55 protein-coding genes and 1 tRNA gene (1 of these 56 running past the window's edge) are annotated in these 57,671 nt (G+C 74.2%); 23 read left to right on the plus strand and 33 right to left on the minus strand.

Features of this window, described 5'->3' with window-relative positions; all coding sequences use genetic code 11:
• Both R2737_17140 and R2737_17145 read left to right on the plus strand, forming a co-directional pair.
• Nucleotides 1–191: hypothetical protein (locus R2737_17140; protein ID MEZ5117991.1), on the plus strand; the 191-nt coding region annotated here is incomplete at its 5' end.
• Nucleotides 192–355: 164 nt separating this feature from the next.
• A complete protein-coding gene (locus R2737_17145; GenBank protein MEZ5117992.1) occupies nt 356–823 on the plus strand; it encodes a DUF2510 domain-containing protein in 468 nt (155 codons plus the stop codon).
• Between the two features lie 986 nt (nt 824–1,809).
• Here the strand turns inward: R2737_17145 and R2737_17150 are convergent.
• The 6 genes from R2737_17150 to R2737_17175 all read right to left on the minus strand — a co-directional run bounded on the left by R2737_17150 (nt 1,810) and on the right by R2737_17175 (nt 8,521).
• Nucleotides 1,810–3,231, minus strand: coding sequence for a hypothetical protein (locus R2737_17150; protein MEZ5117993.1), 1,422 nt, complete (start codon nt 3,229–3,231; stop codon nt 1,810–1,812).
• A gap of 327 nt (nt 3,232–3,558) precedes the next feature.
• Nucleotides 3,559–4,968, minus strand: coding sequence for a hypothetical protein (locus tag R2737_17155; protein MEZ5117994.1), 1,410 nt, complete (start codon nt 4,966–4,968; stop codon nt 3,559–3,561).
• Nucleotides 4,965–5,366 carry a hypothetical protein gene (locus R2737_17160; protein MEZ5117995.1) on the minus strand — a complete coding sequence of 134 codons (402 nt, stop codon included), beginning with the start codon at nt 5,364–5,366 and terminating at the stop codon, nt 4,965–4,967. The genes R2737_17155 and R2737_17160 overlap by 4 nt, the downstream gene beginning before the upstream one ends.
• 105 nt (nt 5,367–5,471) lie before the next feature.
• Nucleotides 5,472–5,545 (minus strand) — tRNA-Thr (locus R2737_17165).
• Nucleotides 5,546–6,291: 746 nt separating this feature from the next.
• On the minus strand, nt 6,292–6,798 hold the full coding sequence (locus tag R2737_17170) for an Hsp20/alpha crystallin family protein (GenBank protein ID MEZ5117996.1): 507 nt from the start codon (nt 6,796–6,798) through the stop codon (nt 6,292–6,294).
• Nucleotides 6,799–6,916: 118 nt separating this feature from the next.
• Complete coding sequence (locus tag R2737_17175; protein MEZ5117997.1) at nt 6,917–8,521, minus strand: alpha/beta hydrolase; 1,605 nt, start codon at nt 8,519–8,521, stop codon at nt 6,917–6,919.
• A gap of 285 nt (nt 8,522–8,806) precedes the next feature.
• Between R2737_17175 and R2737_17180 the strand changes: the two genes are divergently transcribed.
• Nucleotides 8,807–9,574, plus strand: a complete 768-nt coding sequence (locus R2737_17180) for a YwiC-like family protein (protein ID MEZ5117998.1) — start codon at nt 8,807–8,809, stop codon at nt 9,572–9,574.
• Between the two features lie 4 nt (nt 9,575–9,578).
• On the opposite strand, the gene R2737_17185 is transcribed toward R2737_17180, so the two are convergent.
• Nucleotides 9,579–10,466, minus strand: a complete 888-nt coding sequence (locus R2737_17185) for an alpha/beta hydrolase (GenBank protein MEZ5117999.1) — start codon at nt 10,464–10,466, stop codon at nt 9,579–9,581.
• Between the two features lie 54 nt (nt 10,467–10,520).
• On the opposite strand from R2737_17185, the gene R2737_17190 reads away from it, so the two are divergent.
• A complete protein-coding gene (locus R2737_17190; GenBank protein ID MEZ5118000.1) occupies nt 10,521–11,396 on the plus strand; it encodes a hypothetical protein in 876 nt (291 codons plus the stop codon).
• Nucleotides 11,397–11,525: 129 nt separating this feature from the next.
• Here the strand turns inward: R2737_17190 and R2737_17195 are convergent, their stop codons facing one another.
• The 7 genes from R2737_17195 to R2737_17225 form a co-directional block, all read right to left on the minus strand.
• A complete protein-coding gene (locus tag R2737_17195) occupies nt 11,526–12,737 on the minus strand; it encodes a DNA polymerase III subunit delta' (GenBank protein MEZ5118001.1) in 1,212 nt (403 codons plus the stop codon).
• Nucleotides 12,734–13,474, minus strand: coding sequence for a dTMP kinase (gene tmk, locus R2737_17200; GenBank protein MEZ5118002.1), 741 nt, complete (start codon nt 13,472–13,474; stop codon nt 12,734–12,736). The genes R2737_17195 and tmk overlap by 4 nt, the downstream gene beginning before the upstream one ends.
• Before the next feature lie 121 nt (nt 13,475–13,595).
• On the minus strand, nt 13,596–16,268 hold the full coding sequence (gene topA / locus R2737_17205; protein ID MEZ5118003.1) for a type I DNA topoisomerase: 2,673 nt from the start codon (nt 16,266–16,268) through the stop codon (nt 13,596–13,598).
• A gap of 242 nt (nt 16,269–16,510) precedes the next feature.
• The gene (locus tag R2737_17210) at nt 16,511–18,088 is read right to left on the minus strand and encodes a class I SAM-dependent methyltransferase (protein ID MEZ5118004.1); all 1,578 of its coding nucleotides are present in this window, start codon (nt 18,086–18,088) and stop codon (nt 16,511–16,513) included.
• Nucleotides 18,089–18,182: 94 nt separating this feature from the next.
• Complete coding sequence (locus tag R2737_17215) at nt 18,183–20,501, minus strand: sodium-translocating pyrophosphatase (GenBank protein ID MEZ5118005.1); 2,319 nt, start codon at nt 20,499–20,501, stop codon at nt 18,183–18,185.
• 214 nt (nt 20,502–20,715) lie between these two features.
• Complete coding sequence (locus R2737_17220; GenBank protein ID MEZ5118006.1) at nt 20,716–21,093, minus strand: ATP-binding protein; 378 nt, start codon at nt 21,091–21,093, stop codon at nt 20,716–20,718.
• A 12-nt stretch (nt 21,094–21,105) separates the two neighbouring features.
• On the minus strand, nt 21,106–21,453 hold the full coding sequence (locus tag R2737_17225) for an STAS domain-containing protein (GenBank protein ID MEZ5118007.1): 348 nt from the start codon (nt 21,451–21,453) through the stop codon (nt 21,106–21,108).
• A gap of 254 nt (nt 21,454–21,707) precedes the next feature.
• On the opposite strand from R2737_17225, the gene R2737_17230 reads away from it, so the two are divergent.
• Nucleotides 21,708–24,056: a DEAD/DEAH box helicase gene (locus R2737_17230; protein ID MEZ5118008.1), complete on the plus strand. Its 2,349-nt coding sequence runs from the start codon at nt 21,708–21,710 to the stop codon at nt 24,054–24,056.
• 710 nt (nt 24,057–24,766) lie between these two features.
• Here the strand turns inward: R2737_17230 and R2737_17235 are convergent.
• From R2737_17235 to R2737_17260, 6 genes are all read right to left on the minus strand, one after another.
• Nucleotides 24,767–25,228 (minus strand): TadE family type IV pilus minor pilin, encoded by a 462-nt coding sequence (locus R2737_17235; GenBank protein MEZ5118009.1) that lies wholly within the window; start codon nt 25,226–25,228, stop codon nt 24,767–24,769.
• Between the two features lies 1 nt (nt 25,229).
• Nucleotides 25,230–25,421, minus strand: a complete 192-nt coding sequence (locus tag R2737_17240; GenBank protein MEZ5118010.1) for a DUF4244 domain-containing protein — start codon at nt 25,419–25,421, stop codon at nt 25,230–25,232.
• Between the two features lie 807 nt (nt 25,422–26,228).
• Nucleotides 26,229–27,032, minus strand: coding sequence for a type II secretion system F family protein (locus tag R2737_17245; GenBank protein MEZ5118011.1), 804 nt, complete (start codon nt 27,030–27,032; stop codon nt 26,229–26,231).
• Nucleotides 27,033–27,117: 85 nt separating this feature from the next.
• The gene (locus tag R2737_17250) at nt 27,118–28,008 is read right to left on the minus strand and encodes a type II secretion system F family protein (GenBank protein ID MEZ5118012.1); all 891 of its coding nucleotides are present in this window, start codon (nt 28,006–28,008) and stop codon (nt 27,118–27,120) included.
• A complete protein-coding gene (locus R2737_17255; GenBank protein MEZ5118013.1) occupies nt 28,005–29,240 on the minus strand; it encodes a TadA family conjugal transfer-associated ATPase in 1,236 nt (411 codons plus the stop codon). The genes R2737_17250 and R2737_17255 overlap by 4 nt, the downstream gene beginning before the upstream one ends.
• Nucleotides 29,237–30,283 (minus strand): hypothetical protein, encoded by a 1,047-nt coding sequence (locus R2737_17260; protein MEZ5118014.1) that lies wholly within the window; start codon nt 30,281–30,283, stop codon nt 29,237–29,239. Before R2737_17260 ends, R2737_17255 begins: the two co-directional genes overlap by 4 nt.
• 272 nt (nt 30,284–30,555) lie before the next feature.
• Here R2737_17260 and R2737_17265 point away from each other — a divergent pair, with 272 nt between their 5' ends.
• Nucleotides 30,556–31,371, plus strand: coding sequence for an HAD-IB family hydrolase (locus R2737_17265; protein ID MEZ5118015.1), 816 nt, complete (start codon nt 30,556–30,558; stop codon nt 31,369–31,371).
• A 281-nt stretch (nt 31,372–31,652) separates the two neighbouring features.
• On the opposite strand, the gene R2737_17270 is transcribed toward R2737_17265, so the two are convergent.
• Complete coding sequence (locus tag R2737_17270) at nt 31,653–32,456, minus strand: hypothetical protein (GenBank protein MEZ5118016.1); 804 nt, start codon at nt 32,454–32,456, stop codon at nt 31,653–31,655.
• A gap of 203 nt (nt 32,457–32,659) precedes the next feature.
• On the opposite strand from R2737_17270, the gene R2737_17275 reads away from it, so the two are divergent.
• Complete coding sequence (locus R2737_17275; GenBank protein MEZ5118017.1) at nt 32,660–33,985, plus strand: hypothetical protein; 1,326 nt, start codon at nt 32,660–32,662, stop codon at nt 33,983–33,985.
• An 83-nt stretch (nt 33,986–34,068) separates the two neighbouring features.
• Here R2737_17275 and R2737_17280 read toward each other — a convergent pair whose 3' ends face one another.
• On the minus strand, nt 34,069–35,280 hold the full coding sequence (locus R2737_17280; protein MEZ5118018.1) for a hypothetical protein: 1,212 nt from the start codon (nt 35,278–35,280) through the stop codon (nt 34,069–34,071).
• Between the two features lie 68 nt (nt 35,281–35,348).
• On the opposite strand from R2737_17280, the gene R2737_17285 reads away from it, so the two are divergent.
• From R2737_17285 to R2737_17305, 5 genes are read left to right on the plus strand one after another with little or no spacing between them, the layout of a single operon-like run.
• Nucleotides 35,349–36,530 (plus strand): histidine kinase, encoded by a 1,182-nt coding sequence (locus R2737_17285; protein MEZ5118019.1) that lies wholly within the window; start codon nt 35,349–35,351, stop codon nt 36,528–36,530.
• The gene (locus tag R2737_17290; protein ID MEZ5118020.1) at nt 36,527–37,378 is read left to right on the plus strand and encodes a LytTR family DNA-binding domain-containing protein; all 852 of its coding nucleotides are present in this window, start codon (nt 36,527–36,529) and stop codon (nt 37,376–37,378) included. The genes R2737_17285 and R2737_17290 overlap by 4 nt, the downstream gene beginning before the upstream one ends.
• 2 nt (nt 37,379–37,380) lie before the next feature.
• Nucleotides 37,381–37,764 (plus strand): hypothetical protein, encoded by a 384-nt coding sequence (locus R2737_17295; protein MEZ5118021.1) that lies wholly within the window; start codon nt 37,381–37,383, stop codon nt 37,762–37,764.
• A gap of 8 nt (nt 37,765–37,772) precedes the next feature.
• Nucleotides 37,773–39,284, plus strand: coding sequence for a cation acetate symporter (locus tag R2737_17300; protein ID MEZ5118022.1), 1,512 nt, complete (start codon nt 37,773–37,775; stop codon nt 39,282–39,284).
• Between the two features lie 55 nt (nt 39,285–39,339).
• Nucleotides 39,340–40,722, plus strand: coding sequence for an aminotransferase class V-fold PLP-dependent enzyme (locus tag R2737_17305; GenBank protein MEZ5118023.1), 1,383 nt, complete (start codon nt 39,340–39,342; stop codon nt 40,720–40,722).
• A 36-nt stretch (nt 40,723–40,758) separates the two neighbouring features.
• Here R2737_17305 and R2737_17310 read toward each other — a convergent pair whose 3' ends face one another.
• Nucleotides 40,759–40,947: a hypothetical protein gene (locus R2737_17310; GenBank protein MEZ5118024.1), complete on the minus strand. Its 189-nt coding sequence runs from the start codon at nt 40,945–40,947 to the stop codon at nt 40,759–40,761.
• Nucleotides 40,948–41,230: 283 nt separating this feature from the next.
• Between R2737_17310 and R2737_17315 the strand changes: the two genes are divergently transcribed.
• The 7 genes from R2737_17315 (at nt 41,231) to R2737_17345 (ending at nt 48,689) form a co-directional block, all read left to right on the plus strand.
• Nucleotides 41,231–41,617, plus strand: a complete 387-nt coding sequence (locus R2737_17315; protein MEZ5118025.1) for a DUF485 domain-containing protein — start codon at nt 41,231–41,233, stop codon at nt 41,615–41,617.
• 3 nt (nt 41,618–41,620) lie between these two features.
• The gene (locus R2737_17320) at nt 41,621–43,225 is read left to right on the plus strand and encodes a cation acetate symporter (protein MEZ5118026.1); all 1,605 of its coding nucleotides are present in this window, start codon (nt 41,621–41,623) and stop codon (nt 43,223–43,225) included.
• Between the two features lie 145 nt (nt 43,226–43,370).
• A complete protein-coding gene (acs, locus tag R2737_17325) occupies nt 43,371–45,335 on the plus strand; it encodes an acetate--CoA ligase (GenBank protein MEZ5118027.1) in 1,965 nt (654 codons plus the stop codon).
• A gap of 257 nt (nt 45,336–45,592) precedes the next feature.
• Entirely contained in the window at nt 45,593–46,852 is a 1,260-nt protein-coding gene (gene nhaA / locus R2737_17330) for a Na+/H+ antiporter NhaA (protein MEZ5118028.1), read from the plus strand.
• Nucleotides 46,853–46,895: 43 nt separating this feature from the next.
• Complete coding sequence (locus R2737_17335) at nt 46,896–47,303, plus strand: phage holin family protein (protein ID MEZ5118029.1); 408 nt, start codon at nt 46,896–46,898, stop codon at nt 47,301–47,303.
• The gene (locus R2737_17340; GenBank protein MEZ5118030.1) at nt 47,296–48,228 is read left to right on the plus strand and encodes an alpha/beta hydrolase; all 933 of its coding nucleotides are present in this window, start codon (nt 47,296–47,298) and stop codon (nt 48,226–48,228) included. The genes R2737_17335 and R2737_17340 overlap by 8 nt, the downstream gene beginning before the upstream one ends.
• Before the next feature lie 8 nt (nt 48,229–48,236).
• The gene (locus R2737_17345) at nt 48,237–48,689 is read left to right on the plus strand and encodes a DUF309 domain-containing protein (GenBank protein MEZ5118031.1); all 453 of its coding nucleotides are present in this window, start codon (nt 48,237–48,239) and stop codon (nt 48,687–48,689) included.
• On the opposite strand, the gene R2737_17350 is transcribed toward R2737_17345, so the two are convergent.
• The 6 genes from R2737_17350 to nth are packed head-to-tail and all read right to left on the minus strand — an operon-like array spanning nt 48,652 to nt 52,591.
• Nucleotides 48,652–48,921, minus strand: coding sequence for a type II toxin-antitoxin system RelE/ParE family toxin (locus tag R2737_17350; protein MEZ5118032.1), 270 nt, complete (start codon nt 48,919–48,921; stop codon nt 48,652–48,654). The genes R2737_17345 and R2737_17350 overlap by 38 nt on opposite strands.
• The gene (locus tag R2737_17355; GenBank protein MEZ5118033.1) at nt 48,918–49,199 is read right to left on the minus strand and encodes a type II toxin-antitoxin system Phd/YefM family antitoxin; all 282 of its coding nucleotides are present in this window, start codon (nt 49,197–49,199) and stop codon (nt 48,918–48,920) included. The genes R2737_17350 and R2737_17355 overlap by 4 nt, the downstream gene beginning before the upstream one ends.
• A 56-nt stretch (nt 49,200–49,255) precedes the next feature.
• Nucleotides 49,256–50,449, minus strand: coding sequence for a MarP family serine protease (locus R2737_17360; protein MEZ5118034.1), 1,194 nt, complete (start codon nt 50,447–50,449; stop codon nt 49,256–49,258).
• Nucleotides 50,446–51,132, minus strand: coding sequence for a CoA pyrophosphatase (locus R2737_17365; protein ID MEZ5118035.1), 687 nt, complete (start codon nt 51,130–51,132; stop codon nt 50,446–50,448). The genes R2737_17360 and R2737_17365 overlap by 4 nt, the downstream gene beginning before the upstream one ends.
• Nucleotides 51,129–51,875 carry a TlpA disulfide reductase family protein gene (locus tag R2737_17370; protein ID MEZ5118036.1) on the minus strand — a complete coding sequence of 249 codons (747 nt, stop codon included), beginning with the start codon at nt 51,873–51,875 and terminating at the stop codon, nt 51,129–51,131. Before R2737_17370 ends, R2737_17365 begins: the two co-directional genes overlap by 4 nt.
• Nucleotides 51,872–52,591: an endonuclease III gene (nth, locus tag R2737_17375; protein ID MEZ5118037.1), complete on the minus strand. Its 720-nt coding sequence runs from the start codon at nt 52,589–52,591 to the stop codon at nt 51,872–51,874. The genes R2737_17370 and nth overlap by 4 nt, the downstream gene beginning before the upstream one ends.
• A gap of 115 nt (nt 52,592–52,706) precedes the next feature.
• Here nth and R2737_17380 point away from each other — a divergent pair, with 115 nt between their 5' ends.
• On the plus strand, nt 52,707–53,258 hold the full coding sequence (locus tag R2737_17380) for a hypothetical protein (GenBank protein ID MEZ5118038.1): 552 nt from the start codon (nt 52,707–52,709) through the stop codon (nt 53,256–53,258).
• A gap of 37 nt (nt 53,259–53,295) precedes the next feature.
• Complete coding sequence (locus tag R2737_17385; GenBank protein ID MEZ5118039.1) at nt 53,296–53,970, plus strand: Crp/Fnr family transcriptional regulator; 675 nt, start codon at nt 53,296–53,298, stop codon at nt 53,968–53,970.
• Nucleotides 53,971–53,995: 25 nt separating this feature from the next.
• On the opposite strand, the gene R2737_17390 is transcribed toward R2737_17385, so the two are convergent.
• The 4 genes from R2737_17390 to R2737_17405 are packed head-to-tail and all read right to left on the minus strand — an operon-like array spanning nt 53,996 to nt 56,410.
• The gene (locus tag R2737_17390; GenBank protein ID MEZ5118040.1) at nt 53,996–54,763 is read right to left on the minus strand and encodes an MBL fold metallo-hydrolase; all 768 of its coding nucleotides are present in this window, start codon (nt 54,761–54,763) and stop codon (nt 53,996–53,998) included.
• Nucleotides 54,764–54,813: 50 nt separating this feature from the next.
• On the minus strand, nt 54,814–55,725 hold the full coding sequence (locus R2737_17395; GenBank protein ID MEZ5118041.1) for an NUDIX domain-containing protein: 912 nt from the start codon (nt 55,723–55,725) through the stop codon (nt 54,814–54,816).
• Between the two features lie 50 nt (nt 55,726–55,775).
• Nucleotides 55,776–56,240, minus strand: coding sequence for a RidA family protein (locus R2737_17400; GenBank protein ID MEZ5118042.1), 465 nt, complete (start codon nt 56,238–56,240; stop codon nt 55,776–55,778).
• Nucleotides 56,241–56,251: 11 nt separating this feature from the next.
• The gene (locus R2737_17405; protein ID MEZ5118043.1) at nt 56,252–56,410 is read right to left on the minus strand and encodes a DUF4177 domain-containing protein; all 159 of its coding nucleotides are present in this window, start codon (nt 56,408–56,410) and stop codon (nt 56,252–56,254) included.
• 76 nt (nt 56,411–56,486) lie between these two features.
• On the opposite strand from R2737_17405, the gene R2737_17410 reads away from it, so the two are divergent.
• On the plus strand, nt 56,487–57,488 hold the full coding sequence (locus R2737_17410) for an ArsA-related P-loop ATPase (GenBank protein MEZ5118044.1): 1,002 nt from the start codon (nt 56,487–56,489) through the stop codon (nt 57,486–57,488).
• Nucleotides 57,485–57,671, plus strand: the 5' portion of a protein-coding gene (locus R2737_17415; GenBank protein MEZ5118045.1) for an ArsA family ATPase. The gene runs 971 nt beyond the window's last position; 187 of the gene's 1,158 nt are visible here — the first part of the coding sequence; it begins with the start codon at nt 57,485–57,487; the stop codon falls past the right edge of the window. The genes R2737_17410 and R2737_17415 overlap by 4 nt, the downstream gene beginning before the upstream one ends.

Consider the following 57,671-nt stretch of genomic DNA (forward strand, 5'->3'; position numbering starts at 1 on the left):
AGGACGCCGACCACCTCGTCGGCGTCCTCACGAGCCTGACCGGCAAGAAGCTCACCCGCGCCTACCCACTGATACCCGCCGTCCCACTTGTCACCCACTGGGCTGAGGCCCGCGACCTGCTCACGTCCTACCTGGAGGCGCGTCGAAGCAGCGACGTGGACGGCGGAGCCGTCGCCACTGAATCCGTGTAAGCCGCTGCGCAGGCACGGCGCGAGCACCTCGCGTCAGGCATCGGCCGTGGGCACACCGACGGGACGCCTGAGCAGGAGTCAGCCGCGAGGTTCTGTCGGACCCGGGGCGCACGGTGTGACGTGCCCCCGATGCGGGGGGCCATGGGTCCAAGGGGGATGCTGCGGTGGCGACGCCGATTCGGATGCGCCGGGTGGACGTGCCGGTGGAGAAGGTGGCCTACAAGGGCTTTTCGTGGACGACGTTCTTCTGGGGACCGTTCCCGCCGATGTTCCGCGGCGACGGGATCGGTGTGCTGATCGGGATGGGACTGGTGGTGGTGTCGCTGTTCATCCCGCTGCTGCCGTTCCTGGTGTGGGCGTTCTTCTACAACGACAACCACTTCAACCGACTGCTGGAGACCGGCTGGGTGCCGGTCGACCAGGCCGCGTTGGGCGTCGCAGCTGGGGTGGTGCTACCGGGTCCGGGGACGTACCCCTCGCCGTATTCGCAGTCCGCGGGTCTGTGGCCGCTGCCCGCGGGGTCGCAGCTGTCGGCCCCGGCGGCTCCCGCCGGCTGGTACCCCGACCCCGACAGAGGGCCGGGCTCGACCCGTTACTGGGACGGCACGGCCTGGACGCAGTACCGAAGCTGACGCCGGGATCGGTCCTTGGTCCTGGTGCGAGACCGACGGTCTCGGACCCTCGAAAAGGGTACTGGCGGGGGCTCCCGCAGCCACTGGGCTCCTGACGGTGCCGGACAGAAGTGCGCTGCCATGTGCCTGGCGGAAGATGGTCAGTCGCACGAGGGGTCCTCGTCCAGGGGCTCGAGCAGCTCGAGGGTGAAGATGGCTCCGCCGCACCGGGGGTGCGGCGGCCTCGACGGCGATCTCCGCCGCGATCCCCCTGCGCTGGTTGCGGGGCAAGCAGTCGAACGCGGCGTCCAGCTCGTGGACTGCCTGAAGCAGGTCTTCGACCTGCAGCCTGCGGGTCCTAGAGCGAAACTGGCCGGCATCCAGTCGGCGCTGCAGCGCTTCCGCGCGGTCGCGGCGGATGGGGATCGGGCGGGGACCGGGCATGGTGTCTCCTGGCGACGTAGGCCGACTTCGTGGTTGCGGAGCCATGGCCGAATGTCCTAGGGGCGTCAGGACGCGCAGTACCCGCCACGAGCACCGGGCCGCTGGGGTCGCACGCCACGGGTGTCAGGACGACGCAGGGCCTTGCGTGCGCTGCGAACATCCACGCCGCCCAGTGGCCACCACTGACCCTGGCGGCCGGGCGGGTGCCGCCGCGCCGCTGCCGAGCGGTGGTGAGCCCGCCGGCCTTCATCACTCCTCTGTGGCCCCACCGGCCCGGGATGGTCCGACCGCTTGGGCTCCGGGGCTGGAGGCCGGACCGAGGGACTCCACGCCCGTGTCTCGGCCTAGTGCGGCATCCCTCAAGCCGCAGCCGCAGGTAGCTCGTGGCTGTCGGCGCGGTGCCCCACGCTGCAGCACATCACCTTCCACGCCTCGGGCACCTGCGCGCCCGGTGGGGACGGTCCCACGTTCGGTCTGCCGAGCCCCCCCCTCGCACACCACCACGTGGGACCCGTCGGGATGGCAACACCCTTCGCCGACTCGGCCCTGCCTGCGTGGGCAGCTCACATGTAGTCGAGGTCGCGCTCGGGGTCGAGGCGTGCGAGCCGAGCCAGCTCGTGCTTCTGCTCCTTATCGTCCTTCTTGCGGTGGACGAACACCCAGCGTCGACGTTCGCCGTCGAGCTCGACCTCCCGGTAGTAGATGCGCCCCATGTCGGCGGCGTCCTTGTCACCTGTGGCGATGTGATCCACCACCTCGCGCAGATGCTTGTGGCCTTCGACGTTCTTGATCTTCAAGACGCCGGTGTCGAGTCGGCTGAGCGCCAGCAGGAGCGGGCGCGGGTCCGGGAAGCAGCGAAGGATGATGTCTTCGGTGTCAGAGTGGAGTACGAGCGACGGCCACATCAGCGACATGACCTTGCGCGCGGTCAGGCTCTTGCCTCGCGCAGCGCTGCCGCGGGCGGCGCTCGCCTGGGCGGCCTCACGTGCTTCGTTGGCGTTTTCGAGCTGCGCGAGGGCGTTCGCCAGATCGACCTCGAGTCGCATCGCGCGCTCGTTAGCCTCCGCCGCAGCCGCGGCCCGCTCGTCTGCGTCCTCGCGTGCCTGATCCCGCTCCTTGCTGTAGAGGTCGACGAGCTGGCTGTACTCGTCGAGGTCGATCTGCGTGGCGGGGGCATCCGCCAGTGCTCGCGCGGTGTCGAGCTCCTGCGTGAGGCGGGCGTTCTCGGTAACCACCCTGCGTTCAGAGGCGGTGAGCTTGCGGGCTCGTGCCTCCGCGGATTTCGCGCGAAGCTCCACCGCTTGCAGCTGGGCCTTCAGCTCCTCGACGTACCCAGCAGTGGTGGCGAGCTGCAGGGCGACGGCCTTGCGTGCGAGTTCGGCGACCTGAGCCTCGAGACGGGCGAGCCGCAGTTCCTCGGCATCCGCGGCCTGCTCCGCCGGGGCCGAAGCCTTGACCGGCGTGAGTGCCGCCCGCACGCGACGCACCGCCTCCTCGCGAGGGGCGTCGAGTTTGAGGCGGATGAACCAGTCGTAGTGGCGCCCGTTGAACGCCGCGCGCACGCTCTCGTCCCAGCGCACGACGTCGAGGCCAGACTGCTGCACTGCCGCCACGACGGCGGTGGCTGTGGCGCGATCGGCGTCGAAGACGACGTAGTTCCCGAACTTGTTGTGCTCGATGGTCCAGGCGTCGTCTGCCAGGATCGGCGTGGAGACTCGGCGCCTTGCCGAGGAGCTCGTCGGCGTCTTACTGGCGGCGTAGGGGATCTTGGTGCCGGGGGAAACGAAGCCGGGGCATCGCCCCTTGGGGATCGAGGTGTCGTCGAGGTCGATGGTGTCGCCGGCGTGAAGGGGGTACACGTCGCCGCCATAGACGATGCCGGCAACACCGCCGGGCATCATACGGACGGGGCGGTTGGGCAGCGGTCCATCCACCGTCCGACCGCGTCGTTTGACGGTGACGGTGACCTTGGCGGAACCCGACATGTGACCCCCGAGCGCGTTCTGGGGCCATCATGCCGAGGTCGAGACTCGGGGCGCTTCAGCTTCGCCCGGAGATCGATCAAGATCACACGCCGAAGATGCGGCAGGTGACCGCCACCACACCACTGGCGGCCGCGGTGACGAACTCCCCCCCCTGCGCGCAAGACCAACGCCCGCGGTGCAGTGGTGGGGACGTTCGGCGGTCTGCCGTCGGCACGACCGATTCCGGGCATGGAAGCAGAACCTCGCAGACCGGACGGCCCCCGCGTCCTTCTTGCCAGGTGCACGGGATGCGCTGTGCGACCGGCGCAGCCGGGCGCTCCGAAGCGTTCACGCGGTGACGCTGGCGCCTTTGGCGTGGGACTCCGCGTAGCGCAGCAAGAGCTGTTCGCTGCTGGAGTTCCCACCAAGGAGTTCGACGACCTGGGAGTGGGTGTCGTCGGTGACGCCGTAGTAGTAGCGCTCCACGGTGGCCATGTCCTCCCAGCCGCCCTGGGCGTACAGCATGGAGCGCGTGAAGTGCCACTCGTCGACGGCGGTGACGGCGTACCGGTCGCGCAGGCTGTGCAGGGTGTACTTCCAGTAGGTGCGGGTGCACCCGTTGGCGTCGGTGACCGTGGTGCTGGGCCAGTCCAGGTCGGTCATCGCGGCACGCCAGCGATCCTCCAACTGACCCTTCCACAGCCACCCTCCCCTTGCCGCCGGGAACAGAAGTGCGCGCGGGTTGGCTCCGGCTGCCTGCTCCTGTCTGGCGGCGGCAACTCGGTCGTCGAGCGCGGTGCGCAAGTCGAAGCCGGTGGCCAGCCGCGCCTGGACCGGGATGACGACGTCGCGCACCTTGTCACCCTTGGGGAGCAGGAGGTGGTGGCCGCCTTGCTCGCCGAGCTGCCACCGCACTCGAACCAGCCACGCGTCGAGGTCCACCAGGCTGCCGTTCCCGCTGTCCGCGACGTCCGCGGCGGCGGTTAGGCACAGGATCTCCCCGCCCCGCAGCCCGGTGGCCGCGGCCAGGTGGACCAGCAGCGCCCCGTGCCGGTAGCGGGGCGCGAGCGCGGTGGCCAGGGTGTTGACCTGGTTGTGCCCCAACACGTCCTCGCGGGGGACGGCATCGGCGTCAGTACCCGCGCGACGAGTGCTGCCTCGGACCTTGCCGGGTGCCTCGTAGCCGACGGGCGGTACCCACTCGACGCGGTCGATCAGGCCTACCTGGTCGGAGGACAGGTAGTCGTTGCGCCGACCCCAGCGCAGGAGTTCCGCCAGCCGAGCGGTGATGAACTTCCCGCGCTGGGCAGTGCCGGCGCGGGCGACCGCAGCGCGCAGGTGCTCGACGGCGAGGTCACGACAGGCCAGGCCCGCGACACCGTCGACCCGCAACAAGAAGCCCAGGTCTCGGCGGCGATCGCCGACAGTCCGCTCGCCCCACTTGCCGGTGGACTGGTGGCGGCGCACGCACTCCGCCACCATCTCGGCCACGGTGTGCTCCTCGTGCGGCAGGCTCTCCCGTCGCGCCTCGGCCTCGGCAAGGGTGACTGCCGCCCACAGGCTGGCCGCGGTGCGCCCGCCGGACAGCTCGCGACGTCCCGGAGCTCGGTAGACGACCCGCCAGGTCGCCCGCTTGGCCGTGGGCGGATAGACCCTGGCTGAGCCCATGTACCTGGGCTTGCCGTCGGCCACCGCCTGGGTCATCAGCGCGTTCAGCGCTGGCGGGGGCTCCTGGGCCTGGGCCCGCCGGGCGGTCACTGGGCCACCGCCTGGTTCAGGGCCACGGTCAGCGCCAGTTCCAGCTCGGTGGGCTCCGCGGCGTTGTGGGAGGGCGGCCGGCGCGGGGCCGGACGGCGGCGGGGGGCGTGGGTCCGCCGGGGCCGGGAGGCCACCGCGTCGCGGACCTCGGCGGCCAGGTAGACCCGGTCGCCGTGGGCGGCGCCGAGGTCCAGCGGGGCTGGGAACCACTCCTGGGCCATCAGCGCGAAGGTGGCGGTGCGGGCGCGGTGGAAGAACGCGGCCACGTGGTGCCACGTCCACAGCTCGTCGGACAGATCAACGTCGGGTCGCGCGCCGGTGCGCGTGGTGTCGGTCATGGCCAGGACCGGTCCGCGGATGGCCTTGGTGCGCACTGTCCGGTCGACGGCGCGCATCACGCGCGCACCGTCGCGGGCGTGGTTGTGGCAGACCTGTGGCAAACGCAGGGCATGAAAAAGGCCCCCTTCCTGCGTTCCCGCAGGTCAGAGGGCCTTTCGAGGGGGAGCCGCCTGTCGGAATCGAACCGACGACCTACGCATTACGAGTGCGTCGCTCTGGCCGACTGAGCTAAGGCGGCGTGCTCGTGACCGCCGGCCGCGAGCCCGGAAAGGATACCCCAGCCCGCGGAGCCGCCCGAACCGGAGATGTGGATCTTCCGCGGAAGATCCACATCTCCCTCTTCCCCCTCCGACACCGGCCCTCCGGCGCGGATCCCGCCCACGTGGACCTGGCGCCCTACAGGGGTCAGGGCCGCATTCCCGGGTACGGGAGGTGCGACGGAGGAGGTGACCATGACAGTGCCCTTCACCGATGCGCCGCTGTCGTGCAGCCGAGGTGACCACCGCTGGGTCACCGGATGGAGCGACGGGCCGATCGTGTGGTGCGAGCTGTGCGGGTCCAGCCCGCCGTGGAGGCGCAGGCGCCTCTGGAGTCGGCACCGCACCTAGACGACATCCGGGTCGATGACCCCCCCGCCGAGGACACCCCGCATCGACATCACCGCGCGTGGCCAGGCTGGCGTAGGGGGCCGTAGCGATCAGACGAAGTGGATCTTCCGCGGAAGATCCACTTCGTCCGCCTCGCGACCGACGTGATCACAGAAGTGAGCCGAACGGTTGCTACCGGGCCCGGCAAGGGCCGGGTAGCAACCGTTCGACTCACATCTGCCAGCGGCAGCGGCCCCGCGGGGACCACCGGCCCGGGACGACCGACACCGTCGCTACCGGGCGTCTTCTCGCGCCGGTAGCGACGGTGTCGGTCACAGGGGCGGGCAGTTCGCGGCTGGCGCCGCGGACGGCAAGGCTCGGGCCGGCGGACTCCGGGTCAGGCCGGGTCCGCCACCTCGCCCACCTCGGGCTCGGTCGCACCCTCGACCACGTCGACGGTGCGGACGGTGATCTTGCGCGGCTGCTCGGCCGGCTTGCGCACGCCGCGCACCCGCACCGTCAGCAGCCCGGTGTCGTACGTCGCCTCGACGTCGTCGGCGCCGATGCCCTCGGGCAGGGCGAACTCGCGCCGGAAGGAGCCGTACCGCATCTCGCGGACGAGCACCTTGCCGGCCTGGTCGTTGACCTCGGACGCCTCGCGGCGCTGGCCGCTGACGGTCAGCCGGCCCTGGTGCACCTGCACGTCGATGTCCTTGTCGACGTCCACGCCGGGCAGCTCGAAGGTGATGACCACGTCCGGTCCCTCGACGGTGACGTCGACGGCGGGCACGAACCCGGCCCGCGCGACCCGCGCGGGGCCCCAGGTGCGGCGCACCAGGTCGTCGAAGTCGTCATCCATGCGGGCCAGGACGGTGAACGGGTCCCACCGCGTCACGGTCTTCATGGATCTGTTCCTCCCACGTGATGTCGGCCCTCGCGGACCCTCCCGCGAGGGTTAGCACTCTTATACCATGAGTGCTAACCAGACACCAGAGGGAGGCATTCCCGGAAGCCCGGGATTCCTACTGACAGAGCGGGTCCTGCTCCGGGACGGCCCCGGTCAGCAGGTAGCCGTCGACCGCCGAGTCGACGCAGGCGGACCCCTCCATGTACGCGGTGTGCCCGTCTCCGTCCCACGACACCAGCGCCGCGTTGGACAACTGCTCGGCCAGCGAGACGCCCCACTCGTACGGGGTCGCCGGGTCGTACTTGGTGGACACCACCAGGATCGGGCCGGAGCCGTCGGCGGTGATCACGTGCGGCTCCTCGGTCGGCGGCGCCGGCCAGCCGTCGCACGGCAGGTTGCCCCAGGCGAGGTACGGCCCGAAGGTCGGAGCCTCCGTCGCCCACTCCTGCGACAGCTGCTCGGCCCGCGCCACGCCGCCGGACACCGGGCGGTCCAGGCACGACACCGCGTAGAACGCGTCCGTGCCGTTGGTGGTGTAGCTGCCGTCGGGGGCCCGGTCGATCCGCTGGTCCAGCATGTCCATCAGCACCGTGCCGTCTCCGCGGATGCCGGCGGACAGCCCGTCCCGCAGCAGCGGCCAGTCGTACGACGGGAAGTACAGGTACGACAGCACCGCGTACGTCGCCAGCGCCTCGTTCAGCGGCCGCCCCGGCTGCGCGGGGATCGGCTCCTGCTCGAGCGCGGCGAACCAGTTGCGCACCTGCTGCACGCCCTGCTCGACGTCGCCCGTGAGCGGGCAGTCGGAGTGCCGGCCGCAGTCCTCGACGAAGTGCTCCAGCGCCACCTCGAACGCCTTCGCCTGCCCCAGCGTGATCTGCTCGGCATTCAGGTCCGGGGCCAGTACGCCGTCGAGCACCATCCGCCCGACCCGCTGCGGGAACTCCTCGGCGTAGACCGCGCCGAGATAGGTGCCGTACGACTTGCCGAGGTAGTTCAGCTGCTCGTCGCCGAGGGCCGCGCGCAGGATGTCCATGTCCCGCGCGGCGTCGCGGGTGCCGACGTACGGCAGCAGGTCGCCGGACCGCTCCTCGCACCGCTGCCCGAGCAGTTCGGAGACCGCCGCCGTCTGCTTGACCTCCGCGGCGTCGTCGGGCGTCCCGTCCGCGGCGAACAGCCGGTCGGTCTCCGGGCCGGTCAGGCACTGGATCGGCGCGCTCTCGCCGACGCCGCGGGGGTCGAACCCGACGACGTCGTACGCCTGCAGCACCGGCTCGCTCACCACGAACCGGGCGGCCCGTGCGTAGTCGATGCCCGAGCCGCCGGGGCCGCCGGGGTTGAGCACCAGCGAGCCGATCGGGTCGCTCCCCGTCGCCGGGCTGCGCAGGACCGCGATCTGGATGGTCTCGCCGGAGGGGTCGTCGTACGACAGCGGCACGGTCAGGTCCGCGCACTGGAAGCTGCCCCCGCAGGACTGCCAGGCCAGCCGCTGCGAGTAGTAGGGCTCGAGCTCGGGGTCGGTCGGCCCGCCGGAGGGGTCGGTGGACCCGGTCGGGGACGGCGAGCCGCTGGCCGACGTGCCGGGCCAGCTCACGTCGCCGCCGGGACTCGCGGTGGGCGTGACGGTGGAGCAGCCGGCAAGGACGAGGGCCGAGGCGGCGACGGCCGCCGCGGCCAGCCGGACGGGATGGCGCGGGCGGCGGCGGTGCTGGGCGGGTGGCACGCGGTCGGTCCCCTCGGTGCGGTGCTCGTGCGTCGGCGGGCCCGCGGCGGGAGCGCGGGCCAGGGGTACGACGCCCGGCGGGTGCCCGATCGTTCCGCGCACCTCCCGCGGGCGGGATCGGCGCGTACCCGTGGCCACGCTATCCCGCCCCCGCCGGTGGAACGTTCGGCCAGCCGCAACGCTGTGGACGGTGGTCGTACGTTCCACCGGGCTCGGGCCTGCCGCGGGGCGGGTGCGCCGGGGCGGGTGGGCCGGGCCCGCCGGCGCGGCGGGAGGATGGCGGGCGTGAGCGGGGCGAGCGGCGTCGGGCGGTGGCTGCCGCCGCAGCACGGGGCGTGGGCGTTCCTCATCGTCCCGCTGCTGCTCGGCCTGTCCACGGCCGACCCGGCCTGGGTCATGGTCCCGTTCGCGGTGGCCTGGGTGGCCGCGTACCCGCTGTCCTACTTCGTGCTGCAGTGGACCCGGGCCCCGCAGCGCCGCCGCCCCCGCTACCTGGCCCCGCTGCGGCTGTGGGCCGCCGTCGTGACCCCTCTCGCGGTGCTGCTTCTCCTCGTACGACCCTGGCTGGTCTGGGCGGGCCTCGCCTGGGCCGCCTCGTTCGCGGTCAACGCCGCCTTCGCCCGCCGCAACGACGAGCGCAACCTCGGCAACGACCTGGTCCAGGTCTTCCAGTCCGCCTCCGCGCTCCCGGTCTTCTGGCTGCTGGGCCAGGAGACCTACACCGGGATCTCCCCTCCCCCGGCGGCCGACATCCCCGCGGACGTCTGGGTGCTCACCGCGGCCTGCGTGCTCGCCTTCACCGGCTCGGTGCTGCACGTGAAGTCGCTGATCCGGGAGCGCCGCGACCCGCGGTGGATGTGGGCGTCGCGGGTGTACGCCGTCGCGGTGGTCCCGGTCGCCTGGTGGCTGTCGCCGTGGCTCACGGTGCCGTTCGCGTTCCTGGCGATCCGGGCCTGGGCGATCACGCCCGACCGGGCGCCGAAACCCGCGGTGCTCGGGGCGGTCGAGGCCGTCGGGTCCCTGCTGCTCGTGGCCTTCGGCTGGCTGGTCTGACGTCTCAGCCGAGAGGCTCCACCGAGCGCACCCGCTCGAGCACCGCGTCGGCCACCTCGGCGGGGACCTCCTCCGGCAGCCAGTGCCCGGACCCGTCCAGCTCGACGAACTTGTGCGGGCCGGTCATCCACGGCAGGCACCCGTACGCCGCCGCGGGCGCGATCCCCTGGTCGGTCGTCCCCCACACGTACGTCGTCGGCACCGACACCGGCGGCAGCGACGCCCAGGTGTCGCGGTCCAGCGCCCGGTACCACGCGAGCACGGCCGTCATCGCGCCCGGCTCGGACAGCCGCTGCACGTACGCGTCCACCACCTCCGGCGGCACCGCTCGCCCGTACATCCGGCGCAGCCGGTGCGCGTCGTCGCCCAGCAGCACCCCCTCCGCGAGGCCCTGCTCGGTCTGCAGCAGCCCGATGTAGGCCGACCGCTCGCGCTGGTGGGGATCGTCCTGCCACGCCTGCGCGTACGCCGCCGGGTGCGGCACGGACAGCGCGGTCAGCGACCGCACGGACGACGGGTGCCGGGCCGCCAGCGCCCAGGACACCGCCGCGCCCCAGTCGTGGCCGACCACGTGCGCGGACGACCAGCCGAGCGCGGCCAGGAAGGCTCGCGCGTCGGCGACCAGGTTGTCGAGGGTGTACGCCGCGACGTCCGCCGGCCGTGCCCGCGGCGAGTACCCGCGCTGGTCCACCGCCACGCAGCGGCACCCGGCCGCCGCGAGCCGCGGCAGCACGCCGGACCAGGACAGCGCGGTCTCGGGCCAGCCGTGCAGCAGCAGCACCGGGACCCCGTCCTCCGGACCGACCACCCAGGCGTCGAACTCCAGCGGACCGGACGAGTCGTCCGTCCGCAGCAGCGTCACGTGTCGGGGAGGCTCGGTGTCGGGGGCCATCCGGGCAGGGTAGGCCGGTCGCCGCCCCTTGCGGGTCCACGTACCGTGGTCCCCGTGGGCAAGAAGCGCCGGGACCCCGAGGAGCTGGCCCGGCTCGTGGAGACGGGGCTGGCGCGCGGGCTGGACCTCGTCGACGCCTTCCGCTCCGCGACGGCCCGCTACCCCGGCGGCGGCGGCCCGGGCGTGCGGTCGCTGGAGCGCCAGCACCGCAAGGCCGTGGAGCAGCACCGCAAGGCCGTGAAGCGCTACGAGCGGACCGTGTCCTCGCTGCGCACCCAGGCCACCGCGGGCACGGCCGTCGCCGGCGTCGCGGGCACCGTGGGCGCGATCGACGTGGTCACCGAGGCGGTCACGTCGCAGACCGGCGTGTACGGCCCGTCCTGGATGTGGCTCGGCGGTGCGGTCATCGGCGGGGTGACCGCGTTCGCCGCGCGCCGCCGGCTGCGTGAGGTCAAGCCGCCCGCGCCGCTGACCCTGCCGCTCCCCCCGCCCGCGCCGCTGCCGCCGACGGCCCGGGGTGCCGCGGAGTCGGCTCGGCTCTCGGCCCTGCGGGTGCAGCTGGCCCAGGTCGTCCCCGCGGTGGCGCGCCTGCACCCCGGCGCGGCCGAGGAGCTGCTGCGCGCGGACAGCGACGCGGCCCCCGCGATGAACGCGCTGGTGGAACGGCTGGCCGTGCTGCACCGGATCGAGCAGGACATGCCGGGCTCCCAGCCCGCGGTGGCCGCGGCGGCCGCCGGGGAGGAGGTCCGGGTGCGACTGGTCTCCGGTGTCACGACGTACGAGCGGTTGCTGGCCGCGTCGGCGACCCTGCTCGCCGCGCCCGACCCGGGTCGAAGCGCCGACGAGGTGCTCGGTCCCGCGGTCGACGGACTGACGGCGTACGCGCACGGGCTGACCCGCAGCGCCCAGGCCTTCGACCAGCAGCCCTGACCGACGATGTGGATCTTCCGCGGAAGATCCACATCGCGCTGATCACAGAAGTGAGCCGAACGGTCGCTACCGCGACCGGATCGAGCCGGGTAGGAGCCGTTCGGCTCACGGATGCAGGGGCGGCGCGGTTCAGCCCGCGTCCCGGCGGACCTCGGGGTCGCGCAGCTCGACGGTGAGCGCCTCCAGGGCCAGCAGCGGCGCGACGTTGGCCTGCATCGCCAGCCGGGCCCGGCTGACCGCCTCCATCCGCAGCAGCGTCCCGTCCGGACTGGTGGCGGCGGCGAGCTGCGCGAGCTGCACCCGCAGCTCCTCGTTGACCAGCGGCACGCCGGCCTCGACCTGGACGGCGAGGACGTCGCGGTAGAGCGCGAGCAGGTCCACCAGCGCCCGGTCGATCTGGTCGCGAACGGTGCGGGTGCGCCGCGACTTCTGCCGGTCCTGCAGGTCCTTCAGCGCGGCCGACGCGAGCCGGGACACGCGGGCCTGGGTGACACCCTCCGACCCCTCGCCGTACGCCCGCATGAGGTCCGACTGCTCGCGCGCGTCGATCGGGTCGGTGATGGCGTGGGCATCCTCGGTGGCCGCGTCCAGCAGGTCCGCGGCGGCCGCGAAGCAGGAGGGCAGGTCGCGCAGCCGGAACGGCACCCGCAGCACCTCCTGCCGCCGCAGCCGGGCCTGCTCGTCGGTGGCCAGCGCCCGCGCCCGGCCGATGTGCCCCTGCGCGGCACGGGCCGCGAACGACGCCATCGCCGGGTCCACCCCGAACCGCGTCACCAGCGCCTCGGCCACCTCCGGGATCGGCGGGGTGCGCAGCTGCAGCAGCCGGGTCCGCGAGCGGATCGTCGGCAGGACGTCCTCGACGCTGGGCGCGCACAGCAGCCACACCGTGTGCGGGGTCGGCTCCTCGATCGCCTTCAGCAGGGCGCTGACCGCCTCGTCGGTGAGCCGGTCGGCGTCCTCGATCACCAGGACGTGCCAGTGGCTCTGCGTGGGCGCGTTGGCGGCCCGGCGCACCAGCCGGCGGGCCTCCTCCACGCCGTACGAGAGCCGGTCCGGGCGCACCACCTCGACGTCGGGGTGGGAGCCGGCGCGGGCCTGGCGGCAGGAGTCGCACTCCCCGCACCCGTCGTGCGGGCAGACCAGCGCGGCGGCGAACGTCACGGCCGCCACCGAGCGGCCCGACCCGGGAGGCCCGGTGACCAGCCAGGCGTGGGTCATCGCTCGGGTGGACACCGACTCCGGCGACTCGAACAGGTCCGGCCCGCCGCGCGCGTCGGCCACCGCCCGGCGCAGGTCGGCGACCGCGTCCTCCTGCCCGACCAGGGCCTCCCAGACGCTCACGCGGATCCCTCGGAGCCCTGCTCCGCGACGCCCACGACGGACGACTCGACCGACGACCCGACCGCCGACCCGACCGACGACGCCCGGGCGCCGAGCAGGGTGTCCACCCGCGCGGCCACCTCGGCGGCGAGCTCCGGCGCGGGACGGGTGCCGTCCAGCACCAGGTAGCGCCCGGGGTCGCGCGCCGCCAGGGCGACGAACCCCTCGCGCACCGCCCGGTGGAACTGCGCCGGCTCGGACTCCAACCGGTCCGGGGTGCCCAGCCGGCCCAGGCCCACGGTCGGGTCGACGTCGAGGACCACGGTGAGGTCGGGCCGCAGGCCCCGGGTCGCCCACAGCGACAGGCCCTCGACGGTCTCGATGCCCAGACCGCGTCCGACCCCCTGGTAGGCGACGGAGGAGTCCAGGTAGCGGTCGGTGACCACCACCGCCCCGCGGTCCAGGGCCGGGCGTACGACGCGGGCCACGTGGTCCCCGCGGGCGGCGGCGAACAGCAGCGCCTCGGCCCGGTCGTCCAGGCCCTCGTGCGCGCGGTCCAGCAGCACCTCGCGGATCCCCTCGGCCGCCGGCGTCCCGCCGGGCTCGCGGGTACGGACCACGTCGTGCCCGGCCGCCAGCAGGCGCGTCGCCAGCAGCGTCGCCTGGGTCGACTTGCCGGCCCCCTCGCCCCCCTCGAACGCGACGAACAGGCCGGCGTGCGGCCGCGGCTCGTCGATCGGCAGGGCGGCGGCGGGCATGCGCGGCAGCGTACGCGTCGACTCCGACCCCCGGACCCGCGGTCGGTGCCACCCCGCGGCGCCCGCGGGAGCCGGACACGCTCGGCTCCGCCGCGGTGTGGGGTTGCTTCGCGGTAGCTGGCTACTTCGCGGCGGCCGGCTTCTTGGCAGCGGTCTTCTTGGCCGCGGCCTTCTTCGCGGGGGCCTTGCGGGCGGCGGTCCGCTTCTTCGGCGCCGGACCCTTGGCCCGCTTCTCGGCCAGCAGGTCCGCAGCGCGCTCCAGCGAGATGGTCTCCGGGTCGTCCGCGCGACGCAGCGACGCGTTGACCTCGCCGTCGGTGACGTACGGACCGAACCGGCCGTCCTTGAGCACGATCGGCTTGCCCGACGACGGGTCGGTGCCGATCTCGCGCAGCGGCGCCGCCGCGGTCTGGCCGCGGCGCTGCTTGGGCTGCGCGAGCAGCGCCAGCGCCTCGTCGAGGGTGATCGTGAAGATCTGCTCCTCCGACGCCAGCGAGCGGGAGTCCTTCTCCTTGGTGATGTACGGGCCGTAGCGGCCGTTCTGCGCGGTGATGACCACGCCGTCGGCCGGGTCGGCACCCACCACGCGCGGCTGGGACAGCAGCCGCAGCGCGTCGTCGAGCGTGACGGTGTCCAGCGTCATGTCCTTGAACAGCGACGCGGTCCGCGGCTTCGCCGACTTCGGCGACCCCTCGGGCAGGACCTCGGTGACGTACGGGCCGTACCGGCCGGCCTTCGCCACGATCTCGCGCCCGGTCTCCGGGTCGGTGCCCAGCGGGTGGTCGCCGGAGGGCTGGGACAGCAGCTCCTCCGCCTTGGCCGCGTCGAGCTCGTCGGGGGCCAGGTCGGGCGGGATGTTGGCCCGCTGCTCGCCGCGCTCGACGTAGGCGCCGTAGCGGCCGACGCGCACGACCGCGTCGGTCTCCGGGATCGGGAACGTCGCGATCTGCCGGGAGTCGATGGCGCCGAGGTCCTCGGTGAGGTCCTTCACGCCGCGGAACGGCTCGCCGGCGGTCTCGCCGCCGCGCCAGAACGTGTCCAGCGGCCCGAGCCGGCCGGAGTCGCCGTTGGCGATGAGGTCGAGGACCTCCTCCATCCGCGCGGTGAACTGGTAGTCGACCAGCGAGGTGAAGTGCTGCTCCAGCAGCCGCACCACCGCGAACGCGAGGAACGACGGCACCAGCGCGGACCCGCGCTTGGTGACGTAGCCGCGGTCGACGATCGTGCCCATGATCGTGGCGTACGTGGACGGCCGGCCGATGCCGAGCTCCTCCAGCCGCTTGGTCAGAGTGGCCTCGGTGAACCGCGCGGGCGGGCTGGTGCGGTGGCCGTCGGCCTCCAGCGTGCGCGCCTGGACCTGCTGGCCCTCGGACAGCGGCGGCAGCCGGCGCTCGTCGTCGCCGTTGCGCGAGCCGTCGCGGTCGGCGTCGGTGCCCTCCTCGTACGCGGCGAGGAAGCCGGGGAACACCACGACCGTGCCGGAGGCGGAGAACTCCGCGTCCCGCCCGTCGGTCGCGGCGGCGCCGAGGCGGACCGTGGTCGTGGACACCCGCGCGTCCGCCATCTGCGAGGCGACCGTGCGCTTCCAGATCAGGTCGTACAGCACGAACTCGTCGCCGACCAGCTCGCCGGACACCTCTGCGGGCGTACGGAACACGTCGCCGGCCGGGCGGATCGCCTCGTGCGCCTCCTGCGCGTTCTTGACCTTCTTGTCGTAGCGCCGCGGTCCGGGCGCGACGTGGTCGGCGCCGTAGAGCTGCGCCGCCTGGGCGCGGGCCGCGTTGATGGCGGTCTCCGACAGCGTGGTCGAGTCGGTGCGCATGTACGTGATGTAGCCGCGCTCGTAGAGGCCCTGCGCGACGCGCATGGTGCGCTGGGCGCCCCAGCGCAGCTTGCGGCCGGCCTCCTGCTGCAGCGTCGACGTCATGAACGGCGCCGACGGCCGGCGGTTGCTCGGCCTCTCCTGGACCGAGCGCACGGTGAACGTGGCGCCCGACAGCGCGTCCACCAAGCCGCGCGCGGTCGCCTCGTCCAGCGCCACCACGTCGGCCCGCTTCAGCGCGCCGGTGTCGTCGAAGTCGCGGCCCTCGGCGACGCGGACGCCGTCCACCGAGCTCAGCCCGGCAGCGAACGCACCCGGGTCGAACAGGCCCTCGATGTCCCAGTACTCCGCGCTGCGGAACGCGATCCGCTCGCGCTCCCGGTCCACGACCAGCCGGACGGCCACGGACTGCACCCGGCCGGCGGACCGGGCCTCACGGCCGATCTTCTTCCACAGCACCTCGGACACCGGGTACCCGTACAGCCGGTCCACGATCCGGCGGGTCTCCTGCGCGTCGACCAGGCGCATGTCCAGGTCGCGGGTGTGCTCCAGCGCGTCCCGGATCGCGCCGCGGGTGATCTCGTGGAACACCATCCGACGCACCGGGACCTTGGGCTTGAGCACCTCCATCAGGTGCCAGGCGATGGCCTCGCCCTCGCGGTCCTCGTCCGTGGCCAGCAGCAGCTCGTCGGCGTCGGCGAGCTTCTTGCGCAGCTCGGACACCTTCGCCTTCTTCGAGGCGTGCACGACGTAGTAGGGGCGGTACTCCTCGTCCACGTCGACCGCGAGCTTGGCCCACGGCTGCTTGCGGACCGACTCCGGCAGCTCGGAGGCCTTCGTCGCCAGGTCGCGGACATGGCCGACCGACGCCTCGACGTCGAACTCCGGGCCGAGGTAGCCCTGGATCGTCTTCGCCTTCGCCGGTGACTCGACGATCACCAGCCGACGGCCGGACCTCGCCTTGGGGGGCACGCTGACCTTCTCTCCGTCCCGCTCTGCACGACCGATGCACTGCTGCTGTACGAGTGCCGGCGCCGTCGCCTGCACCGCCGCCGGAGCGGTCCCGGGGCGTGCCCGGAGCCGACTGCCGATCGGGCGGAGTGTGACGGTATCCGGGGCCGCGGTGTCAACACGGTGCCGGCCCGGCGTGGCGTGATCCCCGGCACGTGCGGCTCCTCCCCCCTACGGGGGGACCTGCGCGGAGGTGCTCCTGGTCACTGTCCCGCGGAACGGGACGGGGGTCGGAGGGCGCCGCTGCGGAGCAGGGCCCGGGCGGCCGGGAGCGTGACGGCCAGCAGGTCCAGCCGGTCGCTGCCGCTCGCGGCGGCCTCCGCGTCCACCAGCGCGTCCAGGGTCCGGGTGCCGTCCGCCGGTCGCAGCACGGCCAGCGCGCGGGGATCCAGACGCTCCGGCGGCCGCCAGCCGTCGACCCGGGCGACCCGCGGGGGCAGCCCCGTGACCCCGTCGTCCAGGACGACGGTCTCCTCCAGCACGCGGGTCCCCGCCGCCCAGGCGGGAGCCGCCGTCAGCAGGGTGCCCGCGTCGAGCGCGGCGAGGTCGTCGTACGCGGCGACCTGGTCCACCACCTCGCCGCCGCGGGGCAGTCGCGGGGCCTCGGCGAGGTCCTCCACCTCCACCCAGGGGACGTCCCGGCCCGCGGCGTGCAGGACCACCCAGCCGAAGCCGACGGCCTCCGCGCGCATGGCCCGCAGCGCGGCCAGCCAGTCCGCGTACAGCGCGTCCGCCTGCGGCCGGGCGTGGTCGCCCGCGTCGCGCAGCCACAGCTCGGCGTACTCGGCGGGGTCCTGCAGATCGCGATGCACGACCCAGGCGTCGCAGCCGGAGCCGTCGACCCAGGAGGCCACCCGATCGCGCCAGTCCTGGCCCTCCACGTGCAGCCAGTTGGCGAGGACGACGCACCAGCCGTCGTCGGCCAGGTGCCGGGGCGCGCGGGCCAGCAGGGTCCGGCCGAGCTCGTCGCCGGGCAGGCCGGCGTCGCGGTACTCGTAGCGCGGCCCCGGCGACACCACGAACGGCGGGTTGGACACGACCAGGTCGAACCGCGCGCCGTCCACCGGGTCGAACAGCGACCCGCGGCGCGACTCCCAGGTGACCCCGGACAGCCCCGCGGTGAGCGCGGCCAGATCCAGCGCGCGGGCGTTGGTGTCGGTGCCGACGACGTGCTGCGCGTGCCGGGTGAGGTGCAGCGCCTGGACGCCGCAGCCGGTGCCGAGGTCGAGCGCGGTGGCCACGGGGAGCCGCGGGGTGATCTGGGCCAGCGTGACCGACGCCCCACCGACGCCGAGGACGTGGTCGGGCGGTAGCGACTGCCCCGGGGGCAGCCGGTCCGGGCCGAGGTCCGAGACCACCCACCAGTCGACGTCGGCCTCGCCGTACGGGCGCACGTCCAGGGCCGCGCGCACCCCGTCGTCCGGGGCGGCACCGTCGACCTCGACCAGGCCGAGCTCGCGGGCCGCGTCCACCGGCAGAGCCCGCTCGACCTGCCGGCGCGGGACCTGCTCGCCGAGGACGAACAGCCGCAGCAGCGTCCCGCAGGCGGTGCCCCCGGCACCGGCGTCCCCGGTTCCGCCGCCGGTTCCGGTCCGGGTGCCGGGGTCCGTCACGGTGGAGGGGTTGGACAGCACGACCGAGGCGGGGACGGTCTCGCCGCGGCCCAGCGCCGCGTACGCGGTCGGCCCCAGCGCCTCCAGCGCGCCGTCCACGGTGTAGCCGGCGGCGGCCAGCGCGTCCCGGACCGGGCCGAGGGCCTCCGGGTCGGGGGTGGCGGTCACGTGCCGAATCCTCTCGCGACGCACCCCCCGAACGCAGTTGTGGTGCCGGTTGCGCGAGCTCTAGCTCGCGCAACCGGCACCACAACGAAGAGACCTACGCCTTGGCGATGTCCTCCTCGCCCACGGCCACCGGCCGGCGCTTGGAGATCACGATCGACACCACCACGATGGCCACCGCGACCAGGGCGATCGCCCAGCGCAGTGCGGTGTTGCCGTCCAGCGTCAGGGACACCACCGCGGGGGCGATCAGCAGCGAGACCAGGTTCATCACCTTGATCAGCGGGTTGATCGCCGGGCCGGCGGTGTCCTTGAACGGGTCACCGACCGTGTCGCCGATGACCGTCGCCGCGTGCGCCTCGGAGCCCTTGCCGCCGAAGTTGCCGTCCTCGACGTACTTCTTGGCGTTGTCCCAGGCGCCGCCGGAGTTCGCCAGGTAGACGGCCATCAGGACGCCGGTGCCGATCGTGCCGGCCAGGTACGCGCCCAGTGCGCCGACGCCGAGCGAGAAGCCGACCGCGATCGGCGTCAGCACGGCCAGCAGACCGGGGGTGATGAGCTCGCGCAGCGAGTCGCGGGTGACGATGTCCACCACGCGGCCGTACTCCGGACGCTCGGTCCCCGCCATGATCCCGGGGTGCTCGCGGAACTGGCGACGCACCTCGAAGATCACCGCGCCGGCCGCGCGGGAGACCGCGTTGATGGCCAGCCCGGAGAACAGGAACACCACGGAGGCGCCGATGATGAGGCCCACCAGGTTGCGGGGGTTGGCCACGTCCAGGACGCCGGCGTACTGCAGCGCGTCCTGCAGGCTCAGGCTGCGGACCGCATCGCCCGCCGCCGCCGTGGCCGAGACCACCGCGTCCCGGAACGACCCGAACAGCGCGGTCGCCGCAAGCACCGCCGTCGCGATCGCGATGCCCTTGGTGATGGCCTTGGTGGAGTTGCCGACGGCGTCGAGACGGGTGAGCACCTGCGCGCCCTCGCCCTCCACGTCGCCGGACATCTCCGCGATTCCCTGCGCGTTGTCGGAGACCGGGCCGAAGGTGTCCATCGCGACGATGACGCCGACCGTGGTGAGCAGGCCGGTGCCGGCCAGCGCGATCGCGAACAGCGACAGGGTGACCGAGCCGGCGCCGAGGAGGAACGCCCCGTAGACGGCTGCGCCGATCAGCAGCGCGGAGTAGACCGCGGACTCCAGGCCGACCGAGATGCCGGACAGGATCACCGTGGCCGGACCGGTCAGCGAGGACTTGGCGACGTCGTCGACCGGGCGGCGGTTGGTCTCGGTGAAGTACGCGGTCAGCTGCTGGATCACGGCGGCCAGCACGATGCCGATGAGGACCGCGCCGATGGTGAGGTAGCGGGGGTTGAAGCTCTCCAGGACCACGGCGTCGAGGCCGAGGCCGTCCAGGCTGATGCCGGTCATGTTCACGATCCGGTCCGGCAGCCACAGGAACGCGGCGATGATCACCAGGACCGCGGAGATGCCCGCGGAGATGAAGAAGCCGCGGTTGATGGCCGACATGCCGGAGCGGTCCCCGGCACGCGGCGACACCGCGAAGATGCCGATGACCGCCGTGATGACACCGATGGCGGGGATGACCAGCGGGACCACCAGGCCGAGGTCGCCGAACGCCGCCTTGCCCAGGATCAGCGCCGCGACCAGCGTGACGGCGTACGACTCGAACAGGTCGGCGGCCATACCGGCGCAGTCGCCCACGTTGTCGCCCACGTTGTCGGCGATGGTCGCCGCGTTGCGCGGGTCGTCCTCGGGGATGCCCTGCTCGACCTTGCCGACCAGGTCGGCGCCGACGTCGGCGGCCTTGGTGAAGATTCCGCCGCCGACTCGCATGAACATGGCGAGCAGCGCGGCGCCGAAGCCGAAGCCCTCGAGCACCTTCGGGGCCTCGCCGCGGTAGACCATCACGACGATGGCGGCACCGAGCAGGCCGAGGCCGACGGTGAACATGCCGGCCACGCCACCGGTGCGGAAGGCGATCTTCATGGCCTTCTGCTCGCCGCCGTCCTCGTTGGCGGCGGCGGCCACGCGGACGTTCGCACGGACCGCGAGCCACATCCCGACGTATCCGGTGATCGCGGAGAACACGGCGCCGACGAGGAAGAAGATGCTGCGTCCGATGCGCTCGCCGGTGGTCTCCGCCGGCAGCAGGAACAGCAGGAAGAAGACGACGACGGCGAAGATCGCCAGGGTGCGGAACTGCCTGCTCAGATAGGCGGCCGCGCCCTCCTGGACGGCAGCGGCGATGTCCTTCATCCGCTGCGTGCCCTCGCTGGCGGCCAGGACCTCCCGGACCAGCAGCCCCGCGACCGCGAGCGCGGCGACGGCGATGAGCGCCACCACCAGCACGGTCACGAAGTTGCCGCCCGCGAGGTCCACGGTGACCACGGTCATGTGGGACTCCCTCGACGGTTGCTCCCGAGTGCGCTCCGACCAGGTGCCGGACCGCGGGAGGAGGTGTGCGGCGGGGCACGGCGACGGCCCCGCGATCGGCGCGGAGTCTACGCACCGGGGATGCGGCGACCGGACCCGGCCCCTGGCCGGTCAGGCCGGGGCGCGGTGCGGCGCAGAGTCGGTCGCGCGCAGTCGCTCGCCGAGCCCGTCGCAGTCAGTCGCGCGGGGGCAGGTTCCAGACCAGCCGCAGGATGTCGCCCCGCGTGCCCGGGCGCACGTCGCTGCGGTCCGCCAGGGCCCCCACCAGGGCCAGGGCCATCCCCTCGTCCTCGTCGGGGAGGTCCCCGCCCGCGTCGTGGACCTCGACGGTGAACGTGTCCAGGTCGTCGGCGAGGACGACGCGGACGTCGGCGTGGGTGCCGCTGCGGACGTTGCGGAGCACGGCGCGGGCCGCGGCCTCACCCACGGCGAGCCGCACCTCGTCGAGCATCTCGTCGTCGAGGCCGGCCCTGCGGGCGGCGGCGGCCGCCACCAGTCGCGCGGTCCGCACCTGCTCGGGCAGGGCGGGGATGCACAGCGACGCCTCGGGCACCGGTGCCGCCCCTCAGCCGGCCAGCGGTTCGGACAGCGCGGACTCCACGCTGGAGTGCAGCGGGACGACCGCGTCCAGCCCGGTGATCCGGAAGACCTTGCGGATCCGTTCCTCAGTGACGACCAGCGCCAGTCCTCCGCCGCGCTCCCGGGTCCGCTTGAGCGCCTTGACGATGACGCCGAGACCGGTCGAGTCCAGGAAGTCCACGCCGGTCAGGTCCAGCACCAGCCGGGTCTGCCCCTCGTCGATGAGCGCGCCGAGCCGCTCGTCCAGGGCGGGGGCGGTGTAGACGTCGACCTCGCCGCCGACCTCGACCACGGTGCGGTCGCCCTCGGCGCGCGTCTGCACGGTCAGGTCCACCGGTCGTCTCCCGTCATCGCGTCGACGTTACGCCCCGGAGCCACCGTCGGGCGCCGTCCGCTCGCGTTGTACGACCGACGCCGGGCATGCCTGCTCCGCGGGGCTCACTGTGGCACACCCGGCCCGGGCGGCGCAGGCGGCGACCACGCCCGGCGCAGGGGTGGACGGATCGGTCGCGCCAGCGGCTGCGCCGGACACACCGACGCCCCGGGCCGGGCTGCGCGGGTGTCGGACCGGCGCGCGAGGATCGCGGGGTGAGCGCCGACCGGCTGGACCACCTGTTCGGGGTGGTCGCAGGCTCGGCGCGCCGCCGCGAGCGCGTGACGCACGTGGAGGTCGTCCCCCCGCGGGAGGCGGTTGCGGCCCCATGGCCGGACTGGACCCCGGACACGCTGCGGGAGGCGTGGCAGGCCCGGGGGATCGCGTCGCCGTGGACGCACCAGGTCGCCGTCGCGGAGCACGCGCGGGCGGGCCGGCACGTGGTCGTCGCCACGGGGACGGCGTCGGGCAAGTCGCTCGCGTTCGGCCTGCCGGCCCTGACGGCGGTGCTCGAGGGCGCCGCGGCGCCGAGCGGGCGCGGGGCGACGGTGCTGTACCTGTCGCCCACCAAGGCGCTGGCGCACGACCAGTGGCGGGCGCTGGAGTCGCTGGCGGTGCCGAACCTGCGGGTGGCGGCGTATGACGGGGACACCCCGCGGGAGGAGCGCTCCTGGGTCCGCGCGCACGCCGGCTACGTGCTGTCCAACCCGGACCTGGTCCACCGCTCGATGCTGCCCGCGCACACGGCCTGGTCGTCGTTCCTGCGCGCGCTGGCGTACGTCGTGGTCGACGAGTGCCACGTCTACCGGGGGGTGTTCGGCTCGCACGTCGCGGCCGTCCTGCGGCGGTTGCGACGGGTGGCCCGGCACCACGGTGCGGACCCGGTCTTCGTGCTGGCGTCGGCGACGGTGGCGGACCCCGGCGTCGCGGCGTCCCGGCTGGTGGGGGCGCCGGTGGTCGCCGTGACAGAAGACGGCTCTCCCCGGGGCGAGACCGACGTGGTGCTGTGGGAGCCGCCGCTGACCGACCTGGCCGGCGAGCGCGGGGCGCCCGTACGTCGGTCGGCGACGGCGGAGACGGCCGACCTGCTGGCCGACCTGGTCGCAGCCGGGGAGCGCACGCTGGCGTTCGTCCGGTCCCGGCGCGGCACGGAGGCGGTGGCGATGCAGGCCCGCGACCGGCTGGTCGACGTCGACCCGGAGCTGCCGGGCCGGGTCGCGGCGTACCGCGCCGGCTACCTGCCGGAGGAGCGGCGCGCGCTGGAGCGCGACCTGCGCTCGGGCCGGCTGCTGGGCCTGGCCACGACGACGGCGCTGGAGCTCGGCGTGGACGTCGCCGGCCTCGACGCAGTGCTGATGGCCGGCTGGCCGGGGACGCGCGCGTCGCTGTGGCAGCAGGCGGGGCGGGCGGGCCGCGCCGGCGAGGGTGCACTGGCGGTCCTGGTCGCGCGGGACGACCCGTTGGACACCTACCTGGTGCACCACCCGGAGGCGATCTTCGGCGCACCGGTCGAGGCGACCGTGCTGGACCCGGACAACCCGTACGTGCTCGCACCCCACCTCGCCGCGGCGGCCGCCGAGCTGCCGCTGACCGTCGACGACGTGGCCGCCGACGGCTGGTTCGGGCCCACGGCCCGGTCGCTGGTCGACGTGCTGGTGGCGCGCGGCCTGCTGCGACAGCGACCGACCGGATGGTTCTGGACCCGGCGGGAGCGGGCCTCGGACCTGGCCGACCTGCGGGGCACCGGCGATGGGCCGGTGCGCGTGGTCGAGACGGGTACCGGGCGCATGCTCGGAACCGTCGACGCGGGCGCGGCGCCGTCGACCGTGCACCCCGGTGCGGTGTACGTCCACCAGGGGGTCACGCACGTCGTCGAGTCGCTCGACCTGGACGAGGCGGTGGCCGTCGCCGAGCCACGGGTCGTCGACCACACGACCCAGGCCCGGGAGGTCAGCGACATCCGGATCGTGTCCGAGTCGCGGCAGCGGCACTGGGGCGAGGCGACGGTGCACTTCGGCACGGTCGAGGTGACCTCCCAGGTGGTCGCGTTCCTGCGCCGACGGCACCTCACCGGCGAGGTGCTCGGCGAGGAGCCGCTGGACCTTCCGCCGCGCCACCTGCGCACCCGGGCGGTGTGGTGGACGGTGTCCGACGCCCAGCTCGCCCGGGCCGGGCTGGCCGGGGTGGACGTGCCCGGCGCCGCGCACGCGGCCGAGCACGCCTCCATCGGGCTCCTCCCCCTGGTCGCGACCTGCGACCGGTGGGACATCGGCGGCGTGTCCACCGCGATCCATCCGGACACCGGGCGGTGCACGGTCTTCGTGTACGACGGCCACCCGGGTGGCGCCGGGTTCGCCGAGCGCGGGTTCCACGCGGCCCGCGCGTGGCTCACCGCGACGCGGGACGCGATCGCGTCCTGCGAGTGCACCGACGGCTGCCCGTCGTGCGTGCAGTCCCCGAAGTGCGGCAACGGCAACGACCCGCTGGACAAGCACGGTGCCGTACGGCTGCTGGACGAGCTGGTGTCCGCCGCGGACGCCGACGGCTCCGCCGGTTCTGCCTGACGGCCGGCTCTGCCCGTCCGCCGGCTCTGCCCGACCGCCGGCTCTGCCGTCCGCCGGCTCTGCCCGACCGCCGGCTCTGCCCGACCCCGGCTCTGCCGTCCGCCGGCTCTGCCCGACCGCCGGCTCTGCCGTCCGCCGACTCCGCCCGACCGCCGACACGGACCGGCCGGTCCGGCGGGCGCGCGGGCCGGTGTCCGGGTAGGCCTCGGGACCGGCCTGGCTGACGGCTCGTACCCGCGGCGCCTCCCGCCCGTCGAGCCGGGCCAGGGCCGCCATCAGCGGCGGCGGATCCCTGCTCACGGTCACGACGAGGACCAGTCGTCCCGCCGGGTCCCCGGCCTGGCACGAGTCCAGGCGGGCACCGTTGTCCCGGGCCACCCTCCCGGCCCGCTCGCAGGCCCGGCCGGGCAGATCCAGTAGCCACGTCGCGCCGGCCAGGGCGGCCAGGTCCGCGGCGGTGGCCGCGCGCTGCCGCGCCAGGGCGAACTGGGCGATGCCGAGGGCCGCGGTACCCGCGGCCACAAGAACCAGCACGAGGGCCAGGGCGGCGACCGTGGCCGAGCCCCGTTCCGCGGGAGTCGCCGGCATCGACCTCGACCGCGCAGCACCTCGACGAACGAGCCGCGGACCGAGCCGCACCGGGTGTCGCAGACCGAGCCGCCGACCGAGCCGCCGCTCGATCCGCGCGGGGACACGCCTCGCGGGCCTGGTCACGGTGGCCATGGCGCCGTCGTCCACTCGCCGGTGAGCGCGTCCTCGCGCTGAGCGCTCGCCTGTGCCTCCACGTCCACCCCGAGCCCGGCGACGAGGGGAAGCGGGGCCCGCACCCGGTGCCACACTGTGACGAGCACGGTCTCGTCGTCCCGGCTGACCGACAACTGCGCGCCGGGCGCGGACCGCTGCGCGGCATCGAGGACCCGGGCGTCGGGCTCCCCGCGCGCGGCGAGCCGAGCGGCCGACCGCGCGGCGTCGCCGACCCGCAGGTGGGCCGTACCGATCCCGACGACCCACACCAGCAGCAGCGTCACCGCGACCAGCGCGGGCACCGCGAACGCGGCCTCGACCGTGACGCTCCCCCGGTCGAGGCCGCGCCCGCGGGTGCGACCGGTCCACCCGCACGCCCGCTCCGCCCCCGCGCGGAGCCGCGGGCTCGATGCACCGGTGGCGCGCATGTCAGCCGACGAGGAAGCCGAACGCGGTCTGGATGACCTGCCAGATCAGTTCCCGGACGGGCTCGCTGGACAGCAACTTGATGAGAATGCCGCCGAGCCCGGCGACCGCCACGGTGCCGACGGCGTACTCGGCGGTCGAGAGACCGCGATCCTCGCGAGTGACGCGCGCGGCGCGGGTGAGCAGGTGACGCATGGGACCTCCCCCACCGGCATCCGGCCGGAACGGGCGGTCCTCCTGGACCGCGGAGGAACCCTGCGCCGCGCGCCCGGACCTGCGGCAGGGGAGGCAGTACGTCTGTGGACGGCGCGCACGCATCGCGGAGACCTGGGGACAACGGACCGGGGACAGCGGATGTCCATCGCTGGACGGGCTGCACGGTCCCGGTCGACGGCCCAGGGAGGCGCGGCTTCCTCGTGCGGCCCGCGTCGCCGCCCCCGGCAACACCGCAGGGCGCCGCAGCCGGGACCCCCGGACGGAGTGGATCTTCCGCGGAAGATCCACTTCCTCATCGCTGCCCAGCCGGCCGTCCGGGTGGGACGCATCCCCAGCCTCTGGGAGGCGTCACCTCTTCGGGTCACAAAGTCGATCTTCCGCGGAAGATCGACTTCCTGGGTGCTCCAGCGCTGATCGCCGCGCCGGCCGACTCGCGTGCGCTGGCACACCCCGGGCCCGGGCTCGGCTCGGCCGTGCTCCTGCGCCGATCCTCGGCAGCGGATGCAGGCCCTCGTCCACGCGTTCCGGCGAGGACCAGGACCACGCCAGGCTGCAACCGGCGTGCGCACACGCCTTCATCACATGTGGATCTTCCGCGGAAGATCCACTTCTCACGGCCGCTCAGGCACGTCACGGGGCTGCCCCGGCACGCCGCCGAGGAGACACGTGTCCCCAGCGGCACGTGGGCGTCGCCTCACCCGATCGTGAAGTCGATCTTCCGCGGAAGATCGACATCGGATCCCCCGACCGACCGCGCCAAGCCCCGGCGCCGGGCCGCGGGAACCGTCAACCGATCAGGTCGCCGGCCAGCGACGCCACCACGGGGACGACCCCGAGGAGCAGGAAGGCCGGCAGGAAGCACGCCCCCAGCGGTGCGACCGCACGTACGCCGGCCGCCCGGGCCGCGGCCTCCACGGCCGTCCGGGTCTCGCGTCGCAGATCGTCGGCGATGCCCGGCAGCACGTCGGCCAGGGGCGCCCCGGAGTCCACCGAGCGGGCCACCGCCCGACCCAGCGTCTCCAGGCCCGGTTGCGCCGCCAGCGCCCGCCACGTCTCGACCGGGTCGGCGCCCAGGTCGAGGGACGCGACGAGCACGCGCAGCGGCTCGGACACGGGCTCCCCCATGGCGCCCGCCACCGCGTCCACCGCGACCGGGACCGGCGCGCCGGATGCCAGGCACGCGGCCAGCAGGTCCGCCACCTCCGGGGCCTGGGACCTCAGCAGCCGGGCGCGCTCACGCATCGCCTTCGGGGTGAGCCGGGCCAGGAGCCGGACCGTCGCCGCCCCGACGACCGCCCCGAGCACGAGTCCGAACCAGCCGCCCACCACCACCGCGGTCGCCACCGCCGCGACGGCCGCCGCGAGTCGCGACGGCGTGGGCCGGGACCTGCCGGCGGACGCCACACGAGTCGAACGAGTCGAACCGCGCAGGGCGAGGCGTCGACGGCCGCGACCGAGGTCACCCGGCCGTCGCAGCGCGCAGACCCGTCGCAGCCGGCGTCGTACGGCGACCCCGTCGTCGCGCACCCACGCCGCCGCCGCGCCTGCGGTAGCCACCGCCGCCCACATCGCGGACGCGTCGCCGGCCATCAGGCGTCCTGCCGCTCGCACGAGTCCATGGCCCGGGCCCGACGAGCCCCGCTGGCCGGTGCGGCGCGCGCGGCACCGTGGCGCTTCACAGCCTCCGCTCCACCCCGGCGGCGATCCGGCCGGTCCAGGCCATCCCCAACGCGGTGAGGCCGAGGCCGGCGGCCAGGCAGCCCCGGCCCGCGGCCGTCCCCACCAGCCAGCCCACGGGGTCCGCGCCCAGCAGCATGCCCATGCCCACCCCGATCAGCGGCAGCGTCGCCAGCATCCGGGCCGTCGCGCGCGGGCCGGCCAGCTGCGCCTCCAGCTGGGACCGCACCTCCTCCGCCGCGCGGGCGGAGGCCACTAGCCGCTCCACCGACGCCGCGAGCCCGGCGCCGGACGACTCACCCACCTCCCAGCAGGCCGCCAGGCCGCGCAGCAACGGCGATCCGCGCCGCCGGGAATCGGCGCGCAGTGCCAGCGGTACGTCACCGCCGAGGCGGGCGGCGGCCGCGGCCTCCGGGCACACCGGTGGGTCGTGCACGGCCGCGGCGCGCTGCAGCGCGGACCGGGCGGGCTGCCCCGCCCGCAGCTCGGCCGCCAGTGCCGACGCCGTGTCGAGGATCCGGATCCGGGCGGCCGCGGCCCGGCGGCGGCCCCCCGCCGTGACGGCCAGTCCGACCGCGCGACGACGCAGCCAGCCCCACGACCGCGACCCGACCCACAGCACCGCCCGACCGGCCGCGTACCGGCCGAGCACGGCCGACCGCCGAGCGAGGGCGGAGTACGCGCCCGTCGCGCCGTCGGTACGACCACCCAGCCCGGTCGCGGCACCCTCCTGCCCCGCCGCGGCCGCACCCGGCGCGCTCGGCCCCCACGCCGCCGACGCCCGCCCCCCGGCGGGCCGGGCGACCCGGAGCGCACGGCCCCGCGGCGGCCCCGGGCGCAGCACCAGCACGGCCGTCGCCAGCAGCACCGCGGCTACGAGCAGCCTCATGGCCGTCCTCCCCGCGCCCCTCCGGGCGATGCCCCCGACCGGATCGACGGCGGCCGGCCCGGCGGATGTCCCGGGGCGTGGTGCCCGAGCCGCTCCGCAAGCCCGGCCAGCCCCTCCCCCGCGACCGGGCCTTCGGGGCCGAAGGTGAGCGCGGGGACGGTGTGGACGTACCCGCGCTCGTCCCGGCGCAGCACGTGCAGCGCGTCGACGCGCCGCGCGCCGTCGCGGCCCCGCGCCAGGTGGATCACCGCGTCCAGCCCCGCCCCGGCCAGCGCGTGCAGCGCGGTGCGTGGCAGGCCCGCCGACAGCGCCAGTGCCTCGAGCCGGGCGGGCACGTCCCCTGCGGAGTTGGCGTGCACGGTGCCGCAACCACCCTCGTGCCCGGTGTTGAGCGCCGCCAACAGGTCCACGACCTCGGCCCCCCGGACCTCACCGACGACCACGCGGTCCGGCCGCATCCGCAGGGCCTGGCGGACCAGGTCACGCAGCGAGACGGCGCCGCTGCCCTCCAGGTTCGGTGGGCGGGCCTCGAGCCGGACCACGTGCGGGTGGTGGGGGAGCAGCTCGCCGGAGTCCTCGACGAGCAGCAGCCGCTCGCCGGGATCCACCAGGCCCAGCAACGTGGACAGCACGGTCGTCTTCCCCGTGCCGGTGCCCCCGGACACCAGGAACGCCACCCGCGCCGCCACCATCGCGGCCAGCCAGCGCGCGCCCTCGGCGTCCAGCGACCCGGCGGCCACCAGCCCGTCCAGCGTGAACGCGCGCCGTCGCGGCACCCGCAGCGAGATCAGCGTGCCGCGGGCCGCGACCGGCGGCAGCACCGCGTGCAGCCGGGTGCCGTCCGCCAGCCGGGCGTCGACGTAGGGGGACGCGTCGTCCAGGCGCCGGCCGGCGTACGCGGCCAGCCGCTGGGCCAGTCGCCGCACGGCCGCCTCGTCGCGGAACCGCACCGCGACCCGGTCCAGGCCGTGGCCCCGGTCGACCCAGGTCTCCCCCGGCCCGTTGACCAGCACGTCGGTCACCTCCGGGTCGCGCAGCAGCGGCTCCAGCGGGCCGGCCCCGGCCAGCTCGTCGCGCAGCGTCGCCACCAGGTCCAGCACGGTGTCGTCGCCCAGGACGACGCCCTCGTCCCGCAGCACCGCGGCCACCCGCGAGGGGGTCGGGTCGGCGTCGTCGGCGACCAGGCGGGACCGCACCCGGTCGACGAGGGCGGCACCGGCGAGTCCACTCACGCCGCCAGCCCCGCGGTCAGGTCGAGGGAGTCCAGCAGCACCTCCACCGAGCGGGAGAAGGCACCCCGGCCGCGCAGCCCGGGCGGATCGCCCCGGTCGACCGCGGCGGACAGCCCGCCCTCCTCCGCGACCAGCCCGAGGAGCGGAAGCGACAGGGCATCGGCCACCACGTCAGCGTCCAGGGTGCAGCCGGGCGGCTCCCGGACGACCAGGCGTACGTCGGCCGTCGTCGCGCGCAGCGACCGCAGCACCCGGGCCGCGGCAGCGGTCGCCCGCACCTCCGCGGGCACGACCAGCAGCGCGCAGGTCGCCCGGGTCGCGGCCTCCCGGGCCGCCTCGTCCACCCCTCGTGGCAGGTCGACCAGGGTCAGGTCGAAACCGCGGGCACCCGCGTCGACCACGGACGCCATGGCCTCGCGCGGCACCGCCATCACGTCGCCCCGGTCCCAGGACAGCACCGCGAGCTCGTGCGCGGAGGGCAGCGCGTGCTCCAGCGCGGTACCCGCGACCCGGCCCCGGGTGGCGGCCAGGTCCGGCCACCGCATCCCCGGCACGTCCTCGCCGCCGAGCAGGAGGTCCAGTCCGCCGCCCGACGGGTCGGCGTCGACCAGCAGGGTGCGGACCCCCCGACGGACGGCGGCCAGTGCCAGCCCGACGCACAGCGTCGACGCACCGGCACCACCGCGACCGCCCACCACGGCCAGCACGACCCCGTCGCGGGAGGGCCCCTCCTGCAGGTCCGCCAGCCGGTCCACCACCCACCGCTCGCCCTCGGGGAGCAGGGCGACGTGGTCCGCCCCGATCGCGACGGCGTCCCGCCACAGCTCGGCGGTGTCCGCGCGCGCCACCACCGCGACGTCGCGCCGCCGCGGGGGTGCACCGCTCGCCAGCCGCTCCGCCAGGTCCGCGCCCAGCAGCACCAGGGGGGCACTGGCCCACGAGGCCCGCGCCGCCTCCACGTGTGCGGCCACCTCGACCTCCACTCCCGCGGCCGCCGCGAGCCGGAGCAGGTCGTCGAGGAGGTCGGCGTCGTCGGTGGCCACGAGCGGGCGGACCGCGCCGCGGGCCTCGGTCGCCGGACCGGGCGCCCTGCGAGCAGCACCGTCCAGGCGGCCCGCACCGTCCGGCCCGCGGCCACCCTCGGTGCGTCCCCCGTCCCGCCGTGCCGTACGCCCCATCGATCGCGCCCCCGTCCGCACCAGGTCGGCGACCCTCTGCCGCCGCGGCACGAGACTGCGGCCCCGCGGGGCGCCCGCGGAAGCCTCCGACGCACGACTGTGGACGAGGGAGCGCCCGGACGTCCTAGAGTCGAGCCGTGGAGGAGCCCACGGGGTCCGGTCGCGCGGCGGCGTTCTTCGACCTCGACAAGACGATCCTGGCCAAGTCCAGCTCGCTGATGTTCGCGCGCCCGTTCTACAAGGGCGGGCTCATCGGTCGCAGCGACGTCGTCCGCAGCGCGTACGCGCAGTTCGTGTTCCTCGCATCCGGCGCGGACCACGACCAGATGGAGCAGATGCGGGCGTACATGTCCGCACTGGTCAAGGGCTGGGACGTGGAGAAGGTCCGGCAGATCGTGGGCGAGACGCTCGACGAGATCGTCGACCCGGTCATCTACGCCGAGGCGGTCGCGCTCATCGACGAGCACCATGCCGCTGGCCGGGACGTCGTCATCGTGTCGTCGTCCGGGACCGAGGTCGTGGAGCCGATCGGCGAGCGCCTCGGAGCCGACATCGCGATCGGCACGCAGGTCGAGATCGTCGACGGTCACTACACCGGGGACCTGCTGTTCTACGCGTACGGCGAGGGCAAGGCGGAGGCGATCCGCCAGCTGGCAGTGGACCCGGGCTACGACCTGGCCACGTCGTACGCCTACTCCGACTCCATCACCGACCTGCCGATGCTGGAGCTGGTCGGGCACCCGGTCGTGGTGAACCCCGACTCGGAGCTTCGAGCCGTTGCGGCGCAACGGGACTGGCCGGTGCTGGACTTCGAGAAGCCGATCGCGATGCGGTCCCGACTGGCTCGCCCCGAGGGGCGCCGGGCAGCCGCCGTCGGGGCGGCCGGAGCCGTCGGAGCCGCGGCTCTGGGCGTGGCCTGGTACGCGGCCCGTCGGGCCGCACGCGGCGGCTGACCGCTCACGCCGCCCGCCGGCGTACGTCAGTCGGTCGCAACTCGGGACACACCCGACGTCAAGGGGTCCGCAGGCCTTGTCTTCCGCGCGCAGCGGGCGTAGGAAGGAGGAGTCGAGACGACGAAGCCGACGCGGCGACCAGCCCACGAGCAGGGGCGTCCGGGACGGACCCTCGGGTCCGGACCCGACGAGACCCAGGTGCACGCCAGGCTTCCGTCGAGTCGGCGAACGGCGCCCCTCCCCGGGGCGCCGTTCGTCGTCCGGGGACGTCTCCCGATGCGTCAGTGCAGCGAGGCGAGCACCTCGCGCGACTCCCGCGCGGCGACCTCGACCATCGCGTTGTGCCTGATCAGCCACTGGGCGACGCCGTCCCCGGTGCCGGAGGCGTAGCCGCGCAGGGCCTGCACGTAGGACGGCCGACCCAGCGCGTACGCGCCCACCTCCGGAGCGACCAGCAGCGACGGATCCACCCCTCGGTCCGCCAGGACCAGCCGCACCGTCGCGCGGGCCACCAGACCGGACCCCCAGCTGAACGGGCGCAGCGCCAGCAGCTCCCCGTGCGCCACCGCGGCGACCACGAGCGCCGGCGCCTCGGTCGGGCGCGTGAGGAGCGTGGCCAGCGAGTCCAGCCGAGCGGCGACCTCCGCCGCGGGGGGCGGCGTACCGAGCCGCAGCGGGTCGTCGGCGGTCTCCTCGACCCGCGGACGACCCAGCGACCCCTCCGGGGCGAACTCCATCGCGGCCACGAGGTGCAGGCGGGCCAGGACCTGCATCGGCGACAGGCCCCAGACCCCGACCTGGGCGGGCACCTCGGCCGTGACGCGCAGCGCGGCCGCGGCCAGCCGGCCCATCGGGGAGCGGTCCAGCGGGGCACCCGAGCGCAGCGCCTCCAGCGAGATGTCGGCGCCGTCGAGCGCCGCCGTGGCGCGAGCGCCGCGCAGGGCAGACTCGTTCACCAGCCGGTGCGAACGCTCCCGCAGGGTGCGATCCCACAGCAGCGCGTCGACCTCTCGCCGCGCCTCCTCCGCCGACTCCGCCACGCCGGGCAGCGCGGCGAGCTGGGCGAGGACGTCGGACCGTGGCACGGCCGAAACCGTACCGGCCGTGGACGGGGGTTCCGATGCCACGTCACCGAGCCGCCCGAACGTCACCGCCCTGCGAATTGGGTAGTTCCCCCGATGCGGCGTACCGGTCTGGGCGGACAGCGTAGGGGGCGACGGAATCGACAGCGGAGGGTGACATGGCTTCCTGGACCAGGCGAGTGGCTCGCCTCACGATCGCGGTCCTGGTGGGACCACTCCTCGCCTCGACGGCCGGTGTCACCGCGGAGCCCGCGCTCGCCGCCGCGACTTCGTGTCACGTGGGGACGACGGACTACCTCTACCCGGGGCGCTACGTCGCCTCGTTCACCGGCACGTGGGGCAACCAGTACGGCGACGAAGTAGTCGACGGCCGGATGGAGATGACGGTCTCGGCCGGAGGCAGGGGCGAGGGGCAGGACGTCACGTTCGGCGGCACCTGGAGCGGGAGCGGCCAGTACCGGTTCGCGGATCACATGTACCTGTCGTGGCAGCTGACCGCGGGGACGATCACGGGACAGGCGTCGTACCTGCACGGTCGCCTGGTCGCCGACCCGTACGCCCCCGGCGAGCCGCCCCGGGTCGAGATGTCGGCAGCCTTGAGCGGCTCGGGCGAGGACTCCGACATGGGTGGCGTCAGTCCGGTGGCGCTGGACGGGTCGCTCGTGACCGAGGAGCTGCTCTCCACGGTCGCCACCGCGGACCCCTCGTGCGTGGGGACCACCGCGACGCTGGGGCAGGACGCCACCGAGTTCCTGTACCCCGTGTGGACCGCGACGAGCACCTGGACGCAGCAGCCCCGGCTCGTGTTCGCCATGGACGGCGCGACACAGGCGGAGTTCGACAAGGAGCGGGGCGAGCTCGGCGCGAGGATCGATGCGGCGCTCGCCGCCAGCGGCGAGAACTCGGAGGCTCGTGTGGCCAAGGGCCAGGCCCTCATGCAGGCATGGCTCGCACTGGCCGACCGACGTGACTGCGTGGCAGTCGAGACCCGGCAGCGGATCGTCAAGGCCTACCAGGCCCTGGTCGGAGTGCCTGTCTCCGCCCTGCGCGCCCTGAAGGGACCCAAGATCGTCACCGCAGAAGGCGCTGCCGTCCTGGCCCGGACCACCACCCTCCTCGAGGAGTGGGCGACGCTGGACAAGTCGTTCAGCTTGGTCGCCGGCGGTGACGTCGGGGACGGGTGCCTGCCCGACGCAAGCGTCGTCGGCCGCGCGGTCTCCGACGTGGCCTGGCGGTTCGTGTGCTGGACCGACCAGTGCCGTGCCGCCCTGTGGCTCGACCGGCAGGCCACTCTGCTGGGCGGCCCCTCGCTGCTTCCCCAGATCGTGGCGTCCGCCGCGAAGGAGGCCGCGGCCACTCTGGAACAGCTGCAGGACACCTACCGAGGCCTGCCCCCGGCCGCCGCCAAGCGTCTCGCCGCGAGGGCCGTCGCCGCGGACCGGGCCAGCGTCCGCCTGGGCAACCCGTCCACCGGCGCTGTGCGCTGGGTCGCACGGCATCCCTGTATCGCCAGGGGAACCTGCCGGAGGTAACGGAAGGCGACCGCCCTCGTGAGGGCCGCGTCCGCCCAGGCCACGCGGCGCGGACGCGGTCGGCGCGCTCCGACGTCCTGGCCTCAGTACGACTGGATCGGGCGACCCTGCAGCGCGGTCAGCACCGCGGGGTCCTGCGCATCCAGCCACGACTCGAGGTCGCGGTTGGTGACGAAGCGCACGTCGGGGTACTTCGCATGCGCGTCCCGAACGAAGTCGGTGAGCGCGTCCCGGTAGGCCCCGCAGGCCCACTGGTTGAAGTGGTTGCCGATGAAGAACGGTGCCCGGTTGCCCTGGTAGACGGCGTCCAGCGCGGCCATGTAACTGTCGTACGTGGACTTCCGGATCTTGTCGCAGCCCGCCTGCGGGGCGTCCACCTTCCCGCCGTTCTGCACGTACAGGAAGTTGTAGTCCATCGAGATCGCGGTGCGCCCGTACCCCACGATCTTCACCGCCTGCAGCGGGAAGTCCCACAGCCGGTCCTTCGCGACCTTGCGCGGCCACTGCAGCTTGCCGGGGTTCGATGCGTCGTAGGTGTAGCCGGCCGCGATGAACGCCTTGTACATCTGGTCCCGGTCACCGGCAAGGCAGGGGGTCCTGCCCCCTCGCACGACGGAGGCGTTGAAGGGCAACGGGTTCGGCGGGTCGGGCGTCCCGTTGATCTGCGCCCAGTCGTTGACAACCATGTCCCACTGCTCGATCTCGCTGGTCCAGTCCGCGGTGGTCCACACCCCGACGCCCTCCGCGTCGCAGAAGTGGCCCAGGTAGTGGGTGCCGATCTCGTGCCCGTGGTCGTACGCGGCCGTCAGGTTCACGATCCGCTGCGGCACCAGGTCCGCGTCGGCGAACCCGATGGCCGAGGTTCCCCGCTCCTTGCGCGGCGGGTCGTACAGGTCGGCCTGACCCTCGGGCAGCAGGCACAGCCCGGACAGGAAGAAGGTGAACCGCGCGCCGGTCTCCTCGCCGAGGTCCAGGTAGTGCCGGAACAGCTCGTCGCGGCAGGCGCCGTCGAACGACACCACGACGAACTGGGGGGCCTGCTCGCCCTCCGCGAGGGCCGAGACCTCCATCACCGGCTGCGGCTGGTTCTCCGCGGCCACGCCGTTGCCGGCGCCGGTCGTCGCGAAGTCCTCCCGCTGCACCGGACCCGCGCCGTCGGAGGTGACCGCGCCGTCGTACACGGCGGTCCCGCCCAGCGCGGTCGGCACGACGGACGAGGGCAGGACCAGTCCGAGCACCAGCCCGCCGACGGCCGCGACCGTCAGCAGGAAGGGGAGCAGCGTCCGGACCCGCACGGGTCACGAGGGTACGAGGTGTGGCGGGATCCGCACCGCAGCCGCCTGGCGTGGGTACGGTCCCCGCCATGAGCACCCCCGTCCTGCTGACGCTGGCCGCGGCGCTGCTGGTGCTCGTGCCGGCGCTGGTGGTCTGGCGGGTGCTGCGCGGGCGACGCGACCTCGGGACGGAGGCGGACCGCGCGACTCTGTCGACGCTCGCGACGGCGTCGCAGGCCGCCCCGGCGCTGCGCGAGGGGTTGACCGCGGACGCTGCGCAGCGGGCCGCCCGGCACCTGCGGGCCCTGCTCGGCACACCCGCGGTCGCCGTGGCGGACACCGCAGGGGTGCTGGCGTGGGACGGCTCGGGCGGCGAGCACGCGGTCGATGTCCCCGCGCTGGCGGCCGGGGTCCTGGACTCCGGCCGCGCCGAGGTGGTGGGCCGGGACCGGGTGACCTGCGGCGACCCGGCCTGTCCGCTGCGCACCGCCGTGGTCGCGCCGCTCGTGGTCGAGGACCGCGTCCTCGGGGTGCTGGCCGCGTTCGCGACGGAGTCGTCCGCGACGCTGGTCCGGGCGACGGTCGAGGTGGCCCGCTGGGTCTCGACCCAGCTGGAGCTGGCCGAGCTGGACGCCTCCCGGACCCGACTCGCGGAGGCCGAGGTGCGGGCGCTGCGGGCCCAGATCTCGCCGCACTTCATCTACAACGCGCTCACCGCGATCGCCAGCTACGTGCGGACCGACCCCGAGCACGCCCGGGAGCTGATCCTGGAGTTCGCCGACTTCACCCGGTACTCGTTCCGGCGGCACGGCGAGTTCACCACGCTCGCGGAGGAGCTGCGCTCGATCGACCGCTACCTCTCGCTGGAGCGGGCCCGGTTCGGGGACCGGCTGCAGGTCACCGTGCGGGTCGCGCCGGAGGTGCTGCCGGTCACGGTGCCGTTCCTGTGCCTGCAGCCGCTGGTGGAGAACGCCATCCAGCACGGCCTGGAGGGCAGGCCGGGGGTCGGCCACGTGTCGATCGTGGCCGAGGACGCCGGGAACGAGACGCTGGTGTACGTGGAGGACGACGGCGTCGGCGCGGAGCCGGACGCGATGCGCCAGGTGCTGTCCGGGCAGGGCGGCGGCGACTCGGTGGGCGTGGTCAACGTGGACGAGCGGATGCGCAGCGTCTTCGGGGACGAGTACGGCATCGTGGTGGAGACGGCGCCGGGTGCGGGGACCCGGGTGTCGCTGCGGATTCCCAAGTTCCACGCGGGGGTGCACACGTGAGCGTCGAACGGGGCTCGCTGCGGGCGCTCGTCGTCGACGACGAGGTCCCGGCGCGCAACGAGCTGGCCTTCCTGCTGGACCGGGACGAGCGGGTCGGTGCCGTGGCCACCGCCGGGGACGCGGCGGAGGCGCTTCGGGTGCTGCAGGACGACCCGGTCGACGTGGTCTTCCTCGACATCCGGATGCCCGGCCTGGACGGCATGGAGCTCGCGGGAGTGCTCCGCCGGTTCGCCGACCCGCCCGCGGTGGTGTTCGTGACCGCGTACGACGCGCACGCGGTCGAGGCGTTCGACCTGCGGGCGGTGGACTACCTGCTGAAGCCGGTGCGGGACGAACGGCTGGCGCAGGCCGTGGGCCGCGTCCTGGACGCGCGCGCGTCGGCTCCTCCGCCCGAGGCACCCACGCCCGAGGTCCTGCCCGCCGAGGCTCCCACCGGCGGGGCGCACGGCCCGGCCGTCGGCCCGACGGCGACCGCGGTCCCGCTGGCTCCCCCACCGGAGCGCGCCGAGGACGAGACCATCCCGGTGGAGCTGGGCGGGGTGACGCGCTTCGTCCGGCGGTCCGAGGTGCGCTACGTGGAGGCGCACGGGGACTATGCGCGCCTGGTCACCGGCTCCGGTCGGCACCTGGTCAGGGTCCCGCTATCGGTGCTCGAGGAACGCTGGGGCGCAGCCGGTTTCGCTCGCATCCACCGCCGGTGGCTCGTCAACCTGGCCTCGATCGACGAGGTCCGCATCGACGGCGGCCGGATGTCCGTGCGCGTCGGCGACGACCTGCTGGAGGTGTCGCGGCGGCACACCAAGGAGGTCCGCGACCGCCTGGTCCGCCACGCCCGGCCGCGGCGGTAGTCGTGGCCGAGGCACCGCGGCGCCAGGCCGTCACCCACCCGCGCACCGCGGCCGCCCGGCGACGGTCCCGCGGGTCCGCGTCAGCCGGTCGGCGCGACCTGTCCGAGCAGACCCCCCTCGGCACGGTGCTGCTGCTGTCGCTCAAGCGCTCCCAGCTGCGGCTGGCCCTGCTGGTCGCCGCGTCCGTCGGCGCGCTGCTCGGGGGCATCCCGGTGCTCTTCCTGGCCGTGCCCGCGCTGCGCAACGCCACCCTCGCCGGGATCCCCGCGGGCTGGCTGCTGCTCGGGCTGGTCGTCTTCCCGGTCATCTGCCTGGTGGCCTGGTGGTACGTGCGCGCCGCGGAGCGCAACGAGCGGCGCTTCACCGACCTGGTCGACCGCACCTGAGGGCCGGCATGAGCAACTGGTCCGTCCTGGCTGTACTGGCGGTCACCGTCGCCACGGTGATCATCGGCACGTTCGGGGTTCGGATCCGCCGCACGACGTCGGACTTCCTGGTCGCTTCCCGGACGGTGACCCCGGTCTGGAACGCCTCCGCCATCGGGGGCGAGTACCTCTCGGCCGCGTCGTTCCTCGGGATCGCCGGTCTGGTGCTGGCGTACGGCGTGGACATGCTGTGGTTCCCCGTGGGCTACACGGTCGGCTACCTGATCCTGCTGGTCCTGGTGGCCGCACCGCTGCGCCGGTCCGGTTCGTACACGCTGCCCGACTTCGCCGAGGTGCGGCTGGGGTCGCCCGCCGTCCGCAGGGTGTCCGCGCTGCTGGTCGTGCTGATCGGCTGGCTGTACCTGCTGCCGCAGTTCCAGGGCGCCGGGCTGACGCTGTCCATCCTCACCGGAGCCCCGACCTGGGTCGGCGGAGTCGTCGTCGCTGTCGTCGTCGGGGTGACCGTCATCGCCGGCGGGATGCGGTCGATCACCTTCGTGCAGGCGTTCCAGTACTGGTTGAAGCTGGTGGCCATCGCGCTGCCGGCCCTCCTGCTCATCGGGTTCTGGTACCGCGACGGCTCGCCCGTCTTCACCGGCGACGGCTGGGGCGTGCCGCTGTCCGGCTTCGGCGGCCGGGAGCTGCCGGTGTACGCCACCTACTCGCTGGTGCTGGCCACCTGCCTGGGGACCATGGGGCTCCCCCACGTCCTGGTGCGCTTCTACACCAACCCCGACGGGCGGGCCGCCCGGCGCACCACCCTCGTCGTCCTGGTGCTGCTGTCGGTGTTCTACGTGTGGCCTCCGGTGTTCGGCGCACTCGGCCGGGTCTACGCACCGGACCTGGTCGCCTCCGGGCGCGCGGACGCCGTCGTGCTGCTGCTCCCCTCCCGGGTGTTCGGCGGCCCGCTGGGTGAGGCGCTGTCCGCCCTGGTCGCGGCGGGCGCGTTCGCGGCCTTCCTGTCCACGGCCAGCGGGCTGGCCGTCTCCGTGGCCGGCGTCCTGTCGCAGGACGTGCTGCGGGCCAGGTCCGGCCGCGTCCGGACCTGGTTGGGGGACGGGGTGCGACGGTTCCGGATCGGCACCGTGGTGTCGGTCGTCGTCCCGTTCGGCCTGGCGCTGGTGGCCGGACGCCTGAACCTGGCCGAGACCGTGGCGATGGCCTTCGCGGTGTCAGCGTCGACGTTCTGCCCGCTGCTCCTGCTCGGCATCTGGTGGCGCCGCCTCAGCGTGGCGGGCGCGCTGGCCTGCCTGGTGGTCGGCGGCGGGCTCGCCCTGACCGCGGTCACGGTCACTCTCGCGGCGGGACCGTTCGGCGGTGTCGCCGGCGCGCTGCTGGCCCAGCCCGCGGCCTGGACAGTGCCGATCGCCTTCGCCGTCGCCGTCGCCGTGTCGCTGGCCACTCCCCGCAGCGTGCCGCGCGGCACGGCCGCCACGATGGTGCGCCTGCACGCGCCGGAGGACCTCGAGCTGCGCCGGTAGCCAGGAGGACCACCTTCGCTCCCGGCCGGACCACGGCCTGTGACACGCTGCGAGAGTGGACCTTCAGGAACTCGTGGCGACCGCGACCGGACCCGTCCTCGCCTGGCAGCGGGAGGCCGGCGGCTACGACCCGAGCCCCACGCTGGCGGTCGACGACGACGCGGCCCGCGCCGCGCTCGCCGAGCTCGGCGAGCGACTGCGCGACAACTACCCGTTCCACCACCCCCGCTACGCCGGCCAGATGCTCAAGCCGCCGCACCCGGTCGCGGTCGCGGCCTACACCGCCACCATGCTGGTGAACCCCAACAACCACGCCCTCGACGGCGGACCGGCGACCGCCGCGATGGAGAAGGAGGTCGTGGCCGGGCTGGCCGCGATGTTCGGGCTCCCCTCGCACCTCGGGCACCTGACGTCGTCAGGCACGATCGCGAACCTGGAGGCGCTGTACGTCGCGCGGGAGCTGCACCCCGGACGCGGGATCGCGTTCTCCGCCGACGCCCACTACACCCACGCGCGCATGTGCGGCGTCCTCGGCGTCGCCGGGCACCCGGTCCCGGTGGACCCGTCGGGGCGGATGGACCTCGACGCGCTCGACGCGCTGCTGGCCGGCGGCGAGGTGGGCACCGTGGTGGCGACCCTGGGCACCACCGGGATCGGCGCGGTCGACCCGCTCCCCGCGATCACTGAGACCGCCCGGCACCACGGCGTGCGGGTGCACGTCGATGCCGCGTACGGCGGGTTCTTCCGACTGCTGGCCGACGACCCCGACGCGCCGCTGTCCGACGACGTCCGGGTCGCGTTTCGTGCGACCGCGACCGCGGACTCCGTGGTGGTCGACCCGCACAAGCACGGCCTGCAGCCCTACGGCTGCGGCGCGGTCCTGTTCGCGGACCCGGCGGTCGGCCGGCTCTACCAGCACGACTCGCCGTACACGTACTTCACCTCCGACGAGCTGCACCTCGGCGAGATCTCGCTGGAGTGCTCGCGGGCGGGAGCCGCAGCCGCGGCACTGTGGCTGACGCTGCGGCTGTTCCCGCTCGACGCGGACGGACTCGGCGCCGTGCTGCGGCCCGGGCTGCGGGCGGCGCGCGCGTGGCACGACCTGCTGGCCGGCAGCGACGTGCTAGTGCCGTACCAGGAGCCGCAGCTCGACATCGTCACGTACCTGCCCCGGGCGGAGACCCTGTCGCAGGTGGACGCCGCGAGCCTGGCGGTGATGACGGAGACCATGACCGACCCGGACGACCCGGTCTACCTCGCCACCATGGGGGTCGGCGCGGCCGCGCTGGCGGCGCGGCACCCGCGGGTGCGCACGGACGTGGCCGAGGGGCGGATCCTGCGCAGCGTGCTCATGAAGCCCGAGCACGAGGCCTGGGTGGGGCACCTGCACGCCCGCGTCGAGCGGGCCGCGGGTGATGCGCGGCGCGCGACGCGGTAGGGCGCGACGCGGCGAGGCGCGTCGCGGTGGGCGAGGTCAGTCCTCCGCCGCGCCGTAGCGCAGGACGACGAAGACGCCCCAGCCGAACAGGGGCAGCAGCAGGATCAGGGCCTGCCAGATCTGCTCGTCGGCGAGCTTCGCGAACAGCCAGCCGAACAGCAGAGTGATCACCACGACCGCGCCGACCCCGGCCACCAGGTGGTTCTTGCCGCCGTGCTCGCTCATCGCGTCCCCTTCCGTCCGGTCGCGATTGTGCCAGCACGCTCCCCCGGGAGCGCGGCGACCGCCGGCCGAGCTGCCGCTCGTCGCACCGGACCGACCGTTCGGCGCGGGCGGCCGGCGACCGCTGACCCGCCCGACGACCGCCGACCGCCGCCCACCGCGCCCCCCGGCCGAGGTGGTTACGCGGGGGTTGCGCGCACTCCCAGACTCCCCCCACGCGTGACCCAGGTCACAAGCCACGCCGGCAGGTCGCCGGGGTGCCGCAACCAACCGCGAGGTGAGCCCCGTGAGCACAACCGAACGCCCCGTGCCCCCCTCAGGGGTCGGGCCGGACGAGGACCCCTACCTCGTCGTCGAGCGGTCGCCGAAGTTCCGCGACCTGCGCAGCCGCTACCGCCGCTTCATCTTCCCGATGGGCGCGTTCTTCCTGGCCTACTACTTCCTGCTGATGTACCTCGCCGGCTGGCACCGCGACCTGATGGCCACGCCGGTCATCGGAGCGGTCAACGTCGGCACCCTGCTGGCGCTCAGCCAGTTCGTGACGACGTTCGGCATCGCCTGGCTCTACACCCGCTACGCCGACGCCCGCATCGACCCCGAGCGCTACGAGCTCAAGGCCGAGGTCGAGACCCTGCAGGCCGCCCGGGCCGCGACCACCGTGACGGAGGGCTGACGCATGACCACCACACTCGCCGCCGCCGTCGTCGACGGCAGCCAGAAGGCGCTGTCCATCGGCCTGTTCCTCACGTTCGTGGCCGCCACCCTCGGCATCACGGTGTACATGGGCCGCCGTACCAAGAGCGCGGAGGACTTCTACGCCGCCGGCCGCTCCATCAGCGGCGTCCAGAACGGCATCGCGATCTCCGGCGACTACATGTCCGCCGCCTCGTTCCTCGGCATCACCGGTCTGATCGCGCTGTACGGCTACGACGGCTTCCTCTACTCCGTCGGCTTCCTGGTCGCGTACCTGGTGGTCCTGCTCTTCGTGGCCGAGCCGCTGCGCAACTCGGGCAAGTTCACGATGGCCGACGTGCTGGCGTTCCGGCTTCGCCAGCGCCCGGTGCGCACCGCGGCCTCGCTGTCCACGCTGACGATCTCGTTGTTCTACCTGCTCGCGCAGATGGCCGGCGCCGGCGCGCTCGTGTCGCTGCTGATGGGCCTGACCGAGCCGGCGCAGAAGTCGCTGGCGATCGTGGTCGTCGGCCTGCTGATGATCACGTACGTCGTCGTCGGCGGCATGAAGGCGACCACCTGGGTGCAGATCATCAAGGCGGTGCTGCTCATGGGCGGCACCCTGGTCATCTCGGTCTGGGTCGGCATCAAGTTCGGCTTCAACATCTCCTCGATGATGGAGTCCGCGCGCGACGCCTCCGGCAACCCCGACTTCCTCGCCCCGGGCCAGAAGTACACCAACCCGGTCGACCTGTTCTCCCTCGGCATGGCGCTGGTGCTCGGCACCGCGGGCCTGCCGCACATCCTCACCCGCTTCTACACCGTGCCCACCGCGCGCGCCGCGCGCACCAGCGTCAACTGGGCGATCGGCATCATCGGCGGCTTCTACCTGATGACGATGTTCCTCGGGTACGGCGCCGCGGCCCTGGTCGGCCACCAGGCCATCACCGAGGCGGACAAGGCCGGCAACGCGGCCGCGCCGCAGCTGGCCCAGGTCCTCGGCGGAGGGATCGGCTCCACCGGCGGCACGATCATGATGGCGATCATCGCCGCGGTCGCGTTCGCCACGATCCTCGCCGTCGTCGCCGGCCTGACCCTGGCCGCGAGCTCCTCGTTCGCGCACGACTTCTGGGGCAACGTGGTGAAGAAGGGCAACATCACCGGCGACCAGGAGGTCAAGGTCGCCCGCATCACCACGCTGGTCATCGGCGGCCTCGCCATCGTGCTGGGCATCCTCGCCCAGGGGCAGAACATCGCCTTCCTGGTCGGCCTGGCGTTCGCGGTGGCGGCGTCGGCCAACCTGCCGGTGGTGCTGTTCAGCATCTTCTGGAAGCGGTTCACCACTCGCGGCGCCGTCTGGGGCATCTACGGCGGCCTGGTGTCGTCGCTGGTCCTGGTGGCCATCTCCCCGGTCGGCATGGGCACCCCGACGTCGCTGTTCCTCAAGGACACGCCGGCGCTGTTCCCGCTGAGCAACCCCGGCCTGATCTCCATCCCGCTCGGCTTCGCGCTGGCCTGGCTCGGCTCCGTCACCACCAAGGAGCCCACGGCCATCACGAAGTACGCCGAGATGGACGTCCGCTCCCTGACCGGAGCCGGCGCCCACTGACCGCCCCGGGGGCCGGGGCGCCGCCCGTACGCCCCGGCCCCCGGCCGGCACCCCCCCCATCTCGCCCAACCGCTTGAACCCGACCCCGTCGCCTGGTGAGGTACCCGTGACCGTGATGCAGACCCCGACCCGGCAAGGACACGACGTGAGCCACGAGGCCCTGGAGAACCTGCTGCACGAGGACCGGACGTTCCCGCCGGCCCCGGAGTTCGCCGCCCAGGCCAACGCCAAGGCCGCCATGTACGACGAGGCGGCCGAGGACCGGCTGGCCTTCTGGGCCCGGCAGGCCGAGCGCCTGAGCTGGGAGACCCCCTGGGAGCAGGTGCTCGACTGGAGCGACGCCCCGTTCGCCAAGTGGTTCGTGGGCGGCCGGCTCAACGTCGCGTACAACTGCGTCGACCGGCACGTCGAGGCCGGCCACGGCGACCAGGTCGCGATCCACTTCGAGGGCGAGCCGGGCGACACCCGGGACCTCACCTACGCGGACCTGCAGCGCGAGGTGTCACAGGCCGCGAACGCGCTGACCGAGCTCGGCATCGCGGCCGGCGACCGGGTCGCCATCTACATGCCGATGATCCCCGAGGCCATCGTCGCGATGCTGGCCTGCGCGCGCGTCGGCGCCCCCCACTCGGTCGTCTTCGGAGGGTTCTCGGCCGAGGCGCTGCGGTCCCGCATCGAGGACGCCTCCGCCAAGCTCGTCATCACCACCGACGGGCAGAACCGCCGCGGGTCGCAGCTGCCGCTCAAGCCCGCGGTCGACGAGGCGCTGGAGCACTCCGCCGAGCACACCGTCGAGCACGTCCTGGTGGTCCGTCGCACCGGCACCGAGGTCGCGTGGACCGAGGGCCGCGACGTGTGGTGGCACGACGTCGTCGGCCGCCAGTCCGACCAGCACACCCCCGAGGCCTTCGACAGCGAGCACCCGCTGTTCATCCTCTACACGTCGGGAACCACCGGGAAGCCGAAGGGCATCCTGCACACCACCGGCGGCTACCTCACCCAGGCGTCCTACACGCACTGGAACGTGTTCGACCTCAAGCCCGACACCGACGTGTTCTGGTGCACCGCCGACATCGGCTGGGTCACCGGACACTCCTACATCGTCTACGGCCCGCTCTCCAACCGGGTGACGCAGGTGGTCTACGAGGGCACGCCGGACACCCCGCACAAGGGGCGCTGGTGGGAGCTGGTGGAGAAGTACGGCGTCACGATCCTCTACACCGCGCCGACGGCCATCCGTACGTTCATGAAGTGGGGCGAGGACGTCCCCGCGCAGTTCGACCTGACCTCGCTGCGCCTGCTCGGCTCGGTCGGCGAGCCGATCAACCCCGAGGCGTGGATGTGGTACCGCCGCGTCATCGGCGGCGACCGCGCGCCCATCGTCGACACCTGGTGGCAGACCGAGACGGGGGCGATCATGATCTCGCCGCTGCCGGGCGTGACCGAGTGCAAGCCCGGCTCGGCGATGCGGCCGCTGCCCGGGATCGGTGCGGTCGTGGTCGACGACCACGGCGACCCGGTCGGTCCCGGAGGCGGGGGCTACCTGGTGCTGTCCGAGCCCTGGCCGTCGATGCTGCGGGGCATCTGGGGCGACCCGCAGCGGTACGTGGACACGTACTGGTCCCGCTGGCCGCAGTACTACTTCGCCGGTGACGGCGCCAAGCTGGACGAGGACGGCGCGATCTGGCTGCTCGGCCGGGTCGACGACGTCATGAACGTGTCGGGTCACCGCATCTCGACCACCGAGGTCGAGTCGGCGCTGGTCTCGCACCCGAAGGTCGCCGAGGCCGCGGTCGTCGGTGCCACGGACGAGATGACCGGCCAGGGCATCGTCGCGTTCGTGATCCTGCGCACCGAGGCGGGTGACGGCGGGGCGGACGTGGTCAAGGAACTGCGCGACCACGTGGCGCACGAGATCGGCCCGATCGCCAAGCCCCGGCAGATCATGGTCGTGGCCGAACTGCCGAAGACCCGGTCCGGCAAGATCATGCGCCGCCTGCTGCGCGACGTGGCCGAGAACCGCACCCTCGGCGACGCCACCACGCTGGCCGACCCGACCGTGATGAACATGATCGCCGACGGCCTGAAGGGCCCCGCCTCCGACGACTGACGCGCACCTCCCCTCCGCGACGGAATGAGTCCGGGCGTCGCTTGACGGCCCGAAATCGGGCCGCAAGCAACGTGGGGACTCATTCCGTCGAGGGGGTGGGGGCGGCCTCGGCTCCGGGACGGCGCGGCGAACGGGGCACCCGGCACCCGGTGGCGACCGGGACGGCGCCGGATGACGGCTCCGGATAGGGTGGGCGCGGCGCGCCGGGAAGTCGGGTCGGCACCCGTCCCTGGCTGTCCGACGAAAGGGTCTGACCGGTGTCCCGTACCCCCGCGCCGCCATCCCGGACGGTCCTCTTCGGCCGGCTCGACCTGCCCGAGCGCCAGTGGCTGACACGTGCGCTGCGGGACGAGACCGTCGGCGGCGTCCTGCTCCTGGTGTCGGCCCTGGTCGCGCTGGTCTGGGCGAACTCCCCCTGGGGCGACACCTACCAGCAGATCATCAACTACAAGGTCGGCCCGGCGGCGCTGGGCCTGGACCTGCCGCTGTACAAATGGGCGGCCGACGGGCTGCTGGCCATCTTCTTCTACGTCGCCGGGGTGGAGCTCAAGCACGAGCTCGTGCTGGGCACGCTGTCGAAGCCCGCCCAGGCGATGGTGCCCGTGGCCGCCGCGCTCGGCGGCATGGCACTCCCGGCGATCCTGTACGCCGGGGTGAACCTGACCGCCGAGGGCGGGCAGCCGGTCGGGTGGGGCATCCCGATGGCCACCGACATCGCGTTCGCGCTGGCGGTGCTGGCGGTCGTGGGCCGCAGCCTCCCCGCGGCGCTGCGGGCGTTCCTGCTCACCCTCGCGGTGGTCGACGACCTCGGCGCCATCATCGTGATCGCCGTGTTCTACTCCGAGGACTTCCACTGGTGGGCGTTCCTCGGCTCGATCGCGTGCCTGGCGCTGTTCTGGTGGTTGCAGCACAAGCGGGTGCGGTCCCCGTGGATCTACGTCCCCCTCGTCCTGGGCACCTGGATCCTGGTGCACGAGAGCGGGATCCACGCCACCATCGCCGGCGTCGCCCTCGGCCTGCTCACCCGGGTCAAGCCCGACCCCGGGGAGAAGGAGGCCCCGGGTGAGCGCATGGAGCACCTGATCCGGCCGCTGTCCGCCGGCTTCGCCGTCCCTGCCTTCGCGTTCTTCTCCGCCGGCGTGGACCTGCGCGGGACCGGCCTGATCGACACCCTGTCCAGCCCGGTCTCCATCGGCGTCATCCTCGGCCTGGTGGTGGGCAAACCGGTGGGCGCGCTGGCCGCCGCCTGGCTGACGGCCCGCTTCACCCGGGCCAGCCTCAGCCCGTCCCTGGCATGGCGCGACGTGGCCGCGGTCGGGATGCTCGCCGGCATCGGGTTCACCGTGTCGCTCCTCATCACCGAGCTGGCGTTCGAGGACGACCCGACGACGCTGAACGCGGCCAAGCTCTCCGTGCTGGTGGCCAGCGTCGTCGCGGCACTGCTCGCCTCGCTGTTCCTGCTGACCCGCAACCGGCACTACGCCGCACTGCGGGACGAGGAATCGGTGACCGACTAGCCTCGGACCCGGTACCTACCCGTCCCCCCGCCCGGAGGCCCGCATGTCCAGCCCGTCCGCGGACACCCAGCCCTCGATCCTCGCGCTGGTCTCCGCCGCGAAGGAGGACGCCACCCGGCTCGCCAAGGCCCAGCTCGAGCTGGCCCAGGTGGAGATGAAGCAGAGCGGCCAGGCCGCTGGTTTCACCGCCGGGATGTTCATCGGCGCCGCCGTGATGGCCTTCCTGGGGTTCATCTTCATGTGGGTCACGCTGGCGTACGTCCTGGTGGCCGTCGGCCTGCCCGTCTGGGCCGGATTCCTCATCGTGACCGTCGTGATGCTGCTCATCGCCGGGGTGCTCGGGCTGATCGGCGCGCGGAAGGCCCGCAGCATCAAGGGCCCCGTGCTGGCCAAGGCCGAGTTCGAAAAGACCAAGGCGGCACTGTCGGGGAGCACCCTCACCGGTGCCTGACGCGGTCCGGCTCGACCCGGAGGGGGTCGTCCGGGCCCCGGGTCCGTGGACCCATCGGGACGTCGCCGCCAACGGCGCCCGCTTCCACGTGGTGGAGCGCGGTAGGGGTCCGATGGTGCTGCTGCTGCACGGGTTCCCGATGTTCTGGTGGACCTGGCGCCGCCAGCTGGTCGCCCTCGCCGACGCGGGCTACCGCGCGGTCGCGATGGACCTGCGCGGCTACGGCGGCTCCGACCACCCACCGCACGGGTACGACCCGTTCACGCTGTCCGGTGACGTCGCGGGGGTCATCCGGTCCCTCGGGTCGGCGGACGCGGTCGTCGTCGGTCACGGCTGGGGTGGGTTCGTGGCGTGGAGCATGGCGGTGCTGGAGCCGGACGCGGTCCGCGGGATCGTGCCGGTGTCCATGCCGCACCCGCAGCGTCTGCGCGCGGCGTTCCTGGGCGACGGCGTGCAGCGCCGGCGCAGCCGCTACGCCCTGGGCTTCCAGTGGCCCTTCCTGCCCGAGCGCAGCCTGACCCGGCGCGACGCCGAGCGGGTCGGCCAGATCCTCACCGACTGGTCGGCGACGCCGGAGTTCCCCGACGAGGAGGCGTCGGAGGTCTACCGCACCGCGTTCCAGCTGTGGCCCACAGCGCACTGCGCGGTGGAGTACCACCGGTGGGCGGTCCGGTCGATCCTGCGACGGGACGGTCGCGGCTTCATGACCCGGATGGAGGCCCCCGTCCGAGTCCCGGTCCTGCAGGTGCACGGAGCCGAGGACCCCACCCTCCTGGTCGGCTCGGTGCGCGGCTCGGAGGACTTCGTCGAGGGGCCGTACCGGTTCGTGCCCCTCGACGGCGTGGGCCACTTCCCGCAGGAGGAGGTCCCGGCCACGTTCACCCGGCTGCTGCAGAACTGGCTGGCCGCCCCGGTCGCAGGTTGAGCCCCCCGATGCCCGAGCGCGCACGGGACCGCCTGGGCCGGCCGCTGCCTGCCGACGCCGACCCCGGGCTGGTCGTCCCCGGAGTGCCCGCCGACCTCGAACCCGACGGGCCGACGGCACTGGCGCTGGCCGCCGACTACCTCGACCGCGGGCTGCCGTTCCACGTGCACGAGGTGTACGAACTGCGCTGGCGCTGCTGCCCGGAGGACGAACGCGGAGCGTGGCGCGCGCTGGCGCAGTGGGGGGCGGCGCTGACCCATGCCGCGCGCGGCAACCCGGTCGGCGCCACTGCCTTGGCGCAGCGCGCGGCGGCCGGGCTGCGGGCGTACGACGGGCCACCGATCGACGGTCTCGACATCGACGCCGTCCTGACGTCGTGCGCCCGGCTCGAGCGCGCCGCCGCCGAGCCGGTCCGCGGCGACGCTACCGCCGCCGATAGGCGCTCGCCCGGTGCTCGATGACGTGGATGACGACCCGCCGGGCGTCGACCTCGATCTCGTAGATGACCCGGTAGTCACCACGGCGAGCCGCGTGCAGGCCCTCCAGCTCGAACCGCAAGGGCTTGCCGACACGCTGCGGGTTCTCGGCCAGAGGGCCGTACGCGAACTCGAGGGCTGCGCTCGCCGCCTTCTCCGGGAGCCGCGCCAGCGACCGCGTCGCGGTCGGTGTCCAGGCCACGTCCCAGTCGGTCACTCGCCACGCCCGACGAGGCGGGCCGCCTCCTCCTTCGTCAGCACCACGGCCGCGTCACGCTCGGCGCGCGAGGCGCGGACCTGCGCCAGCAGGTCGGGGTCGGACAGCACCCTCAGCGTCTCCTCGAGGGACTCCAGGTCGTCCGCGCTGATGACCACCGCCGCCGGGCGGCCGTGCTTGGTGATGGTCACCCGCGCGTGCTGCGTCTCCACCTGCTCCACGACCTCGGACAGGCGGTTCTTCACCTCTGCCAGCGGCAACTGCTCGGCCACAGTCATAGCCATAAGTATGGCCAGATCTCGTCTGGCCGACAAGACCGGCGCAGCCGGGGCGGTCAGTCTCGCACCCGGCAGGTGCCCTGCGGGACCGCGGTGGACGAGGTGCGGCCTTGCTCCGCGACCCCGGCCAGCTGGCGGGCGGTCAGCGCGTACCCGGTCGTGGGGTCGTCGATGCCGGACGCGAAGACCATCCCGTACGCCCGGCCGTCCGGAGCGATCAGCGGGCCGCCGGAGTTGCCGGGCAGGACGGTGCCGCGGAACGAGTACACCTCGCGCAGCACCCCGGCCCGGCCGTAGATGTCCTCTCCGCGGGCCTCGATCACCGCCCGGATGCGGGCCGGCGCGGTGCTCAGCTTCCCTCCGCCGGGGAAACCCGCCACCACGGCACCGTCGTCACGGTCACCGTCGCCGCGGAACCCCAGCGCCGGGGCCTTCAGCCCGGGCACGAGCAGGACCGCGATGTCGAGGCGGTCGTCGAACGCGACCACGCGGGCGGGGAGCAGCTCGCGGGTGAAGGCCAGCCGCACCTCCGGCTCCGTCACCCCGGCGACCACGTGCGCGTTGGTGAGCACCCGCTCGGGCGCGTACACGAACCCGGACCCGGTCACCTCGGTGCCGCAGGCGGGGGCCGGCCCGGTCACCTGCACCAGCGACCCCAGGGCGGCGCGCACCTCCGGGTCCTTGGGCAGGGTCGCGTCGGGTGCCTCGACCTCGGGCCCGGCGATCTCGGCGAAGCCGGCGAAGACCCGCGGCACGTCGCTGGTCCCCACCAGGTCCCGCAGCCCGGTGAACAGGTCGCGCGCGGCGTCGGGGACCAGGGCGTCCAGGCCCACCATGACGCCGGAGGAGCGGATCTGCCGCGACAGCGCGCTGTCGGGCATGGTCGCGACCGCACTGGCGACGATCCAGGACACCACCGCGAGGGCGAGCACGTTGAGCGCCGCCCCACCGATGTTGTCGGCGAGACGGGCCGGCTCCCAGGTGATGCGCCGACGCAGGTAGCGACCGAGCATCGAGGTGAGGGCCTGGCCGAGCACCGCGCAGCCCAGGACACCGAAGGCGACCACCGCGGCACGCAGCAGTCCGCTGACGTCGAGGTTCGCGACCACCGGCGGGACCAGGAAGGCACCGGCCACGCCGCCGGCCAGGAAGCCGGTGAAGGACAGCAGGCCGGCGACGAAGCCCTGCCGCCACCCGGTCCAGGCGAACACCGCCAGCGCCCCGAGCATGACGGCGTCGACGATGTTCACGGCCGGTCCCGGTCGTCGTACGGCAGGTCCACCACGCGGTCCTCGTCCCAGGGGACCGACCAGCCGGCCAGGTGCAGCAGGCGATCCAGCAGCCCGCCGGTGAACCCCCACACCAGCAGGCCCTGCACGGTGAACCCGGGACCGATGTAGCCGGAGGGGTGGCGCACCCGGACCCGGTTGCCCGGGTCGGTGAGGTCCGCGACCGGGACGCGGTGCACGCTGGCGACCTCGGCCCGGTCGACGGCCCGGACCGGGGAGGTCGTTCGCCACCAGCCCAGGACCGGGGTGACGACGAAGCCGGACGGGGGCAGCCACAGGTCCGGCAGGGCCGCGTAGACGACGACCCCCGACGGGTCCAGGCCGGTCTCCTCCTGCGCCTCGCGCAGCGCCGCCTCGACCGGGCCGCGGTCCTCCGGGTCGATGGCGCCGCCCGGGAACGCCGGCTGGCCCGGGTGCGAGCGCATGTCCGGCGCGCGGGCGATGAGCAGCACCTCCGGGCCATCGCCGCCGTCGCCCTCACCGAGCAGGACCAGGACGGCCCCGCGGCGCCCGCCCTCCGCCGGCGGCCCCCAGCGGGACAGGTCCGCGGTGACCACCCGCCCGGCGGCGTCCGCGACCGGACGCAGCCAGCCCGGCAGCCCGGCCACGGCCGTCGGGTCGACCCAGCCGGTGCCGGTGGTCACGTCGCAGCGCCCAGGGTGATGCCGAAGTGCTCCTCGACCGCCGCGTCCAGTGCCGCCTCGTCCGGGATCTGCCCCAGGTAGCGGCCCACGACCTCCCCGTCTGCGGTGACGAACAGGGTCAGCGGGGGCCCGGGGAACCCCAGCGCCGAGCGCAGGACCCCGTCGCGGTCGATGGCCGACGGGTACGGCACGCCGAGGTCCGCCGAGGCGAGCAGGGCCGCGGTCCGGTCGTCGAGCAGGTCCACGCCCAGGAACCGGATCCGGTCGCCGGCGCGCCGGGCGGCGTCGGCCAACATCGGCATCTCCGCCACGCACGGCGGGCACCAGGACGCCCAGACGTTGAGGACCAGCGGGGTGCCCCGCAGCCCGGCCAACCGGACGTCGGGGCCGACGCCCAGGCAGGGCAGGGTCACGTCCGGCAGGCCGCCGGCGACCGGGGCGACGGCGGGGTCGCTGTCCGGGCACGGCGGCAGGTCGGCGGCGGCCAGCGCCGCGGACACGTCCGGATCCGGCTGCTCCGGGACCGGCGTGCCCGCACCGGTCGCGTCGGAGCCGGTCGCGTCGGAGCCGGTCGCCACCGGCTCCCCCGCGGCCGCCAGTCCGTCCTGGGCACCCCCGCCGCACCCGGCGAGGAGGAGTGCCGCGGCCAGCAGCCCGGCACCCAGCAGCCCGGCACCCGGCAGCCCGGCACCCGGCGGCCCGGCGGGGTGACCGCCGCGCCGCCCCCGGCGGGGCCGGGTCACGCGGCACCGTCCTTGACCAGGCGGGCCGCCTGCTCGGGGTCGGTGGGGCCCTCGCCGTACGAGGGGCACCACCGCGCGACCGGGCAGGCGCCGCAGGCCGGCTTGCGGGCGTGGCAGCGGCGGCGACCGTGCCAGATCAGCCGGTGCGACAGGTCGGTCCACTCGGCCCGGGGGAACAGGGCCATCAGGTCGGCCTCGATCCGGTCCGCGTCGGTCTGCTCGGTCCAGCCGAACCGCCGCGACAGCCGGGCGACGTGGGTGTCGACGGTGATCCCCGGCACGCCGAAGGCGTTGCCCAGCACCACGTTCGCGGTCTTGCGGCCCACCCCGGGCAGGGTCACCAGGTCATCCAGACGACCCGGTACCTCGCCCTCGTACCGGTCGCACAGCGCCTGCGCGAGGCCCTGCACGGAGGCGGCCTTGGCCCGGTAGAAGCCGGTGGAGCGGATCTCCTCCTCCAGCTCCGCCCGGTCTGCCGCCGCGTAGTCCGCCGCGGACGGGTAGTGGGCGAACAGCCCCGGGGTCACCATGTTGACCCGGGCGTCGGTGCACTGCGCGGACAGCACCGTGGCGACCAGCAGCTCCAGCGGGCTGCCGAAGTCCAGTTCGCAGTGCGCGTCCGGGTACGTGTCCGCCAGGACCCGGTTGATCTTGCGGGCCCGGCGGACCAGCGCGGTGCGCGACTCCGCGCGGGCGGGGGTGGTGGTCCGCGGCACCCCGCCAGGGTACGTCCCGCGCACCCCCCGCACCCCCGCGCGCGCGGTCACCCGCCCGGGCGCGACCACCCGCGTAGGCGCGACGTCCGCCGCACGTGGCGGGTACGTTGCCCGAGTGAGCGCCGACGATGCGGCCGCCCGCAGGGCCGCCCGCAAGAAGGCGCGGCTGGAGAAGCCGCCGCCGGAGGTCGACTCGGCGTACGACGGACTGTCGCTGGCCGACCTGCGGCGGATGCGCGCGGGACTCAACGAGGAGGAGACCCGGGTCTCCTACTGGCGCCGGCTGATCCAGGCCCGGCTGGACCTGGTCCGCTCGGACTCCGGCGCGGACCCGATGGCCCACATCGGCGAGGTCCTCACCGAGGCCCGCGGCTCCCACCGTCGGCTCGCGCACGTGTCGGTGGAACCGGTCGAGGGCCTGCCCCCGCTGCCGGACCTGGAGCGGCTGTGGGCGCGGGAGCCGGTGGCGGGCGACGAGGCCGACCGCGCGGCGCTCGTCGCCGACCTCGAGCGCGCCGAGCGGGAGCTGTCCCAGTACCGGTCGGAGCTGTTCCAGCGCATCGAGGGCGTCACCTCCGAGCTGATCGCCCGCTACCGGCAGGACCCGCTGCTCGCCCTCACCGCTTTGCCGACCGACGACCGGGGCAGCGGACAGGGGCCCGGGTAGTCCACACTGTCCTGGCACACCCGAGGAAGGACCGGACGTGGACGACGCCCTCATGCAGGCCCCGCTGTTCGCCGCGCTCGACGCCGAGGCGGCCGCGGCGATGCGTGCGTCGATGACCGAGCGACGCATCGACAAGGGCACGATCATCTTCACCGAGGGCGAGCCGGGCGACCGGATGTACGTCATCACCGACGGCAAGGTGAAGCTCGGTCACACGTCCGCCGACGGGCGGGAGTCGCTGCTCGCCGTCCTCGGGCCCGGCGAGATCTTCGGCGAGCTCTCCTTGTTCGACCCCGGTCCGCGCACGGCGACCGCGACCGCGCTCACCGACGTGGTGGTCCGCGGACTCGGGCACGAGGCGCTGCGACCCTGGCTGACCGGTCGGCCCGAGGTGGCCGAGGCGCTGCTGGCCGCGCTGGCGCGACGGCTGCGCCGCACCAACGACGCCATGGCCGACCTGGTGTTCTCCGACGTGCCCGGGCGGGTGGCCAAGGCGCTGCTGGACCTGGGGGACAAGTTCGGCGCGGTCACCCCCGAGGGCCTCCTGGTCACCCACGACATGACCCAGGAGGAACTGGCCCAGCTGGTTGGCGCCTCGCGCGAGACGGTCAACAAGGCGCTGGCCGACTTCGTCCAGCGCGGCTGGATCAAGCTGGAGTCCCGCTCGGTGCTGCTGGTCGACCTCGAGCGACTGCAGCGCCGGGCCCGCTGACCCGCAGACCACCGCCCGGTCGGGCTCAGCCCCGGTCGCGCAGGTAGTCCAGCTGCGCCCGCACCGACAGCTCCGCGGCGGGCCACAGCGCGCGCGGGACGTCGGCGTAGACGACCGCCACCACCTCCGGCGCCGTCTCCGCACCCGCCGCCACTGCCGCCCGGACCTGCTGCAGCCGCTGCTCGCGGTGCTCCAGGTACGCCGCCAGCAGCCCCGCCGGATCCCGCAGCGCAGGACCGTGCCCGGGCAGGACCCGCTCGGCCGCGCTCTCGCGCGAGAAGCTGCGCAGCCGCTCGAGCGACGCGAGGTAGTCCGACAGCCGGCCCTCCGGGTGGGCCACCACGGTCGTTCCCCGGCCCAGCACGGTGTCCCCGGTCAGCAGCGCCGCGTCGGCGGGCAGCACGAAGGTCAGGCAGTCGTCGGTGTGCCCGGGGGTCGCGAGCACCCGGACCTCCAGGCCGTCGACGGCGACGACGTCACCCTCGCCCAGGCCCTCGTCGCCGAGTCGGTGCGCCGGGTCCAGCGCACGAACCGGCCGCCCGGTCATCGCCGCGAACGTGCGCGCGCCCTCCGCGTGGTCGGGATGTCCGTGGGTGAGCAGGGTCAGGTACACCTGCGCCCCGAGCGCGTCCACCGCGGCGAGCACCGCGCCGAGGTGCTCGGGATCGTCCGGCCCGGGGTCGACCACGACCGCGCGGGTCGACCCGGGCTCGACCAGGACCCAGGTGTTGGTGCCGTCCAGCGTCATCGGTCCCGGGTTGGGGGCCAGCACGCAGGTCGCGCGCGGCGTCACCCGCCCGCCGTGCCACGGCGCGGCGGACCCCAGCAGCGGCAGCGGCGCGCTCAGCCGAGCACTCCCAGGGCCTCCGAGCCGGCCGGCGGCTCGCCGTCGCCGGCGTGCACGACCGACCCGTCGCGGAAGTCGACCAGGGCCCACCGCACTCCGCCCGCGCCGTCCGGGAAGGGGTGCGGCATCAGCGGCACGGTGTGCCTCGTCCCCGCGGCGGCGAGAGCATCGCCCACCGTGGGGTACGCCGCCACTTCGGCCACCGTGGCCACGGTCGGCGGCAGCATCGCCATCCGCCCGGCCCCGTACTCCGCCAACGCGTGGGCGGGCGTTGTCCAGTGCACCCGGTCGGCCTCGCCCCCGACCTCCTCGGCCTCCTGCCCGGCCGGCAGCGCGGCGGCGAAGAAGCGCACGTCGTAGCGCCGGGACTCCACCTCCGGGGTCACCCAGTGGCTCCAGGTCGGGACCCGCGCCGGGTCGACCCGCAACCGGCGGCGCCGCAGCACGTCGGCGAACGACTCGCTGTGGTCCAGCACGGCCCGCCGGTCGTCCTCCCACCGGTCCCCCGAGCCGACCGGGTCGCGCCGCGGCGGGATCCCCGCGTCGTCGACCGCGAGGAGCACGCCGCACTCCTCGAACGTCTCCCGGACGGCGCACACGACCAGGGCCCGGGCCAGGGCCGGGTCGGCGTTGATGCGCGCGGCCTCGCGGGCCACGTCGTAGTCGGCCCCGGGCGCCCACGGGACGTCGGGGTCGGAGTCGCGCGGATCGACGCGGCCGCCGGGGAAGACGTGCATCCCGGCGGCGAAGGCCATCGTGGTGACCCGGCGCATGAGGTACAGCGCGGGCCCCTCCTCGGTGTCCCGCATGAGCACGACGGTCGCCGCGGGCCCCACCGGCGGGGGGGTCCAGGCCTCGGCGTCGCCGTACGCCAGCGCGTGCGCGCGCCGGGTGAGCGCCTCGGGCATGACCAGCCCGGGGCCGCTGCCCGCGGTCCCCGGCGCGCCGGCGTCGTCGCTCAGTCCGCGACCTCGACGATCATCTCGACCTCGACGGGAGCGTCGAGGGGAAGCCCGACCACGCCGACGGCGGAGCGGGCGTGCACGCCCCGCTCCCCGAAGGCCGCACCGAGCAGCTCGCTGGCACCGTTGACGACCTGCGGCTGGCCGGTGAAGTCCGGGGCGCTGGCGACGAACCCGACGACCTTGACGACGCGCACGACCTTGTCCAGGTCGCCGATGACGGACTTGACCGCGGCGATCGCGTTGAGCGCGCAGTACTCCGCCATCTTCTTGCCGTCCTCGGGCGTGACCTCGGCGCCGACCTTGCCGGTGCCGGGCATCTGGCCACCGACCATCGGCAGCTGCCCGGACGTGTAGACGTAGCGGCCGCTCACCACCGCGGGGACGTACGCGGCCACGGGGGGCACCACCTCCGGCACCTGGTGCCCGAGCGCGGCGAGCCTGCTCTCGACCTCACCCATGGGTGGCCTCCTCACTCCGGCCTGGGGCGCTTGAGGTACGCGACGACGTTCTCCGGATTGGGCCCGGGGACGACCTGCACCAGCTCCCAGCCGTCCTGGCCCCAGGTGTCCAGGATCTGCTTGGTGGCGTGCACCAGCAGGGGCACGGTCGCGTACTCCCACGTCGTCATGCGAGGGACCCTAGCCCTGCTCGCGCGGGCCGCGCACACCGCTCATCCCGCTACGCCGCGGACTAGGCTCGCGAGCGTGCCGAGCGAAGGGACGGACTGGCCGGACGTACGGCTGCACGTCGTCTCCGGCAAGGGCGGTACGGGCAAGACGACCGTGGCCGCGGCGCTCGCGATCGCGCTGGCCGCGGGGGGCCAGCGGGTGGCCCTGATGGAGGTCGAGGGCCGGCAGGGGATCGCCCAGCTGTTCGACACCGCGCCGCTGCCCTACCAGGAGCGCAAGGTCGCGGTGGCACCCGGCGGCGGCGACGTGATCGCCCTGGCGGTCGACCCCGAGGACGCCCTGCTGGAGTACCTCGACATGTTCTACAACCTGCGCCGCGCGGGGTCGGCGCTGCGCCGGATGGGCGCGATCGACTTCGTCACCACCATCGCGCCGGGACTGCGCGACGTGCTGCTCACCGGCAAGGCCATCGAGCTGGTGAAGCGGGCGGAGAAGAAGCAGCCCAACGCCTTCGACGCCGTCGTCCTCGACGCGCCGCCCACCGGCCGGGTCAGCCGTTTCCTCAACGTCAACAGCGAGATAGCCGGGCTGGCCAAGGTGGGGCCGCTGCGGTCCCAGGCGGACTCGGTGATGGCGGTGATCCGGTCCCCGCGCACCGCCGTGCACCTGGTCACGTTGCTGGAGGAGATGCCGGTCCAGGAGACCATCGACGGGGTCAAGGACCTGGAGGAGTCCGGGCTCCCGCCGGGCGGGATCGTGGTGAACATGATCCGGCCCCCGGTGCTGTCGGACTCCGAGCTGGCCGCGGCCGCGGACGGGTCGATGTCGCGCGAGGGACTGGCCGAGGGGTTCGCTGCGGCAGGGCTCGGACCTCGTCAGGCGGGCGCGCCGGTCGTCGGCGCGCTGCTGGCGGAGGCGGAGGACCATGCCGCGCGGGTGGGCCTGGAGCGCGCGGAGCGCGCGCGGATCGAGTCGCTGGACCGCCCCGTCTACACGCTGCCGCTGCTGCCGGACGGGATCGACCTCGGCGGGCTGTACGAGCTGGCCGAGCTGCTGCGCGAGCAGGGGATGGCATGAGCACCGTCTCCGCCGCCGGATCCCTCGACGTCGACGCCCTCCTCGACGATCGGGGAACGCGCATCGTCGTGTGCTGCGGCGCCGGAGGCGTCGGCAAGACGACGACCGCCGCGGCGCTGGGGCTGCGCGCGGCGGAGCGGGGCCGCGACGTGTGCGTGCTCACGATCGACCCGGCGAAGCGAC

The organism is Candidatus Nanopelagicales bacterium, from assembly GCA_041393815.1.
Lineage (GTDB): Bacteria > Actinomycetota > Actinomycetes > S36-B12 > JAWKJK01 > JAWKJK01.

What these genes read in the sequence shown, in the direction of transcription:
- R2737_17150 (MEZ5117993.1), bottom strand. Translation starts at nt 3,231, where the DNA reads ATGTCGGGTTCCGCCAAGGTCACCGTCACCGTCAAACGACGCGGTCGG.
- R2737_17170 (MEZ5117996.1), bottom strand. Translation starts at nt 6,798, where the DNA reads ATGAAGACCGTGACGCGGTGGGACCCGTTCACCGTCCTGGCCCGCATG.
- R2737_17185 (MEZ5117999.1), bottom strand. Translation starts at nt 10,466, where the DNA reads ATGGCCCCCGACACCGAGCCTCCCCGACACGTGACGCTGCTGCGGACG.
- tmk (MEZ5118002.1), bottom strand. Translation starts at nt 13,474, where the DNA reads ATGCCCGCCGCCGCCCTGCCGATCGACGAGCCGCGGCCGCACGCCGGC.
- R2737_17215 (MEZ5118005.1), bottom strand. Translation starts at nt 20,501, where the DNA reads ATGACCGTGGTCACCGTGGACCTCGCGGGCGGCAACTTCGTGACCGTG.
- R2737_17235 (MEZ5118009.1), bottom strand. Translation starts at nt 25,228, where the DNA reads ATGCGCGCCACCGGTGCATCGAGCCCGCGGCTCCGCGCGGGGGCGGAG.
- R2737_17240 (MEZ5118010.1), bottom strand. Translation starts at nt 25,421, where the DNA reads ATGCGTCACCTGCTCACCCGCGCCGCGCGCGTCACTCGCGAGGATCGC.
- R2737_17245 (MEZ5118011.1), bottom strand. Translation starts at nt 27,032, where the DNA reads ATGGCCGGCGACGCGTCCGCGATGTGGGCGGCGGTGGCTACCGCAGGC.
- R2737_17250 (MEZ5118012.1), bottom strand. Translation starts at nt 28,008, where the DNA reads ATGAGGCTGCTCGTAGCCGCGGTGCTGCTGGCGACGGCCGTGCTGGTG.
- R2737_17285 (MEZ5118019.1), top strand. Translation starts at nt 35,349, where the DNA reads ATGAGCACCCCCGTCCTGCTGACGCTGGCCGCGGCGCTGCTGGTGCTC.
- R2737_17300 (MEZ5118022.1), top strand. Translation starts at nt 37,773, where the DNA reads ATGAGCAACTGGTCCGTCCTGGCTGTACTGGCGGTCACCGTCGCCACG.
- R2737_17310 (MEZ5118024.1), bottom strand. Translation starts at nt 40,947, where the DNA reads ATGAGCGAGCACGGCGGCAAGAACCACCTGGTGGCCGGGGTCGGCGCG.
- R2737_17320 (MEZ5118026.1), top strand. Translation starts at nt 41,621, where the DNA reads ATGACCACCACACTCGCCGCCGCCGTCGTCGACGGCAGCCAGAAGGCG.
- R2737_17335 (MEZ5118029.1), top strand. Translation starts at nt 46,896, where the DNA reads ATGTCCAGCCCGTCCGCGGACACCCAGCCCTCGATCCTCGCGCTGGTC.
- R2737_17345 (MEZ5118031.1), top strand. Translation starts at nt 48,237, where the DNA reads ATGCCCGAGCGCGCACGGGACCGCCTGGGCCGGCCGCTGCCTGCCGAC.
- R2737_17355 (MEZ5118033.1), bottom strand. Translation starts at nt 49,199, where the DNA reads ATGACTGTGGCCGAGCAGTTGCCGCTGGCAGAGGTGAAGAACCGCCTG.
- R2737_17395 (MEZ5118041.1), bottom strand. Translation starts at nt 55,725, where the DNA reads ATGCCCGAGGCGCTCACCCGGCGCGCGCACGCGCTGGCGTACGGCGAC.
- R2737_17400 (MEZ5118042.1), bottom strand. Translation starts at nt 56,240, where the DNA reads ATGGGTGAGGTCGAGAGCAGGCTCGCCGCGCTCGGGCACCAGGTGCCG.
- R2737_17405 (MEZ5118043.1), bottom strand. Translation starts at nt 56,410, where the DNA reads ATGACGACGTGGGAGTACGCGACCGTGCCCCTGCTGGTGCACGCCACC.